Annotated in this window: 56 protein-coding genes (2 of these 56 only partly in view); 12 read left to right on the top strand and 44 right to left on the bottom strand. The window is 51.3% G+C overall.

Annotated elements, in window-relative coordinates; translation table 11 throughout:
- From ACIDE9_RS04860 to ACIDE9_RS04845, 4 genes are all read right to left on the bottom strand, one after another.
- Positions 1–295: the 5' portion of a response regulator gene (locus ACIDE9_RS04860; protein ID WP_194742652.1), read on the bottom strand. Its footprint begins 86 nt before the window's first position; 295 of the gene's 381 nt are visible here — the first part of the coding sequence; it begins with the start codon at positions 293–295; its stop codon lies beyond the left edge, outside the window.
- A gap of 84 nt (positions 296–379) precedes the next feature.
- Positions 380–1,012, bottom strand: a complete 633-nt coding sequence (locus ACIDE9_RS04855) for a response regulator transcription factor (protein WP_194742651.1) — start codon at positions 1,010–1,012, stop codon at positions 380–382.
- 36 nt (positions 1,013–1,048) lie between these two features.
- Positions 1,049–1,531: a hypothetical protein gene (locus tag ACIDE9_RS04850; RefSeq protein WP_194754005.1), complete on the bottom strand. Its 483-nt coding sequence runs from the start codon at positions 1,529–1,531 to the stop codon at positions 1,049–1,051.
- A 12-nt stretch (positions 1,532–1,543) separates the two neighbouring features.
- Entirely contained in the window at positions 1,544–1,960 is a 417-nt protein-coding gene (locus ACIDE9_RS04845; RefSeq protein WP_194742649.1) for a DUF883 family protein, read from the bottom strand.
- A gap of 336 nt (positions 1,961–2,296) precedes the next feature.
- On the opposite strand from ACIDE9_RS04845, the gene ACIDE9_RS04840 reads away from it, so the two are divergent.
- From ACIDE9_RS04840 to ACIDE9_RS04830, 3 genes are all read left to right on the top strand, one after another.
- Positions 2,297–3,727, top strand: a complete 1,431-nt coding sequence (locus ACIDE9_RS04840; RefSeq protein ID WP_411993149.1) for a CHASE3 domain-containing protein — start codon at positions 2,297–2,299, stop codon at positions 3,725–3,727.
- 139 nt (positions 3,728–3,866) lie between these two features.
- Positions 3,867–4,382: a BON domain-containing protein gene (locus tag ACIDE9_RS04835; protein WP_194754006.1), complete on the top strand. Its 516-nt coding sequence runs from the start codon at positions 3,867–3,869 to the stop codon at positions 4,380–4,382.
- Positions 4,383–4,528: 146 nt separating this feature from the next.
- Positions 4,529–4,966, top strand: coding sequence for a BON domain-containing protein (locus ACIDE9_RS04830; protein ID WP_047517073.1), 438 nt, complete (start codon positions 4,529–4,531; stop codon positions 4,964–4,966).
- A 60-nt stretch (positions 4,967–5,026) separates the two neighbouring features.
- Here the strand turns inward: ACIDE9_RS04830 and ACIDE9_RS04825 are convergent, their stop codons facing one another.
- Positions 5,027–5,626 (bottom strand): lipocalin family protein, encoded by a 600-nt coding sequence (locus ACIDE9_RS04825; RefSeq protein WP_411993304.1) that lies wholly within the window; start codon positions 5,624–5,626, stop codon positions 5,027–5,029.
- A 146-nt stretch (positions 5,627–5,772) separates the two neighbouring features.
- Here ACIDE9_RS04825 and ACIDE9_RS04820 point away from each other — a divergent pair, with 146 nt between their 5' ends.
- Both ACIDE9_RS04820 and ACIDE9_RS04815 read left to right on the top strand, forming a co-directional pair.
- Complete coding sequence (locus tag ACIDE9_RS04820; RefSeq protein ID WP_194742645.1) at positions 5,773–6,219, top strand: glycine zipper domain-containing protein; 447 nt, start codon at positions 5,773–5,775, stop codon at positions 6,217–6,219.
- Between the two features lie 42 nt (positions 6,220–6,261).
- Positions 6,262–6,702 carry a bacteriocin gene (locus ACIDE9_RS04815; RefSeq protein WP_411993146.1) on the top strand — a complete coding sequence of 147 codons (441 nt, stop codon included), beginning with the start codon at positions 6,262–6,264 and terminating at the stop codon, positions 6,700–6,702.
- On the opposite strand, the gene ACIDE9_RS04810 is transcribed toward ACIDE9_RS04815, so the two are convergent.
- From ACIDE9_RS04810 to ACIDE9_RS04800, 3 genes are all read right to left on the bottom strand, one after another.
- Positions 6,699–7,712: a diguanylate cyclase domain-containing protein gene (locus tag ACIDE9_RS04810; RefSeq protein WP_411993144.1), complete on the bottom strand. Its 1,014-nt coding sequence runs from the start codon at positions 7,710–7,712 to the stop codon at positions 6,699–6,701. The genes ACIDE9_RS04815 and ACIDE9_RS04810 overlap by 4 nt on opposite strands.
- Before the next feature lie 119 nt (positions 7,713–7,831).
- Positions 7,832–8,155 carry a quaternary ammonium compound efflux SMR transporter SugE gene (sugE, locus tag ACIDE9_RS04805; protein WP_194754008.1) on the bottom strand — a complete coding sequence of 108 codons (324 nt, stop codon included), beginning with the start codon at positions 8,153–8,155 and terminating at the stop codon, positions 7,832–7,834.
- A 38-nt stretch (positions 8,156–8,193) separates the two neighbouring features.
- On the bottom strand, positions 8,194–8,910 hold the full coding sequence (locus ACIDE9_RS04800; RefSeq protein ID WP_194754009.1) for a pseudouridine synthase: 717 nt from the start codon (positions 8,908–8,910) through the stop codon (positions 8,194–8,196).
- Between the two features lie 800 nt (positions 8,911–9,710).
- On the opposite strand from ACIDE9_RS04800, the gene ACIDE9_RS04795 reads away from it, so the two are divergent.
- Positions 9,711–10,505, top strand: a complete 795-nt coding sequence (locus ACIDE9_RS04795; RefSeq protein ID WP_411993142.1) for a TrmH family RNA methyltransferase — start codon at positions 9,711–9,713, stop codon at positions 10,503–10,505.
- A 6-nt stretch (positions 10,506–10,511) separates the two neighbouring features.
- Here the strand turns inward: ACIDE9_RS04795 and ACIDE9_RS04790 are convergent, their stop codons facing one another.
- The 3 genes from ACIDE9_RS04790 to ACIDE9_RS04780 are packed head-to-tail and all read right to left on the bottom strand — an operon-like array spanning position 10,512 to position 12,615.
- Positions 10,512–11,384: an Hsp33 family molecular chaperone HslO gene (locus ACIDE9_RS04790; protein WP_194754011.1), complete on the bottom strand. Its 873-nt coding sequence runs from the start codon at positions 11,382–11,384 to the stop codon at positions 10,512–10,514.
- Positions 11,385–11,419: 35 nt separating this feature from the next.
- Positions 11,420–12,292, bottom strand: a complete 873-nt coding sequence (gluQRS, locus tag ACIDE9_RS04785; RefSeq protein WP_411993140.1) for a tRNA glutamyl-Q(34) synthetase GluQRS — start codon at positions 12,290–12,292, stop codon at positions 11,420–11,422.
- A 14-nt stretch (positions 12,293–12,306) separates the two neighbouring features.
- Entirely contained in the window at positions 12,307–12,615 is a 309-nt protein-coding gene (locus ACIDE9_RS04780) for a DUF3301 domain-containing protein (protein WP_024929275.1), read from the bottom strand.
- Between the two features lie 80 nt (positions 12,616–12,695).
- Here ACIDE9_RS04780 and ACIDE9_RS04775 point away from each other — a divergent pair, with 80 nt between their 5' ends.
- On the top strand, positions 12,696–13,370 hold the full coding sequence (locus ACIDE9_RS04775) for a hypothetical protein (RefSeq protein ID WP_411993137.1): 675 nt from the start codon (positions 12,696–12,698) through the stop codon (positions 13,368–13,370).
- Between the two features lie 194 nt (positions 13,371–13,564).
- Positions 13,565–14,755, top strand: a complete 1,191-nt coding sequence (locus ACIDE9_RS04770; protein WP_411993135.1) for an ammonium transporter — start codon at positions 13,565–13,567, stop codon at positions 14,753–14,755.
- A 153-nt stretch (positions 14,756–14,908) separates the two neighbouring features.
- On the opposite strand, the gene ACIDE9_RS04765 is transcribed toward ACIDE9_RS04770, so the two are convergent.
- From ACIDE9_RS04765 to ACIDE9_RS04705, 13 genes are all read right to left on the bottom strand, one after another.
- Positions 14,909–15,619, bottom strand: a complete 711-nt coding sequence (locus tag ACIDE9_RS04765) for a tetratricopeptide repeat protein (RefSeq protein WP_411993133.1) — start codon at positions 15,617–15,619, stop codon at positions 14,909–14,911.
- A 20-nt stretch (positions 15,620–15,639) separates the two neighbouring features.
- Complete coding sequence (locus tag ACIDE9_RS04760; RefSeq protein WP_411993131.1) at positions 15,640–16,572, bottom strand: type II secretion system F family protein; 933 nt, start codon at positions 16,570–16,572, stop codon at positions 15,640–15,642.
- A 13-nt stretch (positions 16,573–16,585) separates the two neighbouring features.
- Positions 16,586–17,566 (bottom strand): type II secretion system F family protein, encoded by a 981-nt coding sequence (locus tag ACIDE9_RS04755; protein ID WP_228519845.1) that lies wholly within the window; start codon positions 17,564–17,566, stop codon positions 16,586–16,588.
- Positions 17,567–17,569: 3 nt separating this feature from the next.
- The gene (locus ACIDE9_RS04750; protein WP_411993128.1) at positions 17,570–18,928 is read right to left on the bottom strand and encodes a CpaF family protein; all 1,359 of its coding nucleotides are present in this window, start codon (positions 18,926–18,928) and stop codon (positions 17,570–17,572) included.
- Between the two features lie 14 nt (positions 18,929–18,942).
- Positions 18,943–20,097: an AAA family ATPase gene (locus ACIDE9_RS04745; protein ID WP_411993126.1), complete on the bottom strand. Its 1,155-nt coding sequence runs from the start codon at positions 20,095–20,097 to the stop codon at positions 18,943–18,945.
- An 8-nt stretch (positions 20,098–20,105) separates the two neighbouring features.
- Positions 20,106–20,519, bottom strand: a complete 414-nt coding sequence (locus ACIDE9_RS04740) for a TadE/TadG family type IV pilus assembly protein (protein WP_411993124.1) — start codon at positions 20,517–20,519, stop codon at positions 20,106–20,108.
- Entirely contained in the window at positions 20,516–21,007 is a 492-nt protein-coding gene (locus ACIDE9_RS04735; RefSeq protein WP_411993122.1) for a TadE family protein, read from the bottom strand. Before ACIDE9_RS04735 ends, ACIDE9_RS04740 begins: the two co-directional genes overlap by 4 nt.
- A 21-nt stretch (positions 21,008–21,028) precedes the next feature.
- On the bottom strand, positions 21,029–22,222 hold the full coding sequence (locus ACIDE9_RS04730) for a pilus assembly protein TadG-related protein (protein WP_411993120.1): 1,194 nt from the start codon (positions 22,220–22,222) through the stop codon (positions 21,029–21,031).
- Between the two features lie 43 nt (positions 22,223–22,265).
- Positions 22,266–22,565, bottom strand: a complete 300-nt coding sequence (locus tag ACIDE9_RS04725) for a hypothetical protein (protein WP_411993118.1) — start codon at positions 22,563–22,565, stop codon at positions 22,266–22,268.
- Positions 22,566–22,574: 9 nt separating this feature from the next.
- Positions 22,575–24,215 (bottom strand): type II and III secretion system protein family protein, encoded by a 1,641-nt coding sequence (locus ACIDE9_RS04720; RefSeq protein ID WP_411993116.1) that lies wholly within the window; start codon positions 24,213–24,215, stop codon positions 22,575–22,577.
- A gap of 67 nt (positions 24,216–24,282) precedes the next feature.
- Positions 24,283–25,122 (bottom strand): Flp pilus assembly protein CpaB, encoded by an 840-nt coding sequence (gene cpaB, locus ACIDE9_RS04715; protein ID WP_411993114.1) that lies wholly within the window; start codon positions 25,120–25,122, stop codon positions 24,283–24,285.
- Positions 25,123–25,176: 54 nt separating this feature from the next.
- Complete coding sequence (locus ACIDE9_RS04710; protein WP_411993112.1) at positions 25,177–25,713, bottom strand: prepilin peptidase; 537 nt, start codon at positions 25,711–25,713, stop codon at positions 25,177–25,179.
- An 83-nt stretch (positions 25,714–25,796) separates the two neighbouring features.
- Positions 25,797–25,961: a Flp family type IVb pilin gene (locus ACIDE9_RS04705; RefSeq protein WP_194754035.1), complete on the bottom strand. Its 165-nt coding sequence runs from the start codon at positions 25,959–25,961 to the stop codon at positions 25,797–25,799.
- 717 nt (positions 25,962–26,678) lie between these two features.
- Here ACIDE9_RS04705 and ACIDE9_RS04700 point away from each other — a divergent pair.
- Both ACIDE9_RS04700 and ACIDE9_RS04695 read left to right on the top strand, forming a co-directional pair.
- Positions 26,679–27,317, top strand: a complete 639-nt coding sequence (locus ACIDE9_RS04700) for a hypothetical protein (RefSeq protein ID WP_411993110.1) — start codon at positions 26,679–26,681, stop codon at positions 27,315–27,317.
- 118 nt (positions 27,318–27,435) lie between these two features.
- Positions 27,436–28,881, top strand: a complete 1,446-nt coding sequence (locus ACIDE9_RS04695; protein ID WP_411993108.1) for a PLP-dependent aminotransferase family protein — start codon at positions 27,436–27,438, stop codon at positions 28,879–28,881.
- Here the strand turns inward: ACIDE9_RS04695 and ACIDE9_RS04690 are convergent.
- From ACIDE9_RS04690 to ACIDE9_RS04670, 5 genes are all read right to left on the bottom strand, one after another.
- Complete coding sequence (locus ACIDE9_RS04690) at positions 28,870–29,526, bottom strand: FMN-dependent NADH-azoreductase (protein ID WP_411993106.1); 657 nt, start codon at positions 29,524–29,526, stop codon at positions 28,870–28,872. The two genes, ACIDE9_RS04695 and ACIDE9_RS04690, sit on opposite strands and share 12 nt — an antisense overlap.
- Before the next feature lie 84 nt (positions 29,527–29,610).
- The gene (locus ACIDE9_RS04685) at positions 29,611–30,024 is read right to left on the bottom strand and encodes a cupin domain-containing protein (RefSeq protein WP_411993104.1); all 414 of its coding nucleotides are present in this window, start codon (positions 30,022–30,024) and stop codon (positions 29,611–29,613) included.
- Between the two features lie 31 nt (positions 30,025–30,055).
- The gene (locus tag ACIDE9_RS04680) at positions 30,056–30,820 is read right to left on the bottom strand and encodes an SDR family oxidoreductase (RefSeq protein ID WP_411993102.1); all 765 of its coding nucleotides are present in this window, start codon (positions 30,818–30,820) and stop codon (positions 30,056–30,058) included.
- A gap of 177 nt (positions 30,821–30,997) precedes the next feature.
- The gene (locus ACIDE9_RS04675) at positions 30,998–32,104 is read right to left on the bottom strand and encodes an NADH:flavin oxidoreductase/NADH oxidase (RefSeq protein ID WP_411993100.1); all 1,107 of its coding nucleotides are present in this window, start codon (positions 32,102–32,104) and stop codon (positions 30,998–31,000) included.
- 24 nt (positions 32,105–32,128) lie between these two features.
- Complete coding sequence (locus ACIDE9_RS04670; protein ID WP_411993098.1) at positions 32,129–33,319, bottom strand: MFS transporter; 1,191 nt, start codon at positions 33,317–33,319, stop codon at positions 32,129–32,131.
- Positions 33,320–33,406: 87 nt separating this feature from the next.
- On the opposite strand from ACIDE9_RS04670, the gene ACIDE9_RS04665 reads away from it, so the two are divergent.
- Positions 33,407–33,721, top strand: a complete 315-nt coding sequence (locus tag ACIDE9_RS04665; RefSeq protein ID WP_411993096.1) for an ArsR/SmtB family transcription factor — start codon at positions 33,407–33,409, stop codon at positions 33,719–33,721.
- A 258-nt stretch (positions 33,722–33,979) separates the two neighbouring features.
- Here ACIDE9_RS04665 and ACIDE9_RS04660 read toward each other — a convergent pair whose 3' ends face one another.
- The 4 genes from ACIDE9_RS04660 to ACIDE9_RS04645 all read right to left on the bottom strand — a co-directional run bounded on the left by ACIDE9_RS04660 (position 33,980) and on the right by ACIDE9_RS04645 (position 37,222).
- The gene (locus ACIDE9_RS04660; protein WP_411993094.1) at positions 33,980–34,792 is read right to left on the bottom strand and encodes an HNH endonuclease; all 813 of its coding nucleotides are present in this window, start codon (positions 34,790–34,792) and stop codon (positions 33,980–33,982) included.
- A gap of 74 nt (positions 34,793–34,866) precedes the next feature.
- A complete protein-coding gene (locus ACIDE9_RS04655) occupies positions 34,867–35,700 on the bottom strand; it encodes a hypothetical protein (RefSeq protein ID WP_411993093.1) in 834 nt (277 codons plus the stop codon).
- A 124-nt stretch (positions 35,701–35,824) separates the two neighbouring features.
- Positions 35,825–36,673, bottom strand: a complete 849-nt coding sequence (locus ACIDE9_RS04650) for a toll/interleukin-1 receptor domain-containing protein (protein ID WP_411993091.1) — start codon at positions 36,671–36,673, stop codon at positions 35,825–35,827.
- Between the two features lie 66 nt (positions 36,674–36,739).
- Positions 36,740–37,222: a hypothetical protein gene (locus ACIDE9_RS04645; RefSeq protein ID WP_411993089.1), complete on the bottom strand. Its 483-nt coding sequence runs from the start codon at positions 37,220–37,222 to the stop codon at positions 36,740–36,742.
- A 324-nt stretch (positions 37,223–37,546) separates the two neighbouring features.
- Here ACIDE9_RS04645 and ACIDE9_RS04640 point away from each other — a divergent pair, with 324 nt between their 5' ends.
- Positions 37,547–37,657 carry a phage integrase N-terminal SAM-like domain-containing protein gene (locus ACIDE9_RS04640; RefSeq protein ID WP_411993302.1) on the top strand — a complete coding sequence of 37 codons (111 nt, stop codon included), beginning with the start codon at positions 37,547–37,549 and terminating at the stop codon, positions 37,655–37,657.
- 203 nt (positions 37,658–37,860) lie between these two features.
- On the opposite strand, the gene ACIDE9_RS04635 is transcribed toward ACIDE9_RS04640, so the two are convergent.
- The 11 genes from ACIDE9_RS04635 to ACIDE9_RS04585 form a co-directional block, all read right to left on the bottom strand.
- Complete coding sequence (locus tag ACIDE9_RS04635) at positions 37,861–42,027, bottom strand: molybdopterin-dependent oxidoreductase (RefSeq protein ID WP_411993087.1); 4,167 nt, start codon at positions 42,025–42,027, stop codon at positions 37,861–37,863.
- Between the two features lie 21 nt (positions 42,028–42,048).
- Positions 42,049–42,429, bottom strand: a complete 381-nt coding sequence (gene nirD, locus ACIDE9_RS04630; protein WP_194754041.1) for a nitrite reductase small subunit NirD — start codon at positions 42,427–42,429, stop codon at positions 42,049–42,051.
- A gap of 15 nt (positions 42,430–42,444) precedes the next feature.
- Positions 42,445–45,009, bottom strand: a complete 2,565-nt coding sequence (gene nirB / locus ACIDE9_RS04625; RefSeq protein ID WP_411993085.1) for a nitrite reductase large subunit NirB — start codon at positions 45,007–45,009, stop codon at positions 42,445–42,447.
- A 461-nt stretch (positions 45,010–45,470) separates the two neighbouring features.
- Positions 45,471–48,179, bottom strand: a complete 2,709-nt coding sequence (locus tag ACIDE9_RS04620; RefSeq protein WP_411993300.1) for a molybdopterin-dependent oxidoreductase — start codon at positions 48,177–48,179, stop codon at positions 45,471–45,473.
- Between the two features lie 77 nt (positions 48,180–48,256).
- A complete protein-coding gene (gene nirD, locus ACIDE9_RS04615) occupies positions 48,257–48,568 on the bottom strand; it encodes a nitrite reductase small subunit NirD (RefSeq protein ID WP_411993083.1) in 312 nt (103 codons plus the stop codon).
- Between the two features lie 46 nt (positions 48,569–48,614).
- On the bottom strand, positions 48,615–50,303 hold the full coding sequence (locus ACIDE9_RS04610) for a protein kinase domain-containing protein (protein ID WP_411993082.1): 1,689 nt from the start codon (positions 50,301–50,303) through the stop codon (positions 48,615–48,617).
- Positions 50,304–50,337: 34 nt separating this feature from the next.
- On the bottom strand, positions 50,338–51,549 hold the full coding sequence (locus ACIDE9_RS04605) for a nitrate/nitrite transporter (RefSeq protein ID WP_411993080.1): 1,212 nt from the start codon (positions 51,547–51,549) through the stop codon (positions 50,338–50,340).
- Between the two features lie 51 nt (positions 51,550–51,600).
- Positions 51,601–54,027, bottom strand: a complete 2,427-nt coding sequence (gene nirB / locus ACIDE9_RS04600; RefSeq protein WP_411993078.1) for a nitrite reductase large subunit NirB — start codon at positions 54,025–54,027, stop codon at positions 51,601–51,603.
- Between the two features lie 20 nt (positions 54,028–54,047).
- Positions 54,048–54,833 (bottom strand): uroporphyrinogen-III C-methyltransferase, encoded by a 786-nt coding sequence (gene cobA, locus ACIDE9_RS04595; RefSeq protein ID WP_194754047.1) that lies wholly within the window; start codon positions 54,831–54,833, stop codon positions 54,048–54,050.
- 18 nt (positions 54,834–54,851) lie between these two features.
- On the bottom strand, positions 54,852–56,321 hold the full coding sequence (locus tag ACIDE9_RS04590; protein ID WP_411993076.1) for an alginate export family protein: 1,470 nt from the start codon (positions 56,319–56,321) through the stop codon (positions 54,852–54,854).
- 88 nt (positions 56,322–56,409) lie between these two features.
- A protein-coding gene (locus ACIDE9_RS04585) for an ABC transporter ATP-binding protein (RefSeq protein ID WP_194754049.1) crosses the window boundary here: on the bottom strand, positions 56,410–56,909 show its 3' portion. 310 nt of this gene lie beyond the right edge of the window; 500 of the gene's 810 nt are visible here — the last part of the coding sequence; the start codon falls outside the window, past its right edge — the gene reads right to left on this strand; the stop codon is at positions 56,410–56,412.

Genomic DNA, 56,909 nt, shown 5'->3' with positions numbered 1-56,909 from the left:
TGTTATGCGCCAGGTTGCGGTAATAGCTATTGCCGTGGTTGGTGAGCATAACGATGTCAGGGGCTTTAAACGGATAGCCCTGCTGGCGGGTGTGGCGCACCACATCAAAGCCCGTGCCTTTGGCTAACTCAATGTCCAGCACGATCATGTCGTATTGCCTTGCATTGAGCAAATCAATGGCTTCGTCACTGGTGGTGGCGATATCCCTGACATCCAGTTGGTCACAGTCATGCAACATCTCGACGATGACATCACGAATCAGTGCGGAATCTTCAACTAACAATAATCTATACATGACGGTTTAACCAGTGACTGATGTCCAATAAAGGGTTAACACAGGCTGCTTGGCGGTTATATTCATGCGTTCAATCGTATTGGCTTAATTAAGCAAACCGTATTTGATGGCATAGTAGGTCAAGTCAGCATTCGATTTCATGGCCATTTTTTCCAGGATGCGGCTACGGTAAGTGCTTACCGTTTTAATGCTGATAAATAATTCATCAGCAATTGCGGTTGGCGTTTGGCCAGTGGCCAGTTTGACGAAGACCTGGAACTCACGGTCAGACAAGGTCTCGTGCAATTGCTTCTCTGAGGGGTGGCTGAGTTCGTTGGTCATCAGCTCGGCCAGTTCAGCGGAAATGTAGCGCTTGCCGGCAGAGACGGTGCGAATCGCCAGGATAATCTCATCCGAGTCTGCATTTTTGGTTAAATAGCCCTTGCAACCATTACGCATTAAATTCAAGGCATATTGATCCTCGGCATAACCACTGAGTACCAGCACGGGTAGGTTGGGGGCCACATGTTTCAATTCATGCAGGGTATCCACCCCGTTTTTGTCCGGCATGGAAATATCGAGCACCATGGCATCATATTCGTTTTTGCGTACCAACTGGATCGCTTCTGCCCCGGATGAGGCTTCCCCCGTCACTTGCAGATCCGTTTCCAGCTCGATCAGGTTACGTAAACCATCACGTACAATGCTGTGATCATCTACCAAAAGAATTCTTTTCATGCGGTTCTCTTAAACTTATTAGTCAGGGTTAAGGGTTTAATTTGCAGGTTTTGCGCCATCATTGTCTGGCGCGGCAGCCGCGTCTGTTTGTTCTGCGGGTGCCATTTCTTTTCTAAACAACCGCCAGTCCTGGCTAATCATGGCCAGGGAGTCTGCAAACAGCGGTTTTTTGTGCCAGATGGCACGTACTGAAATAAAAGCAATCGTACCGATAATGGTTGGCACCAGCATGGCCAGGCCAAGAATCAAGGAGCGGTGTGGATGCTCCCACAAGAGGGAAAACAGCCACATCAAGCCAAGTAAACCGGTGAAAATGAACATGCTAAACACCACCAGCATGCCTACCATGCTGGTGGCTAAGCGTTCAGTTTCCTCGAGAAAGTCCTGTTTTAATTGTTGCGCACGATCTTCCGTGTAATCGGCGACGTGATGACGCAGATTGAAAAAACTACCTTTCAATGCGCTCACTTTGCGATTTAAAAACAAAACAGCGGCAAATTTCAAGAGGTTTACCCACATAGCTTTCCTTGCTTATTCACGACGTTTGGTGCCCAACAGGTATCCTATCAGCAAACCGACACCAGCGGCTACCAGCACGGTGCCCAATGGATGCTCCTGCACGGTATCTGCGGTCTTGTCTTTGATGGAGTGATAAGTGTCGCTGACTTCGCGCTGCACCTGCTCTTTGACACGACTCGCTTTTGAACTCAAGTTAGAGGCCAGTGCCGCGGCATTTTCTTCATTGGTTAAGCGGTCAATATTGCTTTTCAAGGTATGAATCAGTTCCTTTGCCTTGTCCTGTGTATTGTCTGCAGTGTCATTGACGGCATCCAGCAACTCATTGGCAGTTGATTTTACCTGCGCAGCGATTTGCTCAATGGCCTGGTCAGAGTGTTTGGCCAAACGATCGGTCGTGTTCTCAACATTGTCTTTTGAAAAATTAAACATTTTGAAACTCCTTTTTTAAATCGTGGTTTAAATACCTATTACAGTGTCGTCTTCAGAATCACAAATAAACCGTGATGACTGATTGGACAGTTGATTAAACGAAAAGTGTTTTCAACATGTGGCTATCTTACCCAACAGGCCTGTCATCTCCCTATCGGCCAGCCACCGATATCAAAGTCAGAATTCTCTGACAGTACATAAATTGGTGCGTCAACACATCTTTACGTTGCTGTTAACTCGCAACACCGCTATGATGCGACTGATGCATTGTGAACAATGCATGCAAAAAACGTTACGCCGGATTGCCTGATTTTTCAATCTTTTCACTCAACCGCCATGCAAAAAGTCAGAACCACCCTTATCGCCCTGCTTGATCGACTGGAGAAAATCAGTGATACCTTTGGCGGTAACACGGTGGCTTTGCTCACGGTGAGCCTGATGCTGGCAGCGGCTATGCTGGTGGTGAATGACCGCTTTATTGTCAGCACCCGCGAAAAAACTGATGTGTTAGCCATGCTGGACCAGTTGCTACTCGAAACCTGGAAAACACAGTCTAACCTGGCCATTGCAGAGAGTGCACAGCGCGGTTACCTGCTGACGCGCTCAGAACATTATTTCCAGCCGTATGATGATGCCACCAAGCAAATGGGCCAGCATTTACGCAATATTAATAAGTTGCTCAACCATACCAACCTGGTCAAGCATCCGGTGATACAAAACACCATGAGCGAGCTGGTGAACAGTATTGTCAAAAAATCCGCCGAAATGAATGTGACCATTGATTTCGCCAAAAAGCGCCAGTTTGATAAAGCATTGGCGGTCGTCAAGCTGGATTCAGGGGTCAAGGAAAGCCGGAATATTGAAGTGTTGTCCCGCCAGTTTGAAAAGCTGGTGCTGGATTACCGTGACGAAGTGGCCGATACGCGGGATACCACGCGCAAACTGATGCGCTGGTTTGTCATGGCTTGCCCGCTGATTTTTGTCTCATTGGTGGTGCTGGTGATTCGCCGCTTGTTACGCGAGCTGGCGGAAAAGGCCAATTTATATGTACGCCTCACCGATGAGAACGCCGAGTATGAACGCAATATCCAGCGCCTGACCACGACGGTGCAGGGCCAGGCGTTGCAGGCACAAACCAATATTGAGCATGAGCGCTATCAATTATCCCGCGAGTTGCATGACGAACTGGGCTCTTTGCTGACGGCGATCAAGATGGATATTTCGTGGGCCATCAAGCATTTGAAGGATCAGTTGCCGCAAGTGACTGAAAAACTGAAGAAAACCAATCAGTATCTCGATCGTAGTATTAACTTTAAACGTGAAATCGTACAAAACCTGCATCCGGCCATGATCAAGAGTTTTGGACTGATTGCTTCGTTGCAGAACCTGATTGACGAGGCGAGGGTACGTAACCAGTGGCAAATGGATATCATCATGCCTGAGCAGGAAATGGCGATTAACGAGACGGTGAGCCTGATTGTCTACCGTTTGGTGCAGGAGAGTTTGAATAACTGCAGCAAATATGCCAAGGCAACTGAAGTCTCTGTGCATTTAATGCATGACGAGCAGCATATCAAATTGGAGATTGTCGATAACGGCATCGGCTTTGACCCGGAAAAACTCACCAATAGCACCCATGGTATCAGCGGCATGTGTAACCGTGTGGAGTCGATTGGCGGGCATTATGAAATCTCCAGCGCCCCGCAACAAGGCGCCAGCACGCGTGTGCTTTTGCCTTATCTCAAGAGTGATCCTGCAACTGCCTGAGTGCAGCCCAGCCTCAATGTAGTCCTATTCTGACATGACATTCAGTCGTTGGACGACTGACCTGACACACGTGGCTGATTAATATGGCAACACAAGACAGCAGAACTGTTTTGTGTAACGCGTGAAAAAGGAGACGCTCATGTTAATGTCAAAATACACACAAGCAACAATCTTTGGCGGCCTGTTGGCGACAACCATCACACTCAATGCTTTCGCATTCGATCTACAGGAAGTCCAGAATGGTGAAAAACCTTACCTGGAAGAGTTTAATACCCTGGACAAGAATGCCAATAACTCACTGACCTGGTCTGAAGTGCAGCAGGACAAAGGGGTTAAGCAACCAGATTTTAAAGCCTATGACCATGATAAGGATGGTAGTTTGAGCTACGAAGAATATGCAGAGCTCAAAACACAGACTGGTCAAAAAGCGATTAAAGGCGCGATGTCAGATAGCTGGATTACCACTAAAGTGAAAGCGCGCTTGCTGGAAGAAGAATCTTTGAAGTCGCTCAAAATCAGTGTCGAAACGCACAAAGGTGAAGTGCTGATTAGCGGTTTTGTTGCTGACTCAGCCCTTAAAACCAAGGCCGAGCAACTGGTGGCCAGCGTTGAAGGCGTGAAATCTGTGAAAAACGCTATCGTGGTAAAAGGCTAATAAACACCCCCTCGCAAGCTACATATCCTCTCCCAAGTGCGTAGCTTGCTTTTTTCTTGCGGCGGGTTGTTCTTTCATGTGTTGACTGATTCATCCTCTGTACAACTTGAACAACTCGCCACCTTATGCAACAGAAAGGAAACATCATGAATAAGATGAACCGATATCTGGCAATGAGTACGATGATTGCATTATTAATGGGCGGTAGTGCCAATGCACTGGCTGCGGGTGTGCTAGCCAAAGCTGAGCCCATGTACAATTTTCTGCCTAGCGACACCGTGGTTGATAATGTGAAAAACACCTTGCAAACCAATGGTGTGGATGTGTCCAATATTCAGGTCGATGCCGATGCGCAAGGCGTGGTGCAGTTGAGCGGTGAAGTGGCCTCCAAGCAGGATGTGGAAACGGTCACCAAACTGGCCAAGCAGGCCGATGGCGTGTATGCGGTATTAGGCGCATTGCGCTATAGCACGGGTGAAGTCGTGCCAGCGCCTGTGCCAGCAGGGTTGGATCCTGTGATGGATGCGCCCGCGGCAGGGCCTGAAAGTGAGCAGCCAGAAAGCAAACAGATAGACGCGCAATGAACAGAGCGGGAGGGGCAGCCCTCCCGCGCGTTGATCTCCAGTGGATTGACGCGGCAGGAGTTAGTGATGCTGGGGCATCACATGTCGACCGGATTCGTACTCAACCTGGTTGGACTGGCGGATGAACAATAACTGGTCAGTGGCAAATCCCAGCTCTTTGGCTTTGGCCATCAGGTGCTGTTTGATGGGGTAGGTGAGTTGCGGTGTGCGTGACAGTATCCATAAGTAGTCACGACCACTGCTTACCAGGGCATAGTTGTAATAAGGCTGGTCTACTTCGAGAATGTTGTAATCGCCATAAAACGGCCCGAAGAAAGACACTTTAAGGCGGCCTGTGCGACTACCATCTGCATTGGCCGGGTCGACAAACTTGGCTTTGCCTATGGCTTCGCTCCAGTCGTTTTTTTCGGGACTAAATCCGCGGTTAACCACTTTGAGTGTGCCATCCGGCTCAATACTGTAGTTGGCAGTCACCTGTTCCAGCCCCTTTTCAAATGTGTTGTCCAATCTGGCGATTTCATACCAGGTGCCCACATATTGGGTCGGGTCAAAACGTTTTACAACGGCCTGTGCTGCTTGTGGTGGTAAAGGGGCTGAGCAGGCGGTTAAGGTTAGTGCAAGCAAAGGGTAAAGCAGCAGTGATAAACGGATAGCTGGCATCATGTCAGTGAGTCGGTTGGGAATATTAAAAAACAAGATATTAAAAGCAATGCTGTCTGAGAGGACAGTTTAAAATAACATAAATTCAAACGATAAAATTAATCAAGGCAACATTCAAGCAAGTAGTTATTCAGACAAGGGAAGATATGAAATTTTTAAATATGTGCAAGGTATGGGGTGTATTGGCATTGTTATCGACAACCGCCATGGCGGATAATCTGGAAACCGGGTTGGGCGGTGGCGTAGGCGCCGCTGCAGGCACTGCGGTAGGTAGCGTACTCGGTGGCAGCACGGGTGAAGTGATTGGTGGCGCTGTAGGTGGTGGCCTGGGAGGTGCGGCGACGACTGGCCGTTCAGGCCGTACAGGCGCTATTCTGGGTGGTGCCGCTGGCGGCGCAACCGGTGCGATTGTTGGTCGTAAGGTGAGCGGAACCACGACTGGTGCTGTGGTCGGCGCAGGGGTAGGTGGTGCTGGCGGCGCAGTGGTTGGTAAGGTGATTGACGAACCTGATCCATACCAGAGAAGTTACCGTGGTAAAAAAGGTAAAAAACATGGCCACCATCATGGCCGTGGTCATCATGATCATGATTAACTCCCAATCATCACGCATGGGCATTTAGCCTGGAGGATCTGTATGAGAATCTGGATATTATCTATCAGCCTGTTATGCATGAGTCATGTTGCGCAGGCGCAAAGTTGCAACAATCAGGCCGTCGGTGCCAGTGGCGTCGGTGGCCTGGCTGGTTCGGCGATTGGTGCAGTCATGCTGGGCCCAGCCGGTGAGGTATTGGGCGGGGCAGTCGGTGGCGCCGTTGGTAGCGTGGTTGCCAATGGTGGCAAGACGCAGCCCCATACCATGCTGGGTGGGGCGGTCGGCGGTGCCGGCGGCGCGATTCTCGGCCGCGGCTTGGGTGGCGGCCGATTACTGGCCGTGATCGGCGCTGGTCTGGGCAGTGCCGGTGGTGCCTGTGTGGCACAACAGGCCGGGTCCGGAAAAAATCATCATGCGGTCAGCGCTAAAAAACGTTCGGCCAATAACGCCACGGCCAAAGCGCAAAAATTGCTGGGTAGTTAAGCTGGTCCCCGTCCATTCAAGTCATTTGATGGCGGGGTGAGGCTGGTGTAACAACGCGGTAGATTTTTGCGTTGATACATCAGTGCATCGCCCTCCACCAGCAGTTGCTCAACGGATTTTGGCAGTTGTGGGTCGAACTCGACGATGCCTTGGGCAAACGAGAGTTGGTATGGTTGACGTTGCTGCTGTCTGACCGTATCCAGGTACGTCGTTAAGCGGTCTACATAAATGTGTGCTTCGTGCTGGCGGGCATTCGCTAGCAATATGACAAACTCGTCTCCACCCAGCCGGGCAAAAATATCTGAGCTGCGGCCCACCAGTTTCAATCCCTTGCCAAAAGCCTGCAAGGCCCGGTCGCCTTCGTCATGACCATAAGTGTCATTAATCGGTTTAAATCCGTTCAAGTCCAGAAAGACCAGCGTGGCAAACACGTGGTGGCGGGTGAAGTAGTTCAGGTATTTCTCAGTGAGCATGATGAATCCACGCCGATTACTTAAATCGGTCAGTTCATCCATGGTTGCCATTTCAATCGCAGCCAGCTCATTTTCCACCATCACGGCCAGATCGTTCAGGTCCGCGAGATCCTCGGCGTCAAAGGCGCGTGGCTTGGAGTCTATCAGGCATAAGGTGCCAATTTTAAAGCCACGCATCGTGCGTATCGGCCTGCCTGCATAAAAGCGGATATGCGGTGCAGCCGTCACCAGGGGATTGTCCAGAAAACGCGGGTCTTTTGAGGCATCATTGATGACAAAAGTGTCATTGCCCAAAATGGCATGACCGCAAAAAGAAATGTCTCTGGGCGTTTCCAGCACAGGCAAACCCATGCACGACTTGAACCACTGGCGGTTGGTATCCACTAGGCTGACCAGCGCAATCGGCACATCGAACATGCGCGTTGCAATCCTGGTCAGGCGGTCAAAACGTTCTTCTGCCTGGGTGTCGAGAATAGCCAGTGCATGTAATACATGCAGGCGCTCTATTTCATTGGCCGGGATGGCGGGAGGTTGCAAAATACTCGCTCCAGTCAAACGATGGTGTCATGATCATACCGCTTTTTTGCGTGCGGATACAAAAAAATACACTTGTTTCCCCCGTCTGTTTTGACGGTCTTTGCTTGAAGGCCGCGTGATTAAGTCTGCGAGGTGGCGAGTTTAAGTCCGATAATTCCTGCCATAATCAAGCACAAACTGATGATGCGTAGTGCAGAAACCGGCTCATTAAACAGCCAGATTCCGCCAATCACCGTACCAACGGCGCCTATGCCCACCCACACGGCATAAGCTGTGCCTACGGGCAAAGACTTGACGCACAGACCCAATAACCAGACACTGATCACCATGGCCAGAATGGTCCAGAATGATGGCCAGAAGCGGGTGAATCCATCCGTATATTTCAAGCCTATGGCCCAGGCCGTTTCAAACAAGCCAGCAATTACCAGGGTTAGCCACGTCATAGAATTTCCTTGTGAGTGATGTGATTACAAAGCGCACATTAAGACTGGACAGCAATTAAATCTTCAGCCGTCAGCCAGCGCCATTCGCCTGCCGCCAATGAGTCAGGCAGGGTTAGTTGGCCAATTTGAATGCGTTTCAACGCATCAACACGGTTGCCAATTGCAGCAATCATGCGTTTGACCTGGTGGTATTTTCCTTCAGCCAGCGTCATGTGGATCACCGTTGCCGACACGCTGGTCACCGCCAGTGCCGCAATGGTTTCCTCTTCGTCAATCAGTTTAACGCCGGTCAGCAAATGCTCAAGGTCAGCCGCACTCAAGGCGTGTTTGCAAGTCACCTCATATACCTTAGGCACGTGGTGCTTGGGCGAGCTGACTTTATGGATAAACTGTCCATCATCCGACAGTAAAATCAAACCTGTCGTATCTTCGTCCAGGCGGCCTATACATTGAATGCCGCGCTCCACCAGCGGCTCGGGCAGCAAGGTATAAATGGTTGGGTGGAACTGGGTTTTGTGCGTGCATTCATAATGCGCAGGTTTGTGCATTAGTAGATAGCTATGTTCGCGATATTGCCAGGCCTCGCCACTCACGGTGAAGTGCAGTGTGTCGTCCAGGGCGAACTTGGCGTCCGGGTCATCGCATATTTCACCGTTGACGGTGACTTCTTCGTTGATGATTAAAATGCGGCACATCTTGCGTGTGCCAAAACCCTGGCGATGCAGGATACGTTCTAGATCTAATGTTTTTGCCATGATGGGATTATACGTGAATTGGGAGGGGGCTTTGGGGTGACTGGTTTTTTGATGTACTAGAAAGTGATTCTTGGATTGGTTGGCATGTTAGGGAGCGTGTGGATTGGGTTGTCAGAATCCTTTTCGCCCTTTCGGCGAGTCACTTTCTGATGCTTGTCCCTCAGAAAGTAACCAAAGAGGAGGGCACCCAGCCATCACGGCCTAACGGCTCCCTTGTGTTGCTCAAATTAGGACTTTCGTCCGTTGCTTTGCTGGACTTAGGCATAAGCCGGTCACGAAACTCAACCTGGCAGCTCACACAAAACGTGAGCTGCTGCGGGATTCGGACAGTCGCTCCCTCTACTCTTATTTTGTCTCCGCTACTCAGCGTGATGGAATGGGATTTATCTCGCCAAACTCACATTGTAGAAATCTGAACGATTCAAAAAACAGATTGGTTTGTTCAGAGCACTAATGGTGGTGTTCATCTGGGTTTCGGGGTCCCCATCTGCCGCGCCGAGCAACGCAGGGTTGACGGGAGTTTTCGGCCATCGACTGTCCGAGTTCCGCAACAAGCCACGTTCTGTGTGGCTTGTCAGGGCGAGTTTCGATGGACGCCCGGCAAGCCGAGTAGCACAGGATACAAGCGGAAGCTGGGGTGCATTTCTTTTGGTTACTTATTCTTTGTGCAAGCAAAGAAAAGTAACTCGCCTAAGGGCGAAAAAGAACCTAGCCTAAATTCATCATCCAAAATACAAAAGAATCCTTTTTCCAGCCAATCCCAAATCAGCGACCTAACCAATTCACGTATAATCCCACTCATGGCTTTCAAACACATCACCTCTCGCGATAATCCCGTTTTTAAACAGCTACGCAAACTGCTTGATCAGTCGCGCGAGCGTAAAAAAACAGCGTCAACGCTGCTTGAGGGCGTGCATTTAATCGAGGCATATTGCCAAACCTATGGCGAGCCACGTTTGCTGATTATCCCGGAAGGGCATAGCACGGTAGAGGCGACTGGGTTGATTCAGCAGTTGTCTGATGTGGATACCATGTTGCTGCCGACCTTGATGTTTGCCGAACTGGCGCCGGTGGCGTCTAGCAGTGGCGTGATGGCACTGGTGGATATTCCTGAGCCAGCTTTACCTGAGAGCGTGGATTTTGCCTTGCTGATTGAGGATATCCAAGACCCGGGTAATTTGGGCAGTATGTTACGCACGGCCGCAGCCGCCGGGGTGCAGGTGGCTTATTTGAGCAAGGGCTGTACTGATGCCTGGTCGCCCAAGGCGTTGCGTGGCGGGCAGGGCGCGCAGTTTGTGTTGCCGGTGGTGGAAGGGGGTGATGCGGTAGAAGTCGTTGATGCGTTTGCCGGTAAAACCCTGGCGCTGACCATGCAGGGTGACAGCTTGTATCAGCAAGCCTTGCGTGAGCCAGTGCTGTTTGCTGTGGGCAATGAAGGTGCGGGCATTTCAGCCGCCTTGCAATCTGCCGTGAGCACCTGTATTACCATCCCGATGGCGCATCAGGGGACATTGGCATTGGAGTCACTGAATGCCGCGGCGGCCACGGCGGTGGCGCTGTTTGAGTGTCAGCGCCAACGCTTGCTGGCGGATTAACTGTTTTTAGTGCGTGACCTCGTGGTCATCGTCTTCGTCAAATAAGGCCAGCGCTTCTTGCTCGTCGACCACGTAGTGCTTGTTGCAGAAGTCGCATTGAATCTGCACGCTGCCTTGTTCTTCAATGATGCTGCGTACTTCGGCCATGCCCAGCATTTGCAGCATATTGGTGACGCTGGTTTGTGAGCAGCTACAAAAGGCCTGCACTTCACGGCCACTGAACAAGCGCACATCTTCTTCTACAAACAGGCGTTGCAGCAGCGTGACGGTATCCAGGTTTAACAATTCCTGATCGGTGACCGTGCCTGCCAGGTGTTGCACGCGGTTCCAGCAATCCAGGTCACTTTCTTGTTGTTGCGGCAACTTTTGCAGTAGCAAGCCTGAGGCGCGTTCACCATCTGAGGCTAGCCACAAACGCGTATCAATTTGTTGCGAGCGCAACATGTAGTTTTCCAGCATGCTGGCAATGCTGTCGCCTTCTAGCGGCACAATGCCCTGATAGGGCTCGCCTTCTTCTGGCATTAAGGTAATCACTAATTGTCCTTGTTTGAGCCAGGCCGTGAGGTGGTCGCCATGCAATTCGCCGCTGACTTTGGCTGTGGCGCGGATATTCAACCCGGACGTGCATTCCACCACCAGTAATTGCAATGCGCCCTGGCTTTGCAATTGCAAAATCAGCTTGCCTTGCATTTTGAGGGTGGCGGTCAGCAGCACGCTGGCGGCGGTAAACTCGCCGATGGCTTTTTTCAAGGCAGGTGGCAATGTCTGGTGCTCAAGCGCGGTAGACAGGCTTTGGTCTAATTGGACACAGTTGCCACGCACGGCAGACTGCTCAAAAATAAACGGGTGTAATTGGTCTTGGTTGCGATCTTGGTTCATACCGCTATTTTACCATTTGGATGCTGCCCTAATTGTTAATCGCTGGTAACTTTCGGCAGTTGCCAGTGTGCGATGGCCCATTGCCACAAGTTTTCCAGTGGCAATGACAGGGCATTATCCGGTAATGGTTGTTGCAGAAAAGTGAGGGCTGCCACCAGTGTCGCGACGATATTATCGTCTGGTAATGCAGTGGCCAATGTCTGTTTGCTTAGTTTTTGGCCGTCGGCATTGAGTACCAACGGAATGTGGGCGTAAACCGGCGTTGGGTAGCCCAGTAGCTGTTGCAGGTAAATTTGCCGCGTGGTGGAGTTGAGCAAGTCAGCCCCGCGCACCACATGTGTCACGTCTTGCAATGCGTCATCTACCACTACGGCTAATTGATAACTGAACAGCCCATCGGCGCGTTTCACGACGAAGTCACCAATGTCGCTGGCCATCTGGTGTTGCTGCTGGCCTTGAATCTGGTCTGCAAAGGCAATGGTTTGCGTGTCGGTTTTGATGCGCCAGGCAGCGGCCGCACCGGGTTTGGTAGGGTGCTGCAAACAGGTGCCAGGATAAATGGCGCCTTCTATACCCAGTAAGGTGCTGGAATCGGCAATCTCTTTGCGTGAGCAGGTGCAGGGGTAGGCCAGGCCACGCTGGTGCAGTTGCTCCAAGGCGGTTTGGTAGTGTGTACTGCGCGGGCTTTGGTAAACAATGTCGCCATCCCACACAAAGCCGTAGCGTTGCAGGGTATGAATAATCTCTTCGCTGGCGCCCGCAACATATCGGGTTTGATCCACGTCTTCAATGCGCAATAGCCATTGTCCGCCACGATTTTTGGCATCGCAATAACTGGCGACCGCAGCGACCAGTGAGCCAAAATGCAAGGGCCCGGTGGGCGAGGGAGCAAAGCGGCCGACGACCATATGTTGAGGGAGTGTTATTGTGCTGCGTAGGGCGGAATATGCCAAGCCACCAGTTGCGCGCCGCGTAGTTGCAAATGACAGGCCATGCGCTCAACGCCCTGGCTGGAGACATCAAAAGTATAAGTGCGCTGCAGTTGCATGCGGCCATTGCCGTCGCGGGCAAAGCCGACGCGCGAGCAGGCGACGGTTTCATCTAAAAACTGCAAATGGCAACGCTCTGCCAGTTGACGGCCTATCTTTAAGGCCGCTTCGCGTTTGGCGACAGAGTCCATCCAAAACCATGCGCCAGCAATTAAAATGGCTAATAAAGCCCATTCAGCCATTGTTGTTCTCCCGTAAAGCGATCATATGTTTCAGTGTATGATGTTTCAAGTTCATATTCCTAATATCAGTGCAGCCTGTCATGAGTTCAAGTCGCGAAGCAGACGCTATTCAAGCTTATTATAATTTATTGCATGGTAAGGGGGCGGATGACGCCATTATGGCGCAGCGCGATGCCTTGCTGGCAGAGTTAAGCCCCCTACTGGCAGACCTGGAGTGTACCAGCACCGCTTACCGCCAGGCGGTTGACGATTGCCTGGCCGATAAACCGGCACAACGCTGGCCTGAGTTGCTCACCATTATCCGTGAGTTCTACCCGTTTTGGCGTGGCGATGTCAAAGCCGTCATGCAGTATGCAGACACGGTTGGTTTTGAGTTGCACCCCATTAGTTGGCAACCAGCCGTCATCGACTTGCAGTCCGTCTGGCCAGCCTTGCAGTCTGAGAAGTTTGAAACCTCGGAGCTATGGGCGCTCAACGGTTATGTCAAAGCGCTTAAGTCCATGGAGCACAAGCAGGAGATGGACATTGAGCTGCGTACACGCATGGCAAAACTGATGTTACTGCGTTTGCGTGAAGCACCGATGACAGAGAAAAATGCTTTCCGCATCACCGCCGATGCGACCTTACCTTTATTTAACCTCAAAAATACCCGCCACCTGTTTTTAAACGCCGTGCGTGAGTTTTACTATTTTTGGGCAGCGCATCCTGATGCAGTGGAAATGCTCAAACAACTGCAACCACCTGAAATTATGTAAAAATGCACTTAAAATGTGCAATGCACTTTTGTGTGTTCGTTTTTGGTGCATTTTGGCGATAGCCTAAAATGTACTTCCTTTAAAATCAACCACATATAAATGGTCTGATATTTGCTTTCTCCATGCGCATAAAAAATAAGGCGTGCCTGCAAGGCAAAACGCCCATGTATATAAAACGATAGTTGGAGAGCGAAATGGAAGCATTAGTGTCAGCGAATGACGTCTTGTTTGTATTGCTGGGAGCCATCATGGTGCTGGCAATGCATGCCGGGTTTGCCTTTTTAGAAGTCGGCACCGTGCGTCAAAAAAATCAGGTCAATGCCCTGGTCAAAATCATGGTGGATTTTTGTGTGTCTACCATTGCCTATTTTTTCATTGGTTACAGCATTGCCTATGGCATCAACTTTTTTAGCGGCGCGGATGTGCTGGCAGCGAAAAGTGGCTACGACCTGGTGAAATTCTTTTTCCTGTTAACCTTTGCCGCCGCCATTCCGGCGATTGTCTCCGGAGGCATTGCCGAGCGTGCCAAGTTTAACCCGCAAATGGCTGCCACCTTCCTGATCGTTGGCTTTGTGTATCCTTTTTTTGAAGGCATCGCCTGGAATAACCATTTCGGTTTTCAGGACTGGCTGAAAGCCAGCTTTGGCGCTGGTTTTCATGACTTTGCCGGATCTGTCGTTGTACACGCCATGGGCGGTTGGATTGCACTGGCGGCAGTGGTGTTGCTGGGTGCACGTAATGGCCGCTATACCAAGGATGGCCGCCTGCATGCCTATCCTCCGTCAAATATTCCTTTCCTCGCTTTAGGCGCCTGGATACTCACTGTCGGCTGGTTTGGCTTTAACGTCATGTCTGCACAATCGATTCAAAATATCTCCGGCCTGGTCGCCGTTAACTCCCTGATGGCATTGGTCGGAGGTACGCTGGCTGCCTTGGTGCTAGGCAAGAATGACCCGGGTTTTGTCCACAACGGCCCTTTGGCTGGCCTGGTTGCGGTGTGCGCGGGCTCAGACGTGATGCACCCGCTAGGCGCACTAGTCACTGGTGCCGTGGCAGGCAGCTTGTTTGTGTGGGCATTCACGGTGACCCAAAGCCGCCTCAAAATCGATGACGTATTAGGTGTCTGGCCATTGCACGGCTTGTGCGGCGCCTGGGGCGGCATTGCAGCGGGTATTTTTGGCTGCAGCGCACTGGGCGGTATGGGCGGCGTGAGCTTTGTCAGCCAATTGATAGGCACATTGACCGGTGTAGTGATTGCCGTGATAGGCGGAACCGTCGTGTATGGCTTGTTGAAAAAGCTGGTCGGTATTCGGCTTGACGCTGAGTCTGAGTTTGATGGTGCTGATTTAAGTATTCATAAAATTCCGTCTGTGTCTGGTGATTAATCTTACAGAGATCGCCCAAGTAAACAAAAAGGCCTGCCACTTTTGATGGCAGGCTTTTTGTTTGCAGCGTCTTGGGGGCTGCGAGTGATATTTGTGATACCAATCTCAACCTGCTGCAAAACCATGTACATTCACTTACTCGGCCGCAACCTGTCAAAGCAGCAGCGCCAGTGACAGGAATTTCAATATGGCACTTAGCGCACCAGTGCCTGGTTTTTTGGCGGGTTGCGCGTCGACGACGACTGCTTCATGCGCTGGTGCATCAGGCGAGCTGGTTTGATATTCCAGGCCATAGATGTATTTACCTTTCTGTTGCAAGGTCGCTGGCGATGTGTGGGATGCGGCAGGCGCTTGTGCCATTACCAGTGGCTCACTTTTACCGGCGGCTACTGACATTTCAAGTAACGCCAGGTTGTTTTTGGCTTTGAGGTACTGACCATCCGCGGCGATTGCGTCATGCAGGGCCTTTTCTGCATGGGCATAATCCTGTTTCTGCATGTAGGCAAAGCCAAGGTTGTTATAATTTTTGGCGCTGGGCTCAACGCTGACCAGTTGTTCCAGCGCCGCAATGGCTTCATCGGTGCGATTGTGGCGCATGAGTAGCGCGCTTAAATGTTGCAGGCTGGCAATGTGTTGCGGCTCCAGGTGCAAGGCTTTTTGATAGGCGACCACCGCCATGTCGATGTTGTTGAGTCGTTCGTAATTCAGGCCTATCTGGTCGTAATCAGCGGCTGAGCTGGCTGAGACTAGTTCGATATTGCTGGTAGGCTTGATTTGGAACGAGGCCTGTTTTTCGTCACGGATCTGGTGGCTGCATCCCAGTGCCAGCAGTGAAGAAAAGATCACTATATAGGTTAAATGCATCGCAGCTTCCTCCTTACATGCTAGGGGCCAAGATGGATCGCGCTGAATATTTCCATGATTGCGGGACCCGCCAGAATAAAAAGCAAGGTTGGCAGCATGAAGAAAGCTACAGGGAACAGTAACTTGACTGGAATCTTTGCCGCTCTCTCTTCTGCGCGTTGCTTTCTTTTCAAACGCAACTCTTCGGAGCTGACCTTGAGTGACTCACTGACACTGGTGCCATAGCGCTCGGCCTGAATAATCATGGAGGCAAAACTATTGATATCCTCAATGCCGACACGCAGGACAAAATGCCTGAGTGCACGCTCACGGCTTTTTCCTGAGCGCACTTCAATCAGAATCAGTTCCATTTCATCGTGCAGGATTTTTGACTTGATTTTGATTTCATGTGACACGCGTGTGAGTGCCTGGTCAAAACTGAGGCCAGCATCCATGCAGATCACCAGCAAATCCAGCGCATCTGGAAACGCGCCAAGAATCTCTTCCTTGCGCTGGCTGATGACAAAATCCAGATATATTTTTGGTAGCACCAGACCCATGGCGGCCCCTGAGAACAAAATGACGGCCAGGCTGAGCGAGTTGTCACGTGAAAACTGCTCTTTTAACAGCAGGTAAAACAAGAGCGGAATGGCAAAGGTCAGCAGCGTCTTAATGCCGAAGAATAAACTGGGTGCATATTCGCCGCGCCAGCCAGCTTGCAGAAACTGCACTTTAAGGGGGGAGGTTTCCCAACCATCTTTGGGTAAGGTGAGTTTGGCAAACGGCTCGACCAGCTTGACGACTTTAAAGGCGAATTCGTCATCCGCATCTGATTTAAGTTGCGTGCCGTGTTGCGTGGTTTGCAGAGATTTTAGCCTTCGCGCATATTTGTCATGCGAGAACAACGAAAACATAAACATTGCCAGGGCAAAGACGGCAACGAAGACACAGATGTAAACAATGATTTCGTTCATGATAGACCGCCAATCACACTTTGATTTGAATAATCTTGCGCATACATAAACCTGCAAATATCATCAAGACAAAACCGATTTTCAATAATGTCAGCCCCACTTCTGTGCCGAATAGCAGCTTGGCGTAATAAGGCGTAATGGCACTCATTAATGGCACAATCATCACCGGCATCAGCCACATGACCCAGGCCGAGGTCCTGCCTTCGGCACTCAGTGTGCTGATGTCGCGCATTAACTGAAAACGGTCACGGATAATCTTGCTCATGGACGTCAGCACATGGGCAAGGTTGCCGCCTGATTCGCGCTGAATCAGGATAGCAATCACAAAAAACTTCAAGTCGGTAATCGGCACGCGTCGACTAAGATTTAACATAGCCTCGCCCAGCGGTACGCCAAGGTTGGTCTCCTCAAGAGAGATGCGGAATTCCCCGGCCAGTGGTTCGGCGAATTCATCGCTGACAATCTTGAAAGCGCTCTGGAACGAGTGGCCCGCTTTCAGCGAGCGCGCCATGGAGTCGATGGCATCCGGTAGCTGTTGCTCTACCAGTTTCAGGCGTTTGCTGCGCTCGAGATAGATGTGCATTAACGGTAGCAAGCTGGCACAGGCACCAAATAGCATGCACCATATCCAGTCAAAACCAGACACCAGGCCGATGACAAACCCTGAGACAAAAAACAGGAAAATATAGCGGGTAAACTGCTCGACAGACCATAACTTGCCAGATTGCAGTAACAGAATATCCAGCTCCCTGATATCAAAGAACCAGCCTATGATTTTGATTAACTGGCTTTGGCTATCTTGAATGCGGCTGCGCAAGATGCTGATTTCATTGCGGTAAACATTGTCGCTGGCAACGCCCTTGAGGCGGCTGGCAAGTTTTCTGGCCTCTGCGCTATGCTTTTCTTTCCATACCAGCAGGATCGCTTCAAAAAACAGAAAACAGGCAAAGAAGCCGAGTACCGCAAATAACATGAGTTGTGTATTGATCTTCATAAGCTACACCTCGTACCTGACTGTCGGGTCAAAATCGGACTCCAGCAGTGCAGCCCCATAGGATTTAAGCCGTTGCATAAACGTCGGGATGACGCCAGTTGCATAAAAGTAGCCCCTGACTTTACCCTGTTCATCGACACCGGTTTGCTTGAAACCATAAATCTCCTGCATGGCAATCGTTTCCCCTTCCATGCCGGTGATTTCCTGGATACTGATGATCTTGCGTGTGCCGTCCACCAGGCGGGAGACCTGGATAATCACATTGATGGCGGCGGCGACTTGTTGCCGGGTGGCTAGCAGGGTTAAATTGGCACCTGCCATGCCTACCATGTTTTCCATCCTGGCCAGGGCATCGCGCGGGCTGTTGGCATGGATGGTGGCAAACGAGCCTTCATGGCCGGTGTTCATTGCCTGCAACATATCCAGTGCTTCGGCGCCACGCACTTCGCCCAAAATGATCCGGTCTGGACGCATGCGCAAGGCATTGCGCACCAGCGCGGTTTGCGTCACTTCGCCTTTGTTCTCAATATTGGGTGGCCGGGTTTCCAGCCGCACCACGTGCGGTTGTTGCATTCTTAATTCGGCAGCATCCTCAATGGTGACGATGCGTTCGTCTTTGGGGATAAAACCAGACACCAGGTTGAGCATGGTGGTTTTGCCGCTACCGGTGCCGCCAGAAATCACCGCATTCATTTTGGATTTGGAGAAAGCGCTGATTAAGTTCGCCATTTGCGGTGTCATGGTTTTGAGTTTGATCAGGTCGTCAGTGAGCAACGGACTCACCGAGAAACGGCGAATCGACATCACCGGGCCATCCAGCGCCAGCGGCGGGATGATCGCGTTTACACGCGAACCGTCGGCAAGGCGGGCATCCACCATCGGGCTGGATTCGTCGACCCGCCTGCCGACCTGGCTGACAATGCGTTCAATGATATTGAGCAAGTGCTGGTTATCCTGGAATTCCACCTGCGTTAATTCCAGAATCCCCTTGCGTTCTATATAGACCTGGTTGTAGCCATTGACCAGAATGTCCGAAATCGCCGGGTCACTCAGCAGCGGTTCCAGCGGTCCCAGGCCAAACATTTCATATTGAATATCCCTGGCCAGTGAACCTCTTTCAGCCGTGTTCAGGGCAATGCTTTGTTCGTCAACAATGACACTGACCAGCTCATTGATCTGTTTTTTAATTTGCTCATCCGACAAGGTCGCCAGTTTCTCGAGATTAATGCGATCGAGAATCTGGGTATGTACCTGCCTTTTCAGCGCGGAGTAGCCGCTACCATCCTGGCCATTTTCGGCCATATGATGATGGTGTGCATTAAAGCTGCTATTGGCGGATTGCAATTTTTCACGAAGAGACATGATGCAGCCTCCGGCTATTTAAAAAGGTTAGAGAAAAATCCGGCAGAGGCCACTTTTTCACCAGTGAATTTTTCAGCCAGTTGTTTAAGTTTTTTTGCCATGTCTGATTTCGGATTCAGTTTGTAAACGGCCTCGCCCTGATTGATGGCATGGTTCACCAGGGCATACTCGTTGGGTAGTGTGTCGCTGACTTTCAAGCCCAGTGCTTGCTCAAAGTCTGAAATTTTTAACTTGTCATTCTTGTCGTAGCGATTGACCAGGAAATAGATTTTTTCCTTGGCGTAGCCCAGCGAACTGAAAATCCGGTACAGGTAATTGGCATCGCGGATATAGGGCAGCACTAACTGCACCACGGGCAGTATCTGATGGCTGAGGTCCATCGCCTTGACCGTCAATGCATCAATATGGCGGCCCAAATCCAGGATGATCAGGTCGTAATAATTACCCGCTACCTCAATGATTTTTTCCAGGTGTTCAGGTTTGACGTCTGAGGCATGCGCAGGATTATCCGAGGCTGCCAGCACTTTCAGGCGTGGCGTGATTTCAATCAGCGAGGAATCCAGAAACGCATAATCCAGGCGGTGAATCTGCTGGCAAAGCTCGGCCAGTGAAGCCCCGGCTTTTTCATCTGATAAATACATGCAGGCATCGCCAAAATAGGGATTGGCATCAATCAGCAATATCCGTTTTTGGGTATATTCGGCCATGACATAAGCCAGGTTGGTGGCGACAAAGGTGGCCCCGGCACCGCCTTTGCAGGAGATCACGCTGATGACCTTAGTCGAGACGCCACGCGTTGCGCGTGACCTGGCCATGTAACGTTCCAGTGCCGCAATCAGGCTTTGCTCTGACAATGGCAGCGCCAGCACTTCAGAAAAACCGGCCCGAATCCCTTTGAGCAGCATTTCAGAAGTGACCTCCTCAGATAACAGCATGAACGTCATCTGGCTATATTGTGTTTTGTAGCGCTCAATCAGGTCAAACTCGGCAACATCCGAGCGGCTGACATCAATCATCAGCACATCTGGCCGTTCGGCGGCAATTTTCTGGTTGGCGCTCACCAGGTTGGTTTGGTAGGCAACACATTCAAAGCCCCGCTGGTAGAGCGTCTGGAAGCCTGACAGGCTTTGAATGACTTGGTTGTTTTCACTTATTATTAGTATTTTCATATCCACACCTAACTACACTTAGCGTTATATTGACTATCCAGGCTTTCTCTGGGGAGCGTGGTGGTAAAACTGGGCATGGTCACGTTAAAACCAAACACTGCCGAGGTATAAACGGCCTGGCTCAATGCCACCGTGATGGTTTGGCAATCCGCCACCGTGCATCCGCCCGGCAAATAAGTCACCACCACATTGCTGCTCGTGACAAAGGGCAGGCGGCTGGTGACTTGTGCTTCAATCGCATTGCTATTCTGCGTGCAGACCGTGCCTAAGCGGGCGGCCGCACGCGTAGCCTGTGAGGCTGCATCGTAGTAGTGCAACACTTTGCCTAGCTCGACAATAGAAAACAGCAGCAGAAACAGAAATCCCGAGACCAGTACAAACTCGATGGCATAGACCCCTTGTTGTGATTTGCGTGTTTTCATGTCAGTTGATTACAGCTCGTGCTGATTGTATCCAGTTGTGGTTGATAAAACGTGCTGGATATATTGCCCAGCGCCAGTGAGCCTGAAAACAGCTTGGTGATATAAGATAGGCTCATGCTATTGATGCCGACTTTGACCATGGTCACGCTGCCGACCATCACATACTGAATCTGTACCTTGCTGGTGGATAGACCAGAGACAGAAGCTTTTGAACAGCTGCTGAGCGAGCCACAAACAGCCAGGTTTTTGCTTTCAGTCACTGCTGTTTTGTAAGCCAGGACCTCTGGATCTGTGGTGGAGGCACAATTCATCGGCCGCGTATGTCCTGCCAGGTACTTGCTGGCATTGCGTACATTTTTGACCAGCTCGTTATACTGAAACATGGTCTTGGCCAGGTCGACGCCTGCCAGCATGACAATGATCAGAAAAGGCAGCACCACCGCCAACTCGATGGCGGCGATCCCGGAATGTGTTGTGCGTTTGTTCATGATGATTTCACCATTCCGCCATCACTCGACCAAGGCCGCCACCTTGGGCCCCAGCACTGAGCCGCCACCCACCAAGCCGCCTGCCTTGCTGCAAGGCGTGACGGAGGTAGATGCATTGCCTAGATATTCAATATACATATTAAAGTTGACGCTGCTGGTGGTCGGCATCGGATGCAGCAAAAACACGCAAACAAATGATTTGAGCTTCATTGTTGTGCAATCCACCACCGGTGCAATGGCTACCCGCCGGTTAGTGCCATATGCTTTGAGGTCTGTGCTAGTCATATAACCGTATGCATTGCTGATAGTGATGCCCGAAATATCGCTATAAGCGGTATTGTTAGGCACAGCGTTGGGCACAAAGTCGGCCACATAGCGATTGGTCTGTGCTGGGTTGTAGTAGCCTTTGCCGCTCACGTCTGGAAAATACCCGGAAGAGGCCGTATTTTTTTTCTTGATACCAAAGCGGGTATTAAAGTCGTCCCGCAAAGAGGCTTTGTACCCTGGCGTGCCGATATATTGATCTGCGGATGCCTTGACCGAACAGTCGGTAGACTGTTGGCCACTTAGGGTATCTGCCAGCTCATTGGCACCGCCACCGCCACTGGTGAAATCTACCCAGCGGAAATGGCCGGAGAGCGTAGTGTCTTTATTGCCGTTATTGGGCGAAGCGACACCGGCCAGCCAGTCGCCCGGGTTTTTGCCTGCCACATCTGGCTGGCAAATGCCGATCGGAATGGCACAGGCCGTTTGTGACGGCAGGGTGGTGGCGGTGGCTACCGCAGTGACAGATTCGGCGGCATTGACGCTACCACCAATGCGGTTCAATACGGGGGTGATCCAATTGGTGATGCCGCTACGGCTAATGCTGCAACGTACGTATTTACCATTGACGCCATTGGATGATGTGGGAAAGGTAATCGTCACTTCGCCAGAGGCAATTACATTTTTCTGGAAGTAGGCACGGTTATTTTGCGCCACAGTCAGCCCGGCACCGGAGGCCCTGGTTTGTTCATTAGTCAGGCCATCAAATTGTGCCGCGCCAGCCAGCGCGCAGGCGTCTGCTGCATTTTGCAGTTCGGATTTAGTCACATACAGCTTGCCTAAGTCCGCGCCCAGGCCGCCCATCACCAGCAATAATGGCAAAAACAGCAATACTATCAGTGCAATCGAACCTGACTGCTGACTTTGTTTGCAATGTCTGGTCATTAACATATCAATCTCCATAGGCAGAAACTGATGCGGATACGCTCCCTGTCTACTGGTTGCCTGTGCCGTTATTCGAACTGGTGCCACCCACCCCAAAATTAAATACACTGGGTTGAGGCACTGGTTTGGAGAACGACTTCTGGTAACTATTAATCGAGTCACGCGCGGCACGGCCATCCAGCCCATTCACCGGGTCAGGATTATTGGCGGCAGTCGGGTGTATGATCTGCGCCTGCAGGGTATTGCGGACGCTTTCACCAAACTCGCGTTCATATCGTGGCATGGTGCTTTGACATGCTGACACACCGACGGCCACTCCCAACAACACATATAGATTTAGCGGTTTCATTTTGGCATCCTATTTAAGATCGTATCCAGTCGCATTGTCTGCGCTTGGTTCATCAGTTTTTTTTGCGGGTTGTTTTTCGTCAGCGTTGGTCTTGGCTGGCGTATCTCCGTCCGGTTTACCTTCCAGTTTGCCGCCCAGGAAAAACTCTTTGCGGCTGGGGTCTGTATGGCGGCCGGTAGGCAGGTCAATGTCTGCCGGGTTCACTGGTTTCACCAGGTGCGGTGTGACCACAAATACCAGTTCGGTTTTATCGTTCTGAAAGTCAGAGCTTCTGAATAATGCACCGATGATCGGAATCTCTCCCAGAATCGGGAAAGCCTTGATATTGGCTGTGGTATTGTTTTTGATTAAGCCACCAATGGCGAAGCTTTGTCCGTCAAAAAGTTGTACGGTGGTCGAGGCTTTTCTGGTGGTGAAGGCCGGTAAAATGGCGGTGCCACTAAACCCGGTAGCAGTCACGCCTATGCCTTCACGATTGAGCTCTGAGACCTCTGGTGCCACGCGTAGATTGATGCGTCCACCCGCCAGTACGGTAGGAGTGAATTTCACGCCTACACCAAACTCTTTTTCTTCCAGCGTGATGGTGTTGCCCGCGCCGGCATTTTGCGCCACAGGGATGAAAATACGCCCACCGGCCAGAAAACTGCCTTCCTGGCCGCTAATGGCCATGATGGTTGGCTCAGCCAGCACCTTGATTAAGCCATCGCGTTTTTCAGCATCGAGAGTGAAGTTTTTATTGGCTGACTTGAAGCCACCAATGGAGCCGCCGGTGGCACTGCCCGATGTCGACAGGAAGTTACCTAACAAGGTGTAAGTCCAACTGCCTGAGGTTTTACTGAGGGCAATACTGGCGCCTAGTTTATCCAGCAGCGTTTTCGACACTTCGGCTACTTTCACCTCCAGCATCACCTGTTGCTGGGCTGAGACGGTGAGCATGTTTACAATGCGTGGATTCACAAACTCTTGTAGTAGCGGATTATTCAACTGCTGCTGTGATTGTTGCTGTTGTTGCATCTGCATCTGCATTTGCATCTGGGTGTTGTCGCCACTGGCGAATACCGGCATGGTTCTTCTTCTGACAAAGGTCTGTGCAATATCAATCACCCGGTTGGCTGTCAGTGCATCCTCCACCGAGCCCCAGACGATGAGCGAATCTGCGGCGGCAGTGACCTTGATGTTTTTTTCTTCCGGCAGTAATTCTGATAGTGTTTGCAGCAATCCCTCTGCATCCATATTGACGACCACATCCACAAAGGTGCATTTGCCACTCTTGCCTTTGATGATCATATTGGTCGTGCCTATATTCACCCCAAGCAGATACAGGGTTTTTAATGAGACCAGCTTAGTTTGCAAGATGCCAGGGTCGCCCACACTGCGTGTTGCCAGCGGCTCCGGCAGGCTCATTAGGGTAGACTTGCCCAGCGGCAGGTGCATGGTAGTGGGGTGGGCAATTTCGCCGTCACAGTTGGCATCGCCATTGCCAATATAATCGTTGGTTTCAATGACAGCCGCTTTGGTTTTCTCGGCCGAAATCAACAAGGAAGGCAACGTGGCAGTGATGAGCGCCGCGGCCAGTAGAGACAACTTCAACGCATATTTTGACTTGTGATCAAATGCGATATGCGTTCTCTTCAATGAGAAGAAATCCATGATCGACCCCCTCTGAAAACCTAAAGTTTTCAATATTGTTTGAGTTATTGTTCACTTACTTTTTGAGTCAAAAACACTCAAGTGACTCAGTCGTCCCTGTTAATACCTTGGTACATTTCTTAGTCACCACTATTGGCGCCGCTGCCGCAACAATCATTTTTTTCGCCTTGGGTTTGTTGATCACGGGCATCACTGGCCCTGTATTTTTCGGGACCAAAGATAACAAGGCTTCTTTAGTGATACCCTGGGTAGCAACATCGCCGGGGTCGGCCTGATTGCGTAATACCAGGGAGAGATTGCCGACACTGCGTGCCAGGTCTATCATTTCTGCCTGTTCTGGGGTGACTTCGAGGGTGACGGCATTGACGACTTTGGGTTTGTCGGCATTGGCATTGACGTCATCACCAACAGCTAGCACGAGGATGTGCTTGAGTACAATCTTGGAAATATTGTCTTCATCGCCGTTGCGTTCGGCCTGATTGGTATTGACGATTATGTCAACGTAATTGCCTGGCAGCGCAAAACCAGCCACGCCGACCACTTCGTTGACTTTGACCGTGATTGCGCGTTTGCCTTCGGCGATCACGGCAGATAAGCCGCCTTTAGAGCCCACCGGTGCCAGTTTTGACTCCAGCACAGGCTCGCCATTTTGCAGGCTATATTTGACTACCCGTCCATCTAGCTTCTCGACCTCGCCAAAGAAGCCATCGGGTAAACTGGTTTTGGGCCAATCGATGCGTTTCAGCATCCCCACATTGATTTTTTCACCCATATTGAGTGGGCTGACCATCACCACTACTTTTTCAGTTTGCATCGAACGTGTTTGCAACCATTTGGACGCCGCTACGACCGCTCCAATCGCTGCTAACAAGGCAAACAACAACATTGTCATTGCACGCATATTCATTTTTGTTCTCTTTTTCGAAAAAAACTTGCAAATGAAATGGTCGTGAATGCCAGACTACATATACTGTGTGTACACCCCCATCAACGTACCTATCGCAATCGCCAGTGCGTACGGCATTCTGCCTACACTGTTGATGCCATCTGTCTCATCCTCCATATCTAGCTGGATAGGCGTATGGTGTAACCTGAAAAACAGCAGTGCATTCACATTTCTGATGAGTTGCATGCCCCGTTTTTGCATTAACACCACTCCCATCGCCAACACTCCACCAACTAGATAGATACACACCGCAACTGGCATCCATGCCGCCGAACCTACAATGCCACCGATTACCATGGCAAGCTTGACATCGCCTGCTGCCATGCCTTTCAGCAAATAAAGTGGCATAAAGCACATGAACGCTAACCCCACACCTTGTAACCATTGCATCGCGCCTGATGCGCTGGCATTTAATAGCCATAGTCCCAAACCGCTTATCAGGCCAAATACAATCAGTGTGTTATACACTTTGCGAAATCGCAGGTCGGTGTAACAGGCGTAAATCAATACACCGGCCAATAACCATAATTCAAGCACTGCGTAACTTGTCATGTTCAGAAACAAAAAAACCTCTCACCAGTGGGGTAAGAGGTTTTAATGGATATCATAGGCTGAACCCGATACGCTTGCTGAGTCTAGGTGGTGATACTGTTCACAATGGCCTGCAGCTTGGTGGTCAGAGTGGTACCCATCCCAGAAAATACGGCAGCCAGTACACCGACCAGTGCCGCAGCAATAATGACATACTCGATGGCGACGACGCCATCTTCATCCTTCATAAATTTAACGATTGCGCTCATCATCATCTCCCGAAAAGATATTTTTTGTCACATGAAATACAAGATCTATTGCGTATTTCATGATTGTATTTTACGTATTGTTTTTTAGTCGCCAAGTACCCATTTGGGCTATCGTGAAAATAATTACCTGGATAACTATTCACGGAAATACAATGATTACAGTATCGAACTTGCAAAATTAAAAGCAATAGATACCCCACTAAAATACGTGGTATTTAACCAACATTTACTATGTTTGGCGTAAATGTAATTGTGAATGTCATGAAAATGTGATAATGATTTTCATTAGCAGGGGCGTTAACGTTGACACCTTTCTTCCCCCCATCAGACATGTTCAATAAATTGGCATAGATTCAAAATCATGACTGGGTTTTGTGTATTTCAAGAAAGTTAGCTGAGTGAGAGGTTGGAGACAGGTAAATGGCAAATGTATGCTGCCGGGGAATTGAATCTGTCGGCTGAGTCAAATAAATCAGACGGGTGTGAAAGTGAACCAGTGAAAAAACAAACGCTTTAATCAAAATGAACGCACATTAAAACTGTATGTCATTCATCAATCCACTAACTAATAAAGCGAATAGGATGAGTATTTTTCTTTCACCCCAGCAGGTTTGTGCATCGTGCGGGCAGGTCTGGTATCCCTCAGATGACGTTGAAACGGCTCACTGTCCCAACTGCGGTAGTAGTCACATAGGTCATGAGAAATGGAGTTTATATGTGACCTTCCTGTTCTATACGATAGGGTTGGCTGTTTTAGTATGGATGGTCGTCAACTGGAAAGATGTGGTATTGCCGCCAATCGTTGAGCCTGCGGCGGTGGTAGACAGCTTAACAACATCCGAACAGCAGGTAGAACTACCTTCCATTGAGGAGGAGTTGGATATTAACGCTGCGCCTGCCTTGATCACGCCTTCGCAACAGGGAGAGTCAACAGCGCCGGCAAAGGCAGCTTCCTTGGAGGTTGAGAGTCCGCCGCCTCCCGTGCAAACGACAGAGACCATACTTGAACCCAGGCGTGAGATTGTCACGGTAGAAACTTCTGCCGCAGAACCCAGTATTAACAATGAGACGGTTGCTTTCAGTTTGTGGAGCATTTCCGAACTCCGTTTGAGAAACGTGTATACCAAACTGATGAATGATGGTTCATCCGCGGCCGAACTCAGGAAAAAAGAGTATCTGCAGTATGTCAATAGCCGCAATAAGAGGTGCGGCGAGTTGAATGCCCAATTTGCCAAAAACATTAACTCGATGGACAAGCTTAATTTTAAAGAGGGTGATCTGGCTGTGCTGGAGTGCCACAGTGCTGAAAATAGCAGTGAGCTGAACCGCTTAAAATTAATGGGTTATGATGGATAATGGTTTTTACCGATGTTTTTTGTCACGGAGAAATCGCCAAAAGTCAAAAGTATCCACGCGCAAGTGTATGCTTAGGATATGCCAATGAATGAATGTTTATAGCGGATATGGCTGATTGATGGATGCGCCGCCCAAAAAAACAATCACGCTTGATGCATCGGAAACGCAACCGATACATCTGCAGATTTATGCTCGCTTTAAACAGGCGATTGAAAGCTGCTTGCTCAAGGATGGTGACCGCGTCCCTTCGACGCGTACTCTGGCCAGCGAGTTGAATGTAGCAAGGGGCACGGTTGAAAGTGCTTATGAAATGTTACTGGGAGAGGGCATTTTTGTCTCTCGAGGCCAATCCGGCACTTATGTTTCCAATCTGCTAAAAACCAGTCCGCCAAAAAAGCTGAGGACTATTTTACCAACACCACTGCCCTCATTATTGCCAGCAGATGTCGAAATAACCAAAGCCGTTTCACCGGTGTATTTGCCTGGATGCCCGGCATTTGATGCTTTTCCCAAGAAAATTTGGGCACGGTTGAGTGGCAGTCGCACACGCGGCCTGTCAGTTGCGGAGATGCGCTTGAAAGACCCGCAGGGCTATGAGCCATTACGACAATCGATTGCAGCTTACTTGCGGGTGGCGCGAGGCGTGGTGGCAGAGCCGGGTCAGATATTTATCACCAATGGCTACCAGGGCGCACTGGACTTCATGAGTAAGGTGCTTAAACTGCACGATCATGATGTCTGGATGGAAGATCCGGGTTATATCTTGGCTTCCATGCTCCTGAAGGATGTTGGTGCCAATATTATCCGGGTGCCGATTGATGATGAAGGGATGATTGTTTCCGCCGGGATAGAGAAATGCCCGAATGCCAAACTGGCGATCGTAACGCCTTCGCATCATAGTCCGTTAGGGCTGCCATTATCAGCCACACGCAGGATGGAGTTGCTGGAATGGGCGAGTAGTCACAATGCCTGGATTATTGAAGATGACTATGATGGTGAGTTCCGGTATTCCGGCTATCCGTTGCCTTCACTGAAAAGCCTCGATCAGTATGATAGGGTGATTTACGCTGGCAGTTTTAGCAAAACCCTTTTTCCCGCCTTGAAGATTGGTTATGTCGTTGTGCCACAAAGCCTGGTCGATACCTGCCGGGAAAAGGCGTTTATTTATCATCGCGGTTTTTCACTGACGTCGCAAATGGTCGTGACTGACTTTATCACAGAAGGGTATTTTTCCCGGCACCTAAAGAAAATGCGCGAACTGTATGCTCATCGGCGTGAAGTGGCCAGTCAGGCGTTGTTGAACGTGCTGGAAGATCATATTCAAATCAGCTCGCATAAAAACGGCATGCACTTTGTGGTGTCGCTGGAAAAGAAATATACGGATACCGAGGCGTGCACGAACTTTAATAAACTAGGTTACGGTATCCACCCGATTTCGCCATGGACCGAGCGTGCTGACTACAATGGCCTGCTCATTGGTTTTACTAATGTTACGAGCAAGAAGGTGGCAGAGGAGACAGCATTGAAACTCAAAAACAGTTTGCTTACAGGTTCAGGCAGGTAGCACATACCGAGAATTTGCTATCCACTGCAATGCAATTGCATCCAGTTTCAGATAGGCTTGCGCTAATACTTCATGACGCTCAATTGGGTTGTGATTGTCCAGGGGTTGCACATCGACAAAGATCGGTGCATCTCCCCCCATAAATGAAAAAGAGGATTTTAAGGCTGGTGTCAGTGCATCCATGTTTGACCATGGACTGATGCCAACTCTAAAATCTGCCCCGCGTGTCGTAATGAATAGCATTCGTTGGTGTGTCAGCTTGCCACTGGTACTCCCATCTTTATTAATACAGAAAGTCAGGTCGGGCCTGACCAGGTTGTCTATCAATGCCTTGAAGCTGGATGGCATGGAAAAGTTATACATGGGCATGGCAAATACCAGCATGTCGGACATCAGTAAGCGCGCACAAAGGTTATCCGAGTAGGATAAGGTCGCCTGCATGGCGCGACTTCTAAGCGTAGCCGGTGTATACATCGCCTCGATAAAGTCATGAGTAAGATGGGGTGGTGTTTGAATGGAGGTGTCGATGTAATCGACCTCCAGATCAGTCATGCCTTTTTGCAACTGCGCAATAAAGTAGGCAGACAACAGTTTTGAGGTTGAGCCCACGCGTTTGGGGCTAGCATCTACATGCATGACTCTCATGTTGTCTATCCTTAGTCCTTATTTATCGAGGTATTGTGAGTATTCATGCCGGGTACCAAGGTCGTACCTGGCATACAGGCGGCATTATTCAAGAGGTAGTACAGGTGCCTTGTTCTTATCTTTCAATAGCAATACCAGGAATTTTGCCGGCTTGGTTTTGCTGGCATTGCGGCCAACAGTATGGATATCTTCAGGACCTTCATAAAAACTCTGTCCTGGACTTAAGATGAGCTCTTTGCCGCCTTTGACCGCCATGACGATTTCACCTTCCAGTACATATACAAAGGCATGTGCTTCATGTTTGTGCGGCGTTTCAACCTCACCAGGTTTGTAATTCACGGTGAGCATGATCACTTCTTTGCCAGGAATATTAGCCAGGTCTTTATTCATGATCATGGTCAGATCCGGGTGGTCATGGCTACCTTCGTGCGCAATCGCAGCAGTCGTCGTGGTGAATAAGGCAATGGAAAACAGTAATGTTTGAGTCAGTGTCATCATGTGCGTCCTTTCAATCAATAATATTGGTTACTTATTTGTAAGTTCTGGCTGGGTTGCTCAGCCAGTGATCAAAGGTGAGACTACCCAGTATTACCGGGTTCAGGCCTGGCGTTAAGGTGCTGTCATCGACGGGAAAGGTTTGCACATAAAGTGCGCTTTCATCAGTGACGACATTGCGGACATCCTGCTCGGCTGCCAGTGTTTTGCGGGCAAATTCACTCATGGCAATTTGTTCCGGGCCGGCAATATCGACAATGGCGTTATACGGTGTGCTCGCCGCAATATTGGCAATCGCTTGTGCGACATCAATGGCAGCAATCGGCTGCATTCTTGCTGAAGGCAAACGCACGATGTTATCTTCAGTTGCGGCTTGTGCAATAAATTTGGCAAACTCGAAAAACTGCGTGGCGCGGGCAATGGTGTAAGGAATGCCAGAAGCTTTGATCAGGTTTTCCTGCTGCAGTTTGCCCTGGAAATAACCGGAGATTTGCAGGTTGTGCGTACCAACCACTGATAGTGCAATGTAATGTTTGATGGCTTTTCCAGAGGCCACGGCAATAATATTACGGGTGCTGGTTTCAAAGAATTTTTTGGCAATGTGATCTTCAAAACTGGGTGAGTCCATGGCGTCAATAATCACGTCTGCACCTTGCAGGACGGCTTCAAGTCCCTGGCCTGAGACTGCATCTATGCCTTGATCGCGTGAAACGGCAACGGCTGCATGTCCTTGTGCTTTTAATGTTTCAACGACCTTGCTGCCGATTAATCCTCTACCGCCAAATACAACTGCTTTCATGTGTGCTCTCCTTGATTTGTTTGAAGTGATACATCTGAACGACAAGATGAATATTAGAGAACGGGGGGAGGGAGCTACAGAGCCATGATTTGCACAAATGTATGGGCCATGATGTGTTGGCAGAAGATACAAAAAATAAACCTGCCAGCTGGCAGGTTTATCGGGGAACGCGGTTGATTATTCCTGAGTAGGGCTTCTGTAACGTGACAGCCAATGTGCATAAGGCGCTGGCAGCACCCAGGCTGGATTTTCCTGATGCAACGCTTTTGCCGCAAAGTAAGGCCAGTGCGGATTCTCAAGATGCGCACGGCCTATCATGGCCAAGTCTAGTTGTTCCTGGCGAATGGCATTATCCGCAAGTGTTGGTGCACCAAACCCCCAGGCAGACGATACTGGAATGCCGGCTTCATTTCTGACTTGTTGCGCGATTGGTCCAAGGAATGCAGGGCCCCAGGGAATATTGGTCTGCGGAATGGTAAAGCCTACACTGACGCTCAGCATATCCAGGCCACGTTGTTTCCAGGCTTTCACCAGTTGAATTGACTCACTTAAGGTTTCTTCATCTTTGCCATCATATTCAATGACGCCGAACCTGGCAGTGAGTGGCAAGTTCTCTGGCCACACTTCGCGGATGGCTTCCAGGGTTTCAATGGTAAAGCGCGAGCGGTTCTCAAAACTGCCGCCGTAACTATCGGTGCGGTGGTTGGAGTGTGCTGAGGTAAAACTTTGCCCGAGGTAGCCGTGCGCAAAGTGGATTTCCAGCCACTCGAAACCAGCATCCAGCGCGCGTTTGGCCGCGGTAACAAAATCATTTTTTACGCGTTGAATATCTGCAATCGTCATTTCTGTTGGCACGCGTGGCAAGTCACCACCAAACGCAATGGCCGAAGGTGCAATAGGTTGCCAGGCACGCGCATCGCCTTCTTTGATATGGTCATCGCCTTCCCACGGTTTGTTGGCACTGGCTTTGCGGCCTGCATGCGCAATCTGGATGCCGGGCACTGCACCAGCCGCTTTAATCGCCGCCGCAATTTCACGCAGTTTTTCAGCTTGTGCATCATTCCATATGCCCAGGCAGCCCGGTGTAATACGGCCTTCTGGCGCGACGCCAGTGGCTTCTACAATCACCAAGCCGCTGCCGCCACGGGCGAGGGTGGTGTAATGCGCCAAATGCCAGTCATTCACCACGCCGTCTTCGGCCATGTATTGGCACATAGGTGGAATCGCAATGCGGTTTCTGAGAGTGACATCTTTTAATTGATAGCTTGAAAATAAGTCAGCCATGATGGTCCTTTGATGATTAGGTGTTTACGCAGGTGTTGAATGAGGGCGGCTTGCAACCAGTCGCAGTTCGACCACCGCCAATACGAGTCCGACAAATACAATGCAGGCGGCAATCCAGCCTATCGAGGTGAGTCCTAATCCTGAGGAAATAACCAGCCCCCCGACCCAGGCACCGGCGGCATTACCCACATTGAAGGCACCAATGTTCATGGCGGAGGCGAGGGTAGGTGCGCCGCTGGCTTTTTCGAGGATTTTTATCTGTAATGACGGCACCATCGCAAAGCCCGCAATGCCGAGTAAGCCCACCAGGCTGACGACGGCAATCTGGTTATGCGAAAACAGCGAGAACGAGGCCAAGGTGGCGATGATAAACATCAACGCACCTATCAGTGTTTTATCGAGGTTGATGTCCGCTAGTTTGGCGCCAATAATATTGCCAATCACCATGCCTACCCCAAACAATAAAAATACGGGGGAGATGGCAGTGGGTGAAAAATGAGCCACATCGGTCAAAATCGGTGCGACATAAGTGAGGATGGCGAACAAGCCGGTGTCTGCAATAATGGTCAGCAGTAACCCGGCAATGACCTGCGGTTGCAATAAGGCATTGATCTCAGACTTAACTGCCACTTTTTCTGCATGATGGTCACTGGGCACCAGAAAATAGATGGCGGCCAACGCCAACGGACCTATCATGGTCACCGCCCAAAAGGTTGATCGCCAGCCCAGTAATTGGCCTAACCAGGTCCCCACAGGCACGCCAACCACATTGGCGACCGTCAGGCCGGTAAACATTAATGCAATTGCTAGCGCGCGTTTATCTTTAGGCACCAGGCTGGTGGCGACCACTGCGCCTATGCCAAAAAAGGTGCCATGCGCAAACGAAGTCACCACGCGTGCAATCATCAGCGTGGTGTAATCAGGCGCCACCGCGCAGATCAAATTACCCAGCGTGAAAATGGCCATCAGCCACAATAACGAACGCTTGCGCGAAAATTTGGCCATGAGGATGGACATGATGGGCGCGCCGACCGCCACGCCCAGCGCATAACCGCTGATCAACAAGCCAGCCATGGGGATGCTGACCTGCAAGTCGCGGCTCACTTCTGGCAACAAGCCCATAATCACAAACTCTGTGGTGCCTATGCCGAACGCCCCTGCCATTAATGCATATAAGGCGAGGGGAATACCTTGTGACGATGGTTCTTTGTTCATGACTGTTTGCATCTCAGTTATTAAATTCCATAGTTCGAATATAATCGAACTATGGAATAATATCAAGCGTTGTGATAAATTTTACATATGCGGCAAATTAAACATCCCAATATGGATCAGGTGGAGCTCACAGACATTATGTATGCCCTGTCTGACCCGACACGCCTGGAGATTGTCGGCCGTTTGGCGAATGCTGGCCGCAAACTCACCTGCGGCGAACTGGACCTGAATCGCCCTAAATCCAGCATGTCGCATCACTTTAAAATCCTGCGCGCAGCCGGATTAGTCGAAACCTTGATTGAAGGCACAGAGCACATGAATGCGCTCAGGCTCGCGGAGATTGAGCAGAAGTTTCCGGGAGTGTTGCAGTCGGTTTTAATTGCACTGAATAAATCATCATAAGTATGATTTATTGTTCAAAAAACACCTCAAATTCAGAGGTGTTTTTTATTTTGCGGGTTTTAATGTTTTTTCATGAGATATCAGACTGAATAGAGAGTCGCGAGTGTATAGACGTCAAATGTAGCTGTCTCACAATGATGTCTACGGGCTCTTACTTGGAGTACTGTCAATAACTGTACGGAGTGGCATTTTAACGTGAAGGTTATCCTCGCTGCGCGGCTTTATAGAGCAGCGTCCGGTGGACCGTAAGGTTATGTTTTATTTTGGTAGATGCTGCTGCCATTCGTATAGCTGGTGACTTCTCTCAAGATACTCTTGGACAGGGCGCATAATGCTTGAGACAGGCATCCTCATCACTTTCCCGTGAAGGTTTGCCGACAGCAGAAGGTCGTACTCCGTGTAGGGGCCGTCTTTCAACTCGGGATCGATGTACCAAATTCTGTAGTCATTCGTTACTGTAACAAGCCCTTCGTCAAATAACTTGTGATGCACGCTGTTCAGCAACAATCCATTTCGAACGTCTAGCCTTTCCTCTGGCTTACAAGTTGCCCACGGGACGATGTGACAAGCCTCGAGTACAGACGGGAAAGATATGTCAGTGAAAGCACAGCGATATTGATACGCCCTGAGCAGTGCGTCTCTAAAAAGGGACTGTGCGATGCCTCGCGTCTTGACCATACTCATGATGTCGGCAGCGCTACTGGGGTTGCCAGCTAGTTCGGTAACGATTTCCTCATATGTCGTTCCATCAGAAGCGAAGGCGAATGGATTGAGGATGACGTTCCAGTTGTAAGAACGAACAAGAGCCTCCCCTTCCTCCAACTTGTCTACGTCATAAGCAATGAAGCCTGTGCCAGGTTTACCACCTTGGTTGACTATGAGAATAGTCAGCGGAGGTAGCTTTTCTTCAAGGCAGTAATCTTGGATCAAGCTCAGTACATATCGTATCGCTCGATGGTGGACGCCAAGAATGGTGCCCAGTTCCCCATAGGTGATGGTTTTTCCTTCAATCGCTCGCTGGGTAAGAATGGGCCATGCTCGATAGGCTCGCTCGGCTTGATTAATCGACATGCGCGAAGGGCTCCGATAAAACATAACGTTTGACATAAGCGGAGCGCTTTAGCGGGTCCCGCTTGAATTATGGGTTAGATTCGTTTCATTTCCATGCGAATGCGCATAATAGCATCACGTGTCAAATCGCCATTCTCATTAAGATAATCAAAACGCTCCAAATCACGAATTGCGTCTCTATGGATATCATCACGAATACTTCGAAAGACTCGTAAAATGGATGCCTGCGATGACTTTTGATCAACGTTTGGTGGCATGGCTTGTCGAATTTTCTCACTAATATATCTAAACAACGATCGCCTTAGCTCTCGTTCTTCAAGTGAAATGCCATCGTTGTGCTGTAGTCTCCTAAGTTCCATTCTGGCTTGTTCTAATTCCTCATTCGTTTCAGCGAGGCGAGCAAATATTTCTTTCTTTTCACCTTCGGCTAGTTGCGCTCTAGTGGCCAGGTTTTCCAAGAGCTTCTTTTGTTCCTCTTCGTGCTTTTTGACTTCAGCCTCTTCCTTCTTTACCTCCATGTCTTTCGATGCGCCGTAATGCGGCATGCGGTCAAGCCTATCCCTAACACCCGAATAGCCTTCGTCAAGGTGACGCAATCTCTCTCCGAAGCCAGCTTCAATTCTTCCAAGTACCTCAGACATTTCCTTTGTGAACTTGTAAGAGTTATCGTAGAACTGATTGCTTGTTTCGCCAGCCTTGAAGTAGAAGGCGACTGACAACCAGATTGAAAAGAGGGCAAGAATCATTGCAAGGAGTTCCGAGAACGAGAACTTTGCGAAGTCAACTTGAATGTGAGCGTTAATTAGCTTCCACGTAACGATGGCAATAAACAGAATGAGTAGCAAATCTCTCAAGACTGGTAATGTTAAGAATCCAGCGCCTATTTTTTGTTTTGTGTTTTCGTTCATATGCTCGCCCCATTAAACAGTGATTAAGAAGAATCTAACGTTTGACTTGAGGGGCCGCCGCACCGGAAAGCCGTTAAGGTAAGCCCAAAGCGCAGCTTGTAGGTGGTTCCTCTCGGCGGAATGGTTAGACATTCTTTGTCACCTCGCTGTAATGGCGGAATACGTCTCGGATGAGGCTGGAAGTGTTTATAAGAATATTTCTTCCCGTGTCTTCACCAAGCCGGCGCGCGATAATGCGAAGCGATAGATTCCCAGGGCTAGCTTCAACTGTGAATGTTTTCTGAAATGGCTTCTCGTCCACAAGAATTGGCCTGATATCCTCGTTTGAGTCAGCGTACTTGCACAAAACTTCTAGAAGTCGGCGTTTGGCAACATGCTCTCCATGCTCGCGAAAGATAGCAAGATGGACGTTGGTTGCTGATTCATCGGCCAAGACGTCGATGTAGGTGAAACACGTATATGGCTGACCTTCCAATTGCTCCACGAATGTCATTGTCAACGATGTAAGCCCTTCGATATCCCCCCAGTCAACTGACCAGTCAGTATGGAAGGTTGGGCCTTTGGATCTATTTAGGTGGGGATTTGTAACCTTTGCAATCCCTTCAAGAACAACTCTGAGCCCATCGTCAAAGCTCCCCCGAAAGTCGGCAAATAGTTTTCCACGTGCAAATACAGGAAGATCACAGTCTTCGAGCATTACAGGAAGCACAACAACACGACGCTCCTCTAGCTCGCGTAAAAATCCAGCACTTAATTCCTTGTTGCACCAAGTGGACGCGATGGAGGCTTTTGACAGAATCACAAGCAGAGCGCTGGCTCCATCGATCGCCTCTTGCACTCGATCAACGATCGAGTCTCCGAGTGACAGCTCCCAGCGATCCATCCAAACGTTAACGTTGTTACGCACGAGCTGGATCGCAAGTTTATCAACAAACTCTTTGTTGCTATGCGAGTAACTTATGAAGATGGGCATAAAAATCCGGAACGTCTAACGTTTGAGTAAGGTGCGAGCGTTAGCGCGTCTCGCTTGAATGAGAGGTTAGTCTTCACCAGCTAATGCCTTGAAAATGGTGAGTATATTTTTTGCAGCAGCATCCATAGCTGCTCTGTTGTTATAGTTGTCTCTATGTTGTTGAGAAAATTCAATATCAGCCTTTATATCTTCACGAATTTTTGAATATGAATCTGGAAATAGATCTTTATGTAATTCAAGAATTATTAGACCACTTTTTATAATCCCTTCATTTTGCCCTGGCTCCCAATATGATGGCTGGATAGGGTTATGTTTTAGAAATGCCTGTGCGGCTGATTTCAGTTCAACTTGCTTAGCTTTCCGCACTGCTTCTGGTTGAGTGATTGTGAAATACTTAAATGAGAAGAAAGATGAAAGAGCAGTTAAAAAAAATACAAGCAGTAATAAACCACGTAACAACCATGGTTTGTTTGTTTTCCAGAGCGCGACTAAGGAAACTAAGGAGGCTATTGAACCTAAAGCTCCTAAAATTGTACCGAACGGTTCCAATCTTAACCTTTCATTATGGGGGGCTATGAGTAATGATAGAGTCCCATGGGTCTCTATATTATGAATTAATATTGGACATGCATGACTGCAACCCCTTGCCCCTTCTTCGTGTTGTTGTTTATACGCCTCCTTATTAAATTATTAATATAGAGACAGCAGCAGCACTGCTTTACCGATTGTAAACTAATGTCTTTTTTACCACCACCATAGGAGCTAAAATTGTGGGGGCACTCTATTTCTGTAAGCAAACTGCTCTGCTTATTTGATTTGGTCTCAACAGTTTCCCGTCGCTGACATTCCCGCTTCAGAGCTAAAGAGGCATAAATTCATTGGATTAAACGGTTTATCTTTTTTCAACAAAAACGCCATCCTAACTTCATGGACACTTCAGAGATCGAAGCTTTTCTGAACCGTATTACAGTTAGTCGACACTAGATATTTTTCGGAGAAAATTTAAAAGAGTTGATACATTTCTAGGCTACTATACGGCTACTAAAAAATAAAAAAGGGTTACGATTTTACGTAACCCTTTGTTTCTATTGGTGGCCCCTCTGTGAGTCGAACACAGCACCAACGGATTATGAGTTCGATGCGTTGACAGCTTCCAAGCTGTGTCAGAAATTCTGTGATAGAGGCTGTTAGTAAACATCCCGCACATAGCGCTTGTCCTGCGCCATCTTGGCCACATAGTCAGCCGCAGCTTCTGCCGTCATCTTGCCGTGAATTTGAATAATATTTTTCAAGGCAGCATCCACATCTTTTGCCATACGGCTGGCATCGCCGCACACGCAAAAGTGCGCACCTTGTTGCAGCCATTGCCATAGCTGCTCGCCTTGCTCCAGCATGCGGTGTTGCACATAAATCTTGTCAGCCTGGTCGCGAGAGAAGGCGGTATCCAGGCAGGTTAACACGCCTGCTTGTTGTAATGTCTCTAATTCTTCGCGGTAGTAAAAGTCTGTGGCAGCGTGCTGCTCACCAAAAAACAGCCAGTTTTTACCGGGCGCTGCGGTGGCCTGGCGCTCTTGCAAAAAGGCGATAAATGGCGCGATGCCGGTGCCGGGGCCGACCATAATCAATGGTGCATCCGGGTTTTTTGGTGGGCGGAAATGTGCAGAGCGTTGCAAAAAGATAGGCACATTAATATCGCCAGCACGGTCGGCCATAAAGGTGGAGCATACGCCGCCACGCGCGTTGTCTTTGCCGTAACGCACGGTGGAAACAGTCAGGTGCACCTGGTTAGGATGCGTTTTCGGGCTGGACGAAATGGAGTAAAGGCGTGGTTGCAGGCGTTTTAACACTGCCAGCCATTCGCTTGCTTCTACCTTGATCGGATATGACTGTAATACGTCGATAATTTGTTTACCCCATAGCCAGTCTTTGAGGGTTTTTTCGTCGGCCATCAAACTGGCAAGCGTGGTGCTAGCACTGCGTGCTTGCACAAATTTGAGCAGGTCAGTCGTGATGCGGGCAATCTCAAAGTGATGCGATAGTGCATCGACTAAAGCGATGTCGCCGTGATCTTTGACGCTCACCATGGTGGAGGGGGAGAGTTTGAGCGCATTCAGCATGTCGCCTACCAGTTCGGGGCAGTTGGTGGGCCAGACGCCGAGTGCATCGCCCGCTTCATAGCTAAAGCCACTATTGCTCAGGTCAAAGCCAAACTGGCGTATTTCTTTCTCTGCACCGTTGGCATTGAGGCGCTGGTTAATGACTAATGGTGCTTTGAGGGGATGCTGGCGGGTATAGCCTGAAGGCGTTGCTACGACCGTTTCTGCCACGGCTTCATCCACATCGCCTGCCAGTGCCATGGCAGGTTGCGCCACGCTGGCGGCACTATTGGCTAAGGCAGTCATCACTTTGCCCAGCCATTCGTTGGCTGGTTGTTCAAAGTCCGGCTCACAGTCCACACGATCGCTCAGGCGTTGTGCACCCAGCGCTTCGAGTCGTGCATCCAGTTTGCGGCCAAAGCCGCAGAATTGATCGTAGTTGGAGTCGCCAAAGGCCAGTACCGAGAACTGCGTATTCTGTAGGGCTGGTGCATTGTCTGCTTGAATTGCCTGCCAGAACTGGCTGCCATTATCCGGAGGGTCGCCATCGCCAAAGGTGCTGGCAAGCAGGAGCACTTGGCTGGTCATGGCCAGGTCTGCCAGATTGATGCTGTCCATCGTTTTGACTACAGCCTTGAGGCCGCTGGCTTTGATACGCTCGGCACATTTTTCGGCAAAGCCTTCGGCATTGCCTGTCTGTGAGGCCCAAAGAATCGTGACTGTGGCGGTGGCACTTGTTTGCGTTGTCGAAAAATCTGGCAAGCCTGCAGGCAGGCTAGCGCCCTCTGGCAGCCAGCTACGTGCAAACAAGCCTGCCAGAATACCGTTAATCAACATATGTTTGGCCGGAGTGAGCGGTGCATTTTCCGGTAGCGTGGGCACGCCACCCAACTGCCGCGATTCTTCGGTACGCAAGCCGGTGACAAATCCTTGCAAGTAAAGTTGTTCCTGCGCATCCAGAATAATTTCCGGTTGCTTATCTAGCCCCAGCAACCTGGCTAAAGCGTCGATATCTTTCATATTGAGTTCCTTGTTATTCTTTGTCGAGTCACCTGTGCTGGTGACTGTGATGTGCGCATCGTCTGCCTGGCTAACGGGGCGCTGAGCGGGCGCGACGCGTGTCATGGCGACGGCGCAGAATTTGAATTCGGGTTGTTGCGAGATGGAGTCTATGGCATCACTGGTGACGGCATTAATGGTGAGGTCATCACCGAAGACATCGTTCCAGTGAAAAGGCGCAAAGCAGTTACCTGCACGCACGCGGTCGGTCACCACGGCCGGTAATATTGCACGGCCACGCCGCGAGCGAATCTCGACCTGGTCTTTGTCTTGTATGCCCAACGCAGCAGCATCTTCGGGGTGCAGCTCTACAAACGGGCCAGGGTTGAGTTTGTTTAATGTGGCAATCTTGCCGGTTTTGGTCATGGTATGCCATTGGTGTTGCAGGCGGCCGGTATTCAATACAAAGGGATAGTCCGGGTCAGGCAGTTCTGCCGGATCCATATGCGGGCGGGCAAAAAACACGCCTTTGCCGCTGGCGGTGGCAAACGCAATGCGCGGTTGGCTGCCATTTTCGCGAATGGTCAGCTTCTGGCTGATGCCGTCGTTGAGATAGCGAATCGGATGGCGATCTTCTGTGTTGTCTGGCGCACATGGCCATTGCAGGGGTTGCTGGCGTAACTTGTCATGGCTTACACCGCGGATGTCATAACCGGTTTTCAGGTTAGAGGCGCGCGTGATTTCTTCAAATACCTCGGCAGCAGAGGCGTAGTTAAAGCCCTCGCTAAAGCCCATTTCGCAAGCGACTTTGGCAATAATCTGCCAGTCCGCCATGGCTTCACCCGGCGGGTTCACGGCATGCTGCATCAAGGTCATATTGCGTTCTGAGTTAATCATCACGCCTTCTGCTTCGGCCCATAGGGCACCAGGCAGCAAAATGTCGGCATAGCGATTGGTTTCGGTATCCAGGAAGGCATCCTGCGCAATCACCAGTTCGGCTTTTTCCAGGCCTGCAATCACATTTTTACGATTAGCCATGCTGGCGACCGGGTTGGTGCAAATCACCCAGCAAGCTTTGATGTCGCCAGCCATCATTTGCTCAAACATGGCTACGGTGCCGCCACCCAGACGGGTGTGCAGCGTGCCTTCGGGCACCTGCCACAGGTTTTCGATAAACTGGCGATCCTGTTCGACCAGCACCGAGCGCTGGCCTGGCAGCCCCGGGCCCATATAGCCCATCTCGCGCCCGCCCATGGCGTTAGGTTGCCCGGTGAGAGAGAATGGGCCGCTGCCAGGGCGGCAGATGGCGCCGGTCGCCAGGTGCAGATTACAAATGGCATTGGTGTTCCAGGTGCCATGCGTGCTTTGGTTAAGCCCCATGGTCCAGCAACTGATCCAGTTTTTGCTGGTGCCTATCCACTCCGCGGCCTGGCGGAGTGCGTGTTCATCGAGGCCTGTGATGTCGGCGACTTTTGCTGGCGAATATGCTTCCAGAAAGTCTGGCATGACTTCCCAGCCTTCGGTGAATTCGGCAATAAATGCGGCGTCGGTGTGGCCATTTTTGACCAGCAGATGCAACAGGCCATTGAGTAAGGCTAAGTCGGTGCCTGGCTTGATCTGCATAAACAGGTTTGCTTTGTCAGCGGTGGTGTTGCGGCGTGGATCTACCACAATCAATTTCGCCCCGGCTTTCACCCTGTCCATCATGCGCAGGAATAAAATCGGGTGGCAATCGGCCATATTGGCACCAATGACGAAGAACAAATCCGTCTGGTCAAAGTCCTGGTAAGAGCCTGGTGGACCATCTGCGCCCAGCGATAATTTATAGCCACTGCCTGCGCTGGCCATGCACAGGCGTGAGTTGGATTCAATATTGTTGCTGCCGAGATAACCTTTAACCAGCTTGTTAGCCAGGTACTGCGATTCTATCGACATCTGACCTGAAACATACAGGGCAATCGCATCCGGGCCATGTTGGTCCAAAATGGCGCGCAGGCGGCGGGCGGTTTCCTTGATGGCAATATCCAGCCCGGTGCGCACAGATTCTTGCCCGCGTGCCGGGCGCACATAGGCATATTCCAAGCGGCCAGAGTCAGCAATCGCTTGTGCGCAGGTATTGCCTTTGGTGCATAGGCGGCCAAAGTTGGTCGGATGCTGCTTGTCGCCATAGACCTTGATTACTTTATGGTTTTCTACTTCCATCACAATGCCGCAACCGACACCGCAATAAGGACAGACTGATTTTACCTGCGTGACCATAGACCCGGACCCCGATGTGACCTAGACCTGCACCCAGACTGCGCCATCGCGCAGTTCTACCGGGTAAGTCTTGAGGCTGATGCTGGCATCCTCTATACAAACACCAGTGCGCAACTGGTAGTGATGCTTGTAGATAGGGGAGGCGACTACACGTTCTCCGCCCAAGTCGCCGACGATGCCACGAGAGAGCACGTTGGCGTCGCTGTGCGGATCATAGTTATCCATGGCGTAGAGCTGGTTATCCTGGAGGCGGAAAATGGCAACCTGACGGCCTTCGAGCAGGGCGCATACGCCCATATTCGGCCAGATGTCTTCTAGCGCGCACACCAGGTGCCAGGCGCCTACATCGCCCGTGATTTGATTGATAGCAGCCTCTGATGCTGCTTGTTGTACTTGACTCATCTGTGACTCCATTGATTATTCTGTGGTGGCGAGGATAGGAATCACTTTTGCGCTTCTCTTTTCCTCTACGGTGGCAGGACGCATCTGTTCGCGTTCGTTCACGAAGACGATGTTGCTGTCCCCTGCTTGGCTATTGACGAAGCTACGGAAGCGTTTGCGCACTTCAGGGTCATTGACGGCGGTTTTCCATTCATCCTGGTAGTTGTCCACCACGTGCTGCATCTGTGCTTCCAGCTCGGCGCCCAGGCCCAGCGAGTCATGGATCACCACGTCGCGCAGGTAGTCCAGGCCGCCTTCCATATTGTCACGCCAGGTGCTGGTGCGTTGCAGGCGGTCGGCGGTGCGGATGTAGAACATCAGGAAGCGGTCTATCATGCGGATCGCTTCTTCTTTGGTCAGATCGCTGGCGATGAGCTCGGCGTGGCGCGGTTTCATGCCGCCGTTACCGCATACATACAGGTTCCAGCCATTCTCAGTAGCGATCAAACCGACGTCCTTACCTTGGGCTTCGGCACATTCACGCGTACAACCAGAAACGCCAAACTTGATTTTGTGCGGGGCGCGCAGGCCTTTGTAACGGTTCTCCAACTGCACGGCGAGGCCGACACTGTCGTCCACGCCATAACGGCACCAGGTAGAACCGACGCAGCTTTTTACGGTGCGCAATGATTTGCCATAAGCATGGCCAGACTCAAAACCAGCGGCGATAAGTTCTTCCCAGATATTAGGTAATTGCTCAACGCGGGCACCGAACATATCGACACGGGCACCGCCAGTGACCTTGGTATACAAATTGTATTTTTTTGCAATCTGGCCAATGGCAATCAGGCCATCAGGCGTGACCTCGCCACCCGGCATACGCGGGACAACGGAGTAACTGCCATCTTTCTGGATATTGCCCAAAAAGTAGTCGTTCGAGTCTTGCAGTGAGGCCAGGTCTTTCTTGAGGATAAAGTCGTTCCAGCAAGAGGCGAGGATACTGGCCGCGGTCGGTTTGCAGATATCGCAACCCATGCCTTTGCCATGCTTGTGCAACAGCTCGCCAAAGGTTTTAATCTGCTCAACGCGCACCAGGTGGTATAGCTCCTGGCGCGAGTAAGGGAAGTGTTCGCACAGGTGGTTGTTGACGGTCATGCCCAGTTTCACCATCTGCGCCTTCATCACTTGCGTGACCAGTGGCACGCAGCCACCACAAGCCGTACCCGCTTTGGTGCAGGACTTGATGGCACCTATGCTGCAATTACCCGCCGCCACGGCCTCACCAATCGCGCCTTTGCTGACGTTGTTACAGGAGCAGAGCACCGCCGTGTCAGGCAAGGCATCTACGCCCAGGCCAGGTTTTTCTTTACCATCGCTGGCTGGCAAAATCAGGAACTCAGGATTTTCCGGCAAGGCCATTTCGTTGACCGTCATCTGTTGCAGCGTGCCATATTCATCGGCATTACCGATCAGCACCGCGCCCAGCAGTTTTTTGCCATCTTCGCTGACGACGATTTTTTTGTAGATATTGCGTACTTCATCCGTGTACTGGTAGCTGCGGCAACCATGGGTTTTACCATGGGCGTCACCAACACTGGCGACATCCACGCCCATCAGTTTGAGCTTGGTGCTCATGTCAGCACCTTGGAAAGTGGAGGTGGTTTCACCTGACAAGTGCGCACACGCAGTACGCGCCATGTCATACCCTGGCGCGACCAAGCCATACATTTCGTCGTGCCAGCTGGCGCATTCGCCGATGGCATAAATATCGTGGTCACTGGAGCGGGAGAAATCATCAATGGCGATGCCGCCGCGGGCGCCTATGGCCAGGCCAGCGTCACGTGCCAGTTCATCGCGTGGGCGGATACCGGCAGAGAACACGATCATGTCAGTTTCCAGCCAGGTTTCATCAAAAAATACCATGCGGTGACGTGCCGTTGCACCATCCACAATGGCTGTTGTGTTGCGACTGGTGTGCACGTGTACGCCTAGTTCCTCGATCTTGCTGCGTAGCACTTTGCCGCCAGCTTCGTCTACTTGTACCGCCATCAGGCGTGGCGCAAATTCCACCACGTGGGTATCCAGGCCCATGTCTTTCAAGGCTTTGGCACACTCCAGGCCCAGCAGGCCGCCGCCGACGACTACGCCGCTCTTAGCGGTTTTGCCTGCGGCTGTCATTGCTTCCAGGTCTTCAATGGTGCGATAGACAAAGCAGTTTTCGCGATCACGGCCAGCGACGGAAGGCACAAATGGGAAAGAGCCGGTGGCCAGTACCAGCTTGTCGTATGGCAGGACGGTGTTGTCTGTCAGCGTGACGGTATGCTGGTGGCGGTCAATATGGCCAACGCGCGCATTCAGGCGTAATTCCAGGCCAGGGCGGTCATAAAAGCCAGGCTCGACTAAGGATAAGTCTTCAGCGGAGCTGCCTGAGAAAAAACTGGAGAGGTGCACACGATCATACGCCGGGCGTGGTTCTTCACCCAAGACGGTGACTTGCAGGTTTGCGGCTAACAGGTCTGGATGGCGTTTCACCAGTTCCTGCATAAAATAATGTCCCACCATGCCGTTGCCGACAACTACTACGCGGGTAAGTTGATTCATCGTGTGTTCCCCATCTGATGCAAGCATATGGATACATGCGTTGCGGTTTAACTCAATATTTACCAGGCTTAAAAACGAAAAAAGGCGCCCATAGCTTATCTAGCAACCACCCTTGGCAGCATGTAAATAAGCTATGGACGCCGTTGTCCATAAAGGGATTTCCTGACTGCGGAAATGTCCTTGTTAAAAATTTTTCGTCGTCAATAAACGAGATTTAATGTCAGGCAAGCAATTGGCATGCCAGAATTTTAGAAGGTATTGCTGTGAGTGGTTTGAATGCTTTAAGTGATTGTTCTACCTTGGTTTATCACTAGCTGGCAGAGCGATTTTTCCACCCGATACCTGTCCCGACAAAGGGGCGGAGTAAGGCTGACGCACGATAATGATGCATATCAGTGCAATTGCACCAGAATTGATCTTTCGCTCAGTATTGCTTCATTATAAATATGGTTTGGCGCTCATCAGGCGTGCACTTTGCCATGCAGTTTGACCAGGCGCTTGAGCTCTGGCACGCATGAACCACAACTGGTGCCGCATTTGAGTTTGTTCTGCAAGGTGGGAAGATCCGCACCCATTTCCAGGGTTTCCATGATTTCGTTTTCCGAGACATCCAGGCAATTGCAGATGATTTTGCCACGGCTATGTTGTCCGGCTGGTGGTGCGCTCAGTGGCGCAAGTGCCCAGCGGCGTAGCTCATTGGTGAGCTCGCCCTTGGTCATCACTTCACGCAACCAGTCGGCGGCCAGTGTTTCGCCAATCAGCCGCACGCCAGTCACCTGGTTATGTTGCACCAATATATGTTTGCTGATGCCACGCTTGGCATCGTTATATGTCAGCATGGGGGCATCTTCTGTCATGTCCAGCAGGGCATCTAGCTCGGCGATCAATGCCGCGTCAGGCGCTGCATGATGTGCGGCACGCAGCATGACCATGCCGGCATCACGTCCATATAAACCGCAGCTGGCGTAGTCAAATGACTTGAGCAATTTGCGCACCTTGCTGATGAGTTGTGCGTCTTCGCAATTGCGCATGACCACCATTTGCCATGGTAAGTCTAATTTTTCGATTTTGACCGCCGTGTGTTTGAGCTCGGGCTGCTTAGAGGTTTTGTCAAAAGCAGGCGGCATCAATGCATTGACGCCCAGCCCGTGCATAAACTGGCTGCTCCAGTGCATAGGCATAAAAAGTTGCGCCGGTTGCACTTCGTCAGAAGCTTGCACGCGGACGACCAGGTTGCCTCGTTTGTTGCTGACTTTGACAATATCGCCATGCTTGATCGCACGGCGCTGCATATCGTCTGCATGCATCCAGATCACTGGCTGTTCTTCATGGTTAAACAGCTGCGGCACAATACCGGTGCGGCTCATGCCGTGCCATTGGTCACGCAGGCGGCCAGTCAGCAGGTGGAAAGGGTGGCGCGCATCTGGTTTGTCGGCGGTGCCCTTATACGCGGCGCTCATAAACTGCGCTTTGCCGCCTGGTTTCTGGAACACGCCATCGGTATATAAACGTGCTTCGCCTTGGTTGGCGCCAGGTTTAAATGGCCACTGTTGCGGACCTTGTGTTTCGAGGATGCTGTAGCTCAGGCCGGTGATGTCGAGGTCACGTCCACGCGTGGTTTCACGGTGCTCGTTAAAAATGGTTTCGGTATCCGGGTAATTAAACAGGGTGCTGGTTTTACCTAACTTTTGTTCTAGTCGCTGCGCAAAGTCCACCACGGCTTCCCAGTCGTGCCGTGCTTCGCCAGGCTTGGGCGCCGCTGGACGTACACGCGTAATGCGGCGCTCGGAGTTGGTGACCGTCCCTTCTTTTTCGCCCCAGGTCGTGGCAGGCAAAAACACGTCGGCGTACTGGTTGCTGTCGGTGTTGTTAAATGCATCCTGCAAAACGATCAGCTCGGCATTGCGCAACGAGGCCAGTACATTATTCAAGTCTGGCATGGAGTGCGCTGGGTTGGTGCAGGCAATCCAGATGGCTTTGATTTCACCATTTTTGACGGCTTCGAACATTTCGACGGCGGTTTTGCCTGGCGTGGCAGGCACCTCAGGCAGCCCCCACAAGCGGGCGACTTCTGCGCGGTGCTCGGCATTGGCCAGGTCACGGTGGCCAGACAGTAAATTAGCCATGCCACCGACTTCGCGACCGCCCATGGCGTTAGGCTGGCCGGTCAGTGAGAACGGGCCAGCGCCTGGCTTGCCGATCTGGCCGGTGGCCAGGTGCAGGTTAATCAGGGTGGCATTTTTCTCGGTGCCGTGGATGGACTGGTTAAGCCCCATGCAGTACATGGAGAGCGTTGGGCCCAGGCCAAACCATTTGGCGGCCTGGATAATATCTTTTTCAGCGATGCCGCAAATATCGGCCACCATTTTTGGCGTATATTCGCGCACGGTTTCCTTGAGCGCTTCAAAGCCTTCGGTATGGTCGCGGATATATTGCATATCCAGCAAGCCTTCCCACAGCATGACATGCAGCAGGCCGTTAAACAGAGCCACGTCAGTGCCGGGCAAGATGGCCAGGTGCAAATCGGCTACTTGTGCGGTGTCGGTATGGCGCGGGTCAATGACGACAATTTTCATGTCCGGATTTTTAGCCTTGGCATCTTCAATGCGGCGGAACACAATCGGGTGCGCAAAGGCGGTGTTGGAGCCAGCAATAAACAGGCATTGTGTATGGTCGATATCCTCGTAGCAGGCCGGGGGTGCATCGGCGCCCAACGTGACTTTATAACCTGCCACGGCTGAGCTCATGCATAGGCGTGAGTTGGTATCGACATTGTTGGTGCCTATCAGGCCTTTGGCCAGTTTGTTAAACACATAATAGTCTTCAGTGAGTAACTGGCCGGAGATGTAGAAGGCCACCGCATCCGGGCCGTGGGTTTGGATAATGTCGGCAAACTTGTCCACCACATGATTTAAGGCGGTATCCCAGGTCACGCGTTCACGCGGCTGATGCCTGTCCAGGCGCATTTCCGGATACAGCGCACGTGCATCCAGCTTGGCGGTCAGGTGTAGTGTAGAGCCTTTGGTACACAGGCGGCCAAAGTTGGCCGGGTGTTCGGGATCGCCTTTGACGTCGACAATCTGCTTGCCTTCCGTGGTAATAATGACGCCGCAGCCCACCCCGCAATAACAGCAGGTGCTGCGTGTTTCACGCCGTTGCGGGTAGAACATGACTGGTTCTGCCGTCAGCGTATGGTTGGATGCCTGAAGTTGTTGCTGTTGCGTCATAGATTGCCTGGTTTGCTAAACTACTTTTCTAATTGCAGGTAAACGTCGCCGTTTTCCACTTTGACGGCATAGCAGGCGGTATGGCCGACATCCGGCTCTTCTGCCTTGCCATCGACCAGGCTGATTTTCCAGCTATGCAATGGGCAGGCGACTTTGTCACCATAGACAATACCTTGTGACAACGGGCCGCCCTTGTGCGGGCAGCTATTGTTGAGCGCAAACACACGGTTATCTTCGGTGCGGAAGACACCAATCTCCACTTCGCCGTGGCGCACAACACGTGCGCCCAGGGCTGGGATGTCGTTTACCGGGCAAATTTTTGTCCAACTCATTATTTCCTCGTTTCCAATTTGACTCTGGGTTTCACAGCGCAATGGCTCAAGAGACCAGTAACAAATAAATCAATAACAGGTTAATACACAATGAAATCACGGCCAGCCATTGCCATTTGACCAGGCGTGCGCGGGCAATCAGCGGCGTACGCGGAATCACGATCGGCTTCAGTTCGCCATGTTCCAGTGCCAGCAGCATCTCTTCGGCCGTTTCAAAACGGTCAGCCGGTTTTCTGGCAATGGCTTTTAAAATCACGTTTTCCAGCCAGGCCGGAATTTCCGGGCGATAGCGGCTAGGGCGGATAGGCTCGCCAAAGCGTGGTGACTGGAAAGGTTCGATTTCGCCGTAAGGATATTTACGGGTCAGCAAGTGATATAGCGTCACCCCGGCGGCGTAGATATCTGCCTGGCGGTCAGCCACTTTGCCATCAAACAGTTCTGGCGACATGAAACTTGGTGTGCCGGGGTTTTCCATCTGCTCAGGCATGGGCAAGGTGGTGTTCAGCGCCACGCCCAAGTCAAGGATGCGTAGGCGGTTGTCGCTGCCGATATGAATATTGGCCGGTTTGATGTCGCGGTGCACGATATTCAAGCGGTGCAACATGCTCAAGCCGCGTAGCAAGTCCTGGCCGATATTGGCCACGCCGTTCATGGTGAAATGATGTCCGGCTTCCAGGCGCTGCTGCAAGGTGGCGCCTTCATGCCAGGTCATCACGTAATAGAGTGCGCTGCGCTGTTCACGGGTGAGTGGCAGCACCTGTGGCACACATTGTGAGACCACGCGTTTGGCCAGCCACTCTTCGTTCAGCAAGGCTTCGCAACTGGTTTTGTCATCAGCCCTGGATGGCTGTAGTGTTTTGAGCACAAACAACTGGCCTGTCGGATTCCTGACCTGATACAGCAGGCTAACGCGTGAGTCGTGCAGGATTTTCGTGACGGTAAAACCGTCCAGTTGGTCGCCAATCGCCAGCTTGGCTGGAACTGGCAGGCTCAGTGCATCAGCCAGCATATCGGTCAGGTGGTCCTGCCCGACTTGGTCAATACGCACCACGACAGCCGAAGCATTATCCTGGCCACCTTTTTCCAGTGCCTGGTTGGTCAGGTGCTCGGCCATGAGTTGCGGGGTGTGATATAGCATCAGCACTTTGTGTATATCAGCCTCACCCAGCGCTGCCCACACGCCATCACTGACAATGGCATAGACGTCGCCGGTTTGCAGCAAGCCTTCGGCGTAATCGACACTTAACTGGTCATCCAGGCCGACCGCACGCTTGAGAACGTGGCGCATGTCTGGTCTATCCCAAACGTGGTCAGTGGTCAGGCATTGCAAGGATTGCTCGCGCAGTCGGTAAATACGGGTATCACCCACGTGTGCCAGCACATAGCGTTGTCCGCGCAACACCATGAGCGATAAGGTAGTGGCCATGCCTGCCATGTGGCTGTGCTTACGTGCCTGTGACAGCACCCAGCGGTTGGCGGCCTGAATGACCTTGTCCAGCGCATGCTGTACGGTCCAGGTGTCAGGGGTCGCATAGTAGTCTGCCGACAAGGTGCGCACGGTCATTTCAGCGGCTTCGGCGCCACCGGCGCCGCCACTGATGCCATCCGCCACAGCCAGCAGTGCACCCTTGATCCCCAGCTGGGCGTCAGCAGGCGTCACCAGGCCGATATAGTCCTCATTACGAGGCCTGGGCCCTGTGACACTGCTTTCGCCTACACTGAAGGTTAACTTCATTTATGGTTCCGTTTCATGACCGGTGGAGATTGGTTTAGATTTTAGCACTGGTCACAGTGGCAGAACCCCAGGTAGTACGCCAGCGGTTTTTCACGCTAGACAAGCCTACCAATGCCAGCACAGCCAGCCCTGCAAAAATGGTCAGGCCGATCTGGTAGCTGCCGGTGATTTGTTTGGAGTAGCCCAGGCTGGAGGCCAGGTAAAAACCACCTACGCCGCCTGCCATGCCCACCAGGCCAGTCATAACGCCGATTTCCTTGCGGAAACGTTGCGGCACCAGTTGGAATACCGCGCCATTGCCCATGCCCAGGGATGCCATGGCCAACACGACCACTGCCAGGCCAGCAGCTTGTGTTTGCATGCCAAAGCTCAAAATGAACAGGAAAATCGCGGCCAGTACATACATGGTGCTCAGGGAGCGGATGCCGCCGATGCGGTCAGCCAGCAAACCACCGAATGGGCGTACCAGTGAACCGGCAAACACGCAGGCGGCGGTAAAGTAACCGGCGTGTACTGGGTCCAGGCCATACTGGTCATGGAAATAAATAGTCAGTGAAGAAGCCATGCCGACAAAACCGCCAAAGGTCACGCTGTAGAAAAACATAAACCACCAGGCATCTTTGTCTTTTAACACCGCCAGGTATTGCGACAGTGATTTGGCCGCAGGTGCATCTGGCGCATCTTTGGCAAATACGGAGTACACCAGCAGCGCAATCAGCAGCGGGATTAGTGCCAGGCCAAATACGTTGCTCCAGCCAAATGCCACGGCGAGGCCAGGCGCAAACAAAGCGGCCAAGGCCGTGCCTGAGTTACCGGCACCAGCAATGCCCAAGGCTGTGCCCTGATGCTCGGGTGGATACCAGCGTGAAGCCAGCGGTAAGGCCACGGCAAAAGCGGCCCCGGCAAAGCCGAGGAACATGCCCAGCAGCAAAGCTTGCTGATACGTGTGAATGCCATGCAACCAGGCGGTAAGCAAGGCGCCGATCACAATGACCTGGCCGATCAGGCCGGCTTTTTTCGGTTTGAGCTGGTCTACCAGCACGCCCATGACGATGCGCAAAATAGCGCCGGTCAGCACCGGGGTGGCGACCATCAGGCCTTTTTGTGCCGGGTTTAGTTGCAGGTCAGCGGCGATTTGTACCGCCAATGGCCCCAGCATGACCCAGACCATAAAGCTCAGGTCAAAATAAAAGAAGGCTGAAAATAAGGTCGGTTTATGACCGACTTCCCAAAAGCTTTTTTGCATGTTGTACTCTCCCGGGCGTACGCGCATTGCTGCCGTCCGCCACATTTTAGATTAAATGGTAATGGTGTCGAATTCTTTGTGTTCATCGCGTTTTTGGACGCGCTCAGCCCAGGGATCGACCGAACCCTGCAAGGCATATAGCAGACGCTCGTAGGCTGCTTCGCGGCCTTCGGCATCTTCCAGAATACGTTTTTTTACATAGTCGAGGCCGACACGTTCTATCCAGTGCACAGTGCGGTCCAGATAACGCGCTTCTTCGCGGTAAATCTGGATAAACGCTCCCGAGTACTCAATGACTTCTTCGGCCGTTTTGACCTTGCATAAAAAGTGCGCCACTTCGGTTTTAATGCCGCCGTTACCGCCAACATAAATTTCCCAGCCGGAGTCGACACCAATGACGCCCACGTCTTTAATTCCTGATTCGGCGCAGTTGCGCGGACAACCAGACACGGCGAATTTCACCTTGTGCGGCGCCCACATATGGTCAAAGGCTTTTTCGATATCAATGCCCAGTTGGGTGGAGTTTTGTGTACCAAAACGGCAGAACTCGGAACCGACGCAGGTTTTCACGGTGCGGATAGACTTGCCGTAGGCGTAACCAGAAGGCATATCCAGATCTGCCCACATATTGGTCAGGTCTTCTTTTTTCACGCCGAGCAAGTCAATCCGCTGACCACCGGTGACTTTCACCATCGGCACCTGGTATTTGTCGGCGACATCGGCAATTTTGCGTAACTGGTCTGGTGAGGTCACGCCGCCATACATGCGCGGAATGACTGAGTAAGTGCCGTCTTTCTGAATATTGGCATGCACGCGCTCGTTGATAAAGCGGGATTGCGGATCATCCTTGGCCTCATGTGGCCAGGTCGAAATCAGGTAGTAATTCATGGCCGGACGGCAAGTCGCACAACCGTTAGGCGTTTTCCAGCCCATGCCTTTCATGGCAGCCGGGATACTCAGGTATTTATGTTTACGGATTTCATCCCGTACTTCTTCGTGGTTGAAGTCAGTGCAGCCACACACTGCTTTGCTGCTGGAAGGCGGCGCATAGCCGCCACCTAGCGTCGAAGCCAGAATCTGTTCGACCAGGCCAGTACAACTGCCGCAGCTGGAACCGGCTTTGGTTTGTTTCTTGACGTCGTCTATGGTGAATAGGCCTTTTTCCTGGATGGCCTTGACGATGGTGCCCTTGCAAACACCGTTACAGCCACACACTTCCATTTCGTTAGTCATGGTGGACACTTTGTCTTGACCCTGGTGGCCGGTATTGCCCAGACTGTCCTGCCCGAACATGAGGTGATCACGAATTTCGTGTATCGGCTTCCTGTCGCGCAGCAGCTGGAAATACCAGGCCCCATCCGTCGTATCGCCATACAGCACGGCACCGATGATTGTGTCATCTTTGATCACGAGTTTTTTGTAAACCCCGCCGACCGCGTCGTGCAGCAAAATTTCTTCGGCATCGTCACTGCCCATGAAATCACCGGCCGAAAACAAATCAATGCCAGTCACTTTCAGTTTTGTTGAAGTGACTGAGCCTTTGTATAGACCGATGCCGAAGTTGGCCAAATGTGTGGCGCACACTTTGGCCATTTCAAATAAAGGTGCGACCAGGCCGTAGGCGATGCCTCGGTGGCTCACACACTCACCCACTGCGTAAACGCGCGGGTCATAGGTTTGCATGGTGTCATTGACCACAATGCCGCGGTTGCAATGAATGCCAGCGGATTCGGCCAGGGCGTAGTTGGGGCGGATGCCAACGGCCATCACCACCAGGTCGGCCGGGATTTCCTGGCCGTCTGTAAAGCGTACCGCGACGACGCGGCCATCTTTGCCTATCAGTTGCTCAGTGTTTTTTTGCAGCAAAAAGGTCAGGCCACGCGCTTCGAGGGATTTTTGCAACATCTTGCCTGAGACTTTGTCTAGCTGGCGCTCCAGTAGCCACTCGTTTTTATGTACCACGGTGACATCCATGCCCTGGATTTTCAGGCCGTTGGCCGCCTCCAGGCCCAGCAAGCCACCGCCGATCACCACCGCATGCTTGTGCGTTTTGGCCGCAGCAATCATGTCGTTGGTATCTTTAATGTCGCGGTAACCCAGCACGCCTTCCAGGTCAGCACCCGGGATAGGCAAGATAAATGGCTTGGAGCCCGTCGCCAGTAGCAGGCGGTCATATTCAACGGTGATGCCATTCTCGGCAGTCACGGCACGCGCTTTGCGGTCTATCTTGTTGATGCGCGCGCTAGTATGCAGGGTAATATTATTCTCTGCGTACCATTCACGTGTGTTTAGGATAATGTCGTCTATGGTCTGCTCATTGGCAAGCACCGGCGACAACATGATGCGGTTATAGTTAGGGTAAGGCTCATCGCCAAACACGGTAATGTCATACATGTCCGGTGCAATTTTGAGCAGTTCTTCCACTGCCCGCATGCCGGCCATGCCGTTGCCAACGACCACCAGTTTCTGTTTTATCATCAAAATCGCTCCTGTTATATTTATGCTGCATTGGCTACGCTGAGCCAGGTTTGCAGGTTTGCTTGCCAGTCTTGTTCTTGCTGGCTGTTTTTAGCTAATGTCACCACTGTACCGACGACAATAATCGCCGGGCTTTTGAGGCCTTCGGTATGTGCCAGGTAAGGGATCGCTTGCAGAGAAGAAGTCACCGCCCGCTGGTTGTGGCGGGTACCATTCTCTACCACCATGCAAGGCATGTCGGCTGACATGCCTGCATTGATCAGTCCACGTGTGATTTCTGGCAGGTGTTGCATACCCATGTAAATCACCAGTGTGGTATTGCTTTCTACCAGGGCTTGCCATGGCAGCGGTTCGCCGTTCTGGGTATGGCCGGTAATCAGCGTCACGCCGTGGTTGTAGCCACGGTGCGTCACTGGCACCTCCATGCTGGCGCAAGCGCCCAGCCCGCTGGTCATGCCTGGGATAATTTCGTAAGGAATATTGGCCGCACGCAAAGCCAGCATTTCCTCACCACCACGCCCAAACACAAACGGGTCGCCGCCCTTGAGGCGAACGACCACTTGTCCTTGCTCGGCCAGGGCGACCAGCATACGGTTGATAAAGTGCTGCGGGGTAGACTTGCAGCCGCCGCGCTTACCGACCGGCACGATGCGTGCCTGCGGGCAATGCGCGAGCAGGGCCGGGTTCACCAGGTCATCGACCAGCACCACCTCAGCTTGCTGCAAGGCCTTGATGGCCTTGAGCGTAATGAGGTCCGGGTCGCCTGGGCCGGCACCGACTAAATATACTTTTGCGGCTGAAGTCATAGGCAGTTCCTTATAGAGTTAAAACGTATACATGGCAGTCAGCCATAATTTTTCGGTGTCGCGCACACGGCCACGGTTACCGGCGATGCTATCAGGGACGTTGGCAGTCAAGGCGTAGCGGTCGCCTTCAGTGAACTTGCCGTATTCCAGTTTTGTCATCCAGTTCTTGTCCACATTCCAGGTGACGGCGGCATTCCATTCTTTACCGTAGCGGGAACCTCTGGTGCCTGTGCCGCCACCAACTGTATGAAAGTCTTCGTCAGAGTCAATCAAGTGATAATCAGCAAAGAACAACAAGTCGCCATAGCGGTAAGTGGCGGTGACAAAGGTATCTTTAATGCCTTCAAGTGGCGTGGCCAGAAACTTGTCTACCCAGCCCTGGAACAGGTGGTTGGTACCCAGTGGGGTCTGGAAAGCATATTTGCCGTTGTTGCTGGATAACAACTCCTGGTCAATGCGCATGTTGAAGTTATCAATGCCAAAACCGCCGCCGACTTTGTAATAGTGCGCGTCAATACGGGTGTCACCATTGCTGTAATCTGTCTGTTTGGCATATTCAGCCGTGTAGTGCGCACGGTAGTTAGGGGTGAATGGATGCGTGCCATCCAGGCGCAAACCAACAATCTTGTTGCCCTGGTCTGCATTCTGGTTAGCTGCACCGCCTTTGCCAGCAGCAATCGCCGCTGCGGTGGTGCCATTACCAAACCAGGCACGGCCCATGCCTAAATCCTGAAAACCATCCAGGTAGGCATAACCCACCAAAAACTCGGTAGGTGAAATACGGTAGCGGGCATTCACAATATCCAGAGCGCCATCTGAGCGGTGTTTGGCCGTGATTTGCTCCAGGCTTTCAAAGTGGGCAACAAAAAGTTCGGTATCAGGAATGGTTTTGTTGAACACGGATACACCATCAAACACCTGCATGACCTGGCGGAAAGCAATGTCACCAATAAAGCGCACGTTATCCAGGTTCACTTGCTGGCGGCCTGCACGTACACGGGTGTTTTTAATGCCTGTCCACTCTACAAATAACTGGTTAAGACCGGTGTAGTCAGGGTCAACCACCTTGGCGTATTCGATATTACGTGCCTGGTTGGAAACACTATTCGTCAGCGTGCTGTTGGTACTATCGTTAAAGTTGTCTGCCAGTTTAGACACATTAATCAACTGGGCCGCAAAGCTAAAGTTGTGGTAGGGCGCAGTTTGCCAGCCAATCAGGCTGCGCAAAGTCAGTGCGTTGGCATCTTTCAGTTCTTTCGTTGCAGTTGGGTTGGCCGTGCCATTTGGCATGGTCGGTGGCTGCAAACCATCTTGGTCTACATTCTCGTAACGCAACCTGAAACTGGTCATATTTTTGCCAGTTTTAATGGCATCCATGAAGGTATATTCAGGGAGTGCTTCTTCCTCCGCCATGGCTTGCATGCTTAAAGCGGCCAGTAAAATTGCGACTGAAACTTGACGCAAGCGTGGGTGTGAGTTAGCGTTCATGTGTTGCTCCTTTATGCAATGTGGGGTAACCATACTTCGATGAGGTATGCGGTGCTGGCGGGTGACCGCCCGTCAGCACTACTTTTATCTATGCTGCTTTTTTAGCGTGGCGCTCATACAAAAACTTCAATACTTCGCTGCGCAGATGTGTGTAACTCGGGTCTTCTACCAGTTCCAGACGTTTGCGCGGGCGTGGCAGATCCACTTCCAGAATTTCGCCTATGGTGGCTGCCGGGCCGTTGGTCATCATGACGATGCGGTCTGACAGTAATACGGCCTCATCTACATCGTGCGTGACCATCACGGCGGTGCAGCCAGAGCGTGCCATGATGCTCATCAGCTCATCCTGCAAACTGGCACGGGTGAGTGCGTCGAGTGCGCCAAAGGGCTCATCCAGCAGCAGGACTTTCGGTTCCATCGCCAGGGCACGGGCAATGCCCACGCGCTGTTTCATGCCACCTGAGATTTCGTTGGGGCGCTTTTCCATGGCGTGACTCAGGCCCACCAGTTCCAGCGCAGCACGGGTGCGTTCAGCCAGTTGCGTTGGGCCTTCATTCTCACCAAACACGCGTTCTACGGCCAGGTAGA

The organism is Methylophilus sp. 'Pure River', assembly GCF_046765995.1.
Lineage (GTDB): Bacteria > Pseudomonadota > Gammaproteobacteria > Burkholderiales > Methylophilaceae > Methylophilus.
Note: the sequence above shows the minus strand (reverse complement) of the source record. Positions and strands in the feature narration are given on the sequence as shown.

Excerpts from the sequence above, each read along its gene's own strand:
- ACIDE9_RS04855 (WP_194742651.1), bottom strand. The coding sequence starts at position 1,012 with ATGAAAAGAATTCTTTTGGTAGATGATCACAGCATTGTACGTGATGGT.
- ACIDE9_RS04850 (WP_194754005.1), bottom strand. The coding sequence starts at position 1,531 with ATGTGGGTAAACCTCTTGAAATTTGCCGCTGTTTTGTTTTTAAATCGC.
- ACIDE9_RS04845 (WP_194742649.1), bottom strand. The coding sequence starts at position 1,960 with ATGTTTAATTTTTCAAAAGACAATGTTGAGAACACGACCGATCGTTTG.
- ACIDE9_RS04840 (WP_411993149.1), top strand. The coding sequence starts at position 2,297 with ATGCAAAAAGTCAGAACCACCCTTATCGCCCTGCTTGATCGACTGGAG.
- ACIDE9_RS04835 (WP_194754006.1), top strand. The coding sequence starts at position 3,867 with ATGTTAATGTCAAAATACACACAAGCAACAATCTTTGGCGGCCTGTTG.
- ACIDE9_RS04830 (WP_047517073.1), top strand. The coding sequence starts at position 4,529 with ATGAATAAGATGAACCGATATCTGGCAATGAGTACGATGATTGCATTA.
- ACIDE9_RS04825 (WP_411993304.1), bottom strand. The coding sequence starts at position 5,626 with ATGCCAGCTATCCGTTTATCACTGCTGCTTTACCCTTTGCTTGCACTA.
- ACIDE9_RS04820 (WP_194742645.1), top strand. The coding sequence starts at position 5,773 with ATGAAATTTTTAAATATGTGCAAGGTATGGGGTGTATTGGCATTGTTA.
- ACIDE9_RS04815 (WP_411993146.1), top strand. The coding sequence starts at position 6,262 with ATGAGAATCTGGATATTATCTATCAGCCTGTTATGCATGAGTCATGTT.
- sugE (WP_194754008.1), bottom strand. The coding sequence starts at position 8,155 with ATGACGTGGCTAACCCTGGTAATTGCTGGCTTGTTTGAAACGGCCTGG.
- ACIDE9_RS04800 (WP_194754009.1), bottom strand. The coding sequence starts at position 8,910 with ATGGCAAAAACATTAGATCTAGAACGTATCCTGCATCGCCAGGGTTTT.
- ACIDE9_RS04795 (WP_411993142.1), top strand. The coding sequence starts at position 9,711 with ATGGCTTTCAAACACATCACCTCTCGCGATAATCCCGTTTTTAAACAG.
- ACIDE9_RS04790 (WP_194754011.1), bottom strand. The coding sequence starts at position 11,384 with ATGAACCAAGATCGCAACCAAGACCAATTACACCCGTTTATTTTTGAG.
- gluQRS (WP_411993140.1), bottom strand. The coding sequence starts at position 12,292 with ATGGTCGTCGGCCGCTTTGCTCCCTCGCCCACCGGGCCCTTGCATTTT.
- ACIDE9_RS04780 (WP_024929275.1), bottom strand. The coding sequence starts at position 12,615 with ATGGCTGAATGGGCTTTATTAGCCATTTTAATTGCTGGCGCATGGTTT.
- ACIDE9_RS04775 (WP_411993137.1), top strand. The coding sequence starts at position 12,696 with ATGAGTTCAAGTCGCGAAGCAGACGCTATTCAAGCTTATTATAATTTA.
- ACIDE9_RS04770 (WP_411993135.1), top strand. The coding sequence starts at position 13,565 with ATGGAAGCATTAGTGTCAGCGAATGACGTCTTGTTTGTATTGCTGGGA.
- ACIDE9_RS04765 (WP_411993133.1), bottom strand. The coding sequence starts at position 15,619 with ATGCATTTAACCTATATAGTGATCTTTTCTTCACTGCTGGCACTGGGA.
- ACIDE9_RS04760 (WP_411993131.1), bottom strand. The coding sequence starts at position 16,572 with ATGAACGAAATCATTGTTTACATCTGTGTCTTCGTTGCCGTCTTTGCC.
- ACIDE9_RS04755 (WP_228519845.1), bottom strand. The coding sequence starts at position 17,566 with ATGAAGATCAATACACAACTCATGTTATTTGCGGTACTCGGCTTCTTT.
- ACIDE9_RS04750 (WP_411993128.1), bottom strand. The coding sequence starts at position 18,928 with ATGTCTCTTCGTGAAAAATTGCAATCCGCCAATAGCAGCTTTAATGCA.
- ACIDE9_RS04745 (WP_411993126.1), bottom strand. The coding sequence starts at position 20,097 with ATGAAAATACTAATAATAAGTGAAAACAACCAAGTCATTCAAAGCCTG.
- ACIDE9_RS04740 (WP_411993124.1), bottom strand. The coding sequence starts at position 20,519 with ATGAAAACACGCAAATCACAACAAGGGGTCTATGCCATCGAGTTTGTA.
- ACIDE9_RS04735 (WP_411993122.1), bottom strand. The coding sequence starts at position 21,007 with ATGAACAAACGCACAACACATTCCGGGATCGCCGCCATCGAGTTGGCG.
- ACIDE9_RS04730 (WP_411993120.1), bottom strand. The coding sequence starts at position 22,222 with ATGTTAATGACCAGACATTGCAAACAAAGTCAGCAGTCAGGTTCGATT.
- ACIDE9_RS04725 (WP_411993118.1), bottom strand. The coding sequence starts at position 22,565 with ATGAAACCGCTAAATCTATATGTGTTGTTGGGAGTGGCCGTCGGTGTG.
- ACIDE9_RS04720 (WP_411993116.1), bottom strand. The coding sequence starts at position 24,215 with ATGGATTTCTTCTCATTGAAGAGAACGCATATCGCATTTGATCACAAG.
- cpaB (WP_411993114.1), bottom strand. The coding sequence starts at position 25,122 with ATGAATATGCGTGCAATGACAATGTTGTTGTTTGCCTTGTTAGCAGCG.
- ACIDE9_RS04710 (WP_411993112.1), bottom strand. The coding sequence starts at position 25,713 with ATGACAAGTTACGCAGTGCTTGAATTATGGTTATTGGCCGGTGTATTG.
- ACIDE9_RS04705 (WP_194754035.1), bottom strand. The coding sequence starts at position 25,961 with ATGAGCGCAATCGTTAAATTTATGAAGGATGAAGATGGCGTCGTCGCC.
- ACIDE9_RS04695 (WP_411993108.1), top strand. The coding sequence starts at position 27,436 with ATGGATGCGCCGCCCAAAAAAACAATCACGCTTGATGCATCGGAAACG.
- ACIDE9_RS04690 (WP_411993106.1), bottom strand. The coding sequence starts at position 29,526 with ATGAGAGTCATGCATGTAGATGCTAGCCCCAAACGCGTGGGCTCAACC.
- ACIDE9_RS04685 (WP_411993104.1), bottom strand. The coding sequence starts at position 30,024 with ATGATGACACTGACTCAAACATTACTGTTTTCCATTGCCTTATTCACC.
- ACIDE9_RS04680 (WP_411993102.1), bottom strand. The coding sequence starts at position 30,820 with ATGAAAGCAGTTGTATTTGGCGGTAGAGGATTAATCGGCAGCAAGGTC.
- ACIDE9_RS04675 (WP_411993100.1), bottom strand. The coding sequence starts at position 32,104 with ATGGCTGACTTATTTTCAAGCTATCAATTAAAAGATGTCACTCTCAGA.
- ACIDE9_RS04670 (WP_411993098.1), bottom strand. The coding sequence starts at position 33,319 with ATGAACAAAGAACCATCGTCACAAGGTATTCCCCTCGCCTTATATGCA.
- ACIDE9_RS04665 (WP_411993096.1), top strand. The coding sequence starts at position 33,407 with ATGCGGCAAATTAAACATCCCAATATGGATCAGGTGGAGCTCACAGAC.
- ACIDE9_RS04660 (WP_411993094.1), bottom strand. The coding sequence starts at position 34,792 with ATGTCGATTAATCAAGCCGAGCGAGCCTATCGAGCATGGCCCATTCTT.
- ACIDE9_RS04655 (WP_411993093.1), bottom strand. The coding sequence starts at position 35,700 with ATGAACGAAAACACAAAACAAAAAATAGGCGCTGGATTCTTAACATTA.
- ACIDE9_RS04650 (WP_411993091.1), bottom strand. The coding sequence starts at position 36,673 with ATGCCCATCTTCATAAGTTACTCGCATAGCAACAAAGAGTTTGTTGAT.
- ACIDE9_RS04635 (WP_411993087.1), bottom strand. The coding sequence starts at position 42,027 with ATGGTCACGCAGGTAAAATCAGTCTGTCCTTATTGCGGTGTCGGTTGC.
- nirD (WP_194754041.1), bottom strand. The coding sequence starts at position 42,429 with ATGAGTCAAGTACAACAAGCAGCATCAGAGGCTGCTATCAATCAAATC.
- nirB (WP_411993085.1), bottom strand. The coding sequence starts at position 45,009 with ATGAATCAACTTACCCGCGTAGTAGTTGTCGGCAACGGCATGGTGGGA.
- ACIDE9_RS04620 (WP_411993300.1), bottom strand. The coding sequence starts at position 48,179 with ATGTTCTACCCGCAACGGCGTGAAACACGCAGCACCTGCTGTTATTGC.
- nirD (WP_411993083.1), bottom strand. The coding sequence starts at position 48,568 with ATGAGTTGGACAAAAATTTGCCCGGTAAACGACATCCCAGCCCTGGGC.
- ACIDE9_RS04610 (WP_411993082.1), bottom strand. The coding sequence starts at position 50,303 with ATGAAGTTAACCTTCAGTGTAGGCGAAAGCAGTGTCACAGGGCCCAGG.
- ACIDE9_RS04605 (WP_411993080.1), bottom strand. The coding sequence starts at position 51,549 with ATGCAAAAAAGCTTTTGGGAAGTCGGTCATAAACCGACCTTATTTTCA.
- nirB (WP_411993078.1), bottom strand. The coding sequence starts at position 54,027 with ATGATAAAACAGAAACTGGTGGTCGTTGGCAACGGCATGGCCGGCATG.
- cobA (WP_194754047.1), bottom strand. The coding sequence starts at position 54,833 with ATGACTTCAGCCGCAAAAGTATATTTAGTCGGTGCCGGCCCAGGCGAC.
- ACIDE9_RS04590 (WP_411993076.1), bottom strand. The coding sequence starts at position 56,321 with ATGAACGCTAACTCACACCCACGCTTGCGTCAAGTTTCAGTCGCAATT.